Origin of the sequence: Methanosarcina sp. KYL-1, from assembly GCF_024372725.1 — an archaeon.
In the GTDB taxonomy this organism is placed as follows: Archaea; Halobacteriota; Methanosarcinia; order Methanosarcinales; family Methanosarcinaceae; genus Methanosarcina.
Genome location: NZ_VOUA01000003.1, coordinates 112,497 through 170,167, shown reverse-complemented (window position 1 = coordinate 170,167; position 57,671 = coordinate 112,497). Strand labels below are relative to the sequence as shown.

39 protein-coding genes and 1 pseudogene (2 of these 40 cut by a window edge) are annotated in these 57,671 nt (G+C 46.4%); 21 read left to right on the top strand and 19 right to left on the bottom strand.

Features of this window, described 5'->3' with window-relative positions; translation table 11 throughout:
* Positions 1 to 393, top strand: partial view of a PAS domain-containing protein gene (locus FTO70_RS04320; RefSeq protein ID WP_255334474.1) — the final stretch only. The gene continues 1,521 nt to the left of window position 1, outside the view; 393 of the gene's 1,914 nt are visible here — the last part of the coding sequence; the start codon falls outside the window, past its left edge; the stop codon is at positions 391 to 393.
* 251 nt (positions 394 to 644) lie between these two features.
* Here FTO70_RS04320 and FTO70_RS04315 read toward each other — a convergent pair whose 3' ends face one another.
* The gene (locus tag FTO70_RS04315) at positions 645 to 1,388 is read right to left on the bottom strand and encodes a hypothetical protein (protein WP_255334473.1); all 744 of its coding nucleotides are present in this window, start codon (positions 1,386 to 1,388) and stop codon (positions 645 to 647) included.
* 700 nt (positions 1,389 to 2,088) lie between these two features.
* Between FTO70_RS04315 and FTO70_RS04310 the strand changes: the two genes are divergently transcribed.
* Positions 2,089 to 3,996 (top strand): PAS domain-containing protein, encoded by a 1,908-nt coding sequence (locus FTO70_RS04310; RefSeq protein WP_255334472.1) that lies wholly within the window; start codon positions 2,089 to 2,091, stop codon positions 3,994 to 3,996.
* Between the two features lie 24 nt (positions 3,997 to 4,020).
* Here the strand turns inward: FTO70_RS04310 and FTO70_RS04305 are convergent, their stop codons facing one another.
* Positions 4,021 to 4,179, bottom strand: coding sequence for a hypothetical protein (locus FTO70_RS04305; RefSeq protein WP_255334471.1), 159 nt, complete (start codon positions 4,177 to 4,179; stop codon positions 4,021 to 4,023).
* A 203-nt stretch (positions 4,180 to 4,382) separates the two neighbouring features.
* On the opposite strand from FTO70_RS04305, the gene FTO70_RS04300 reads away from it, so the two are divergent.
* Positions 4,383 to 5,996, top strand: coding sequence for a sensor histidine kinase (locus FTO70_RS04300; protein ID WP_255334470.1), 1,614 nt, complete (start codon positions 4,383 to 4,385; stop codon positions 5,994 to 5,996).
* Positions 5,997 to 6,004: 8 nt separating this feature from the next.
* On the opposite strand, the gene FTO70_RS04295 is transcribed toward FTO70_RS04300, so the two are convergent.
* From FTO70_RS04295 to FTO70_RS04285, 3 genes are all read right to left on the bottom strand, one after another.
* On the bottom strand, positions 6,005 to 6,163 hold the full coding sequence (locus tag FTO70_RS04295) for a hypothetical protein (RefSeq protein ID WP_255334469.1): 159 nt from the start codon (positions 6,161 to 6,163) through the stop codon (positions 6,005 to 6,007).
* A complete protein-coding gene (locus tag FTO70_RS04290; protein ID WP_255334468.1) occupies positions 6,133 to 6,651 on the bottom strand; it encodes a hypothetical protein in 519 nt (172 codons plus the stop codon). The genes FTO70_RS04295 and FTO70_RS04290 overlap by 31 nt, the downstream gene beginning before the upstream one ends.
* Positions 6,652 to 6,881: 230 nt before the next feature.
* The gene (locus FTO70_RS04285; protein WP_255334467.1) at positions 6,882 to 8,507 is read right to left on the bottom strand and encodes an S-layer protein domain-containing protein; all 1,626 of its coding nucleotides are present in this window, start codon (positions 8,505 to 8,507) and stop codon (positions 6,882 to 6,884) included.
* Between the two features lie 636 nt (positions 8,508 to 9,143).
* Between FTO70_RS04285 and FTO70_RS04280 the strand changes: the two genes are divergently transcribed.
* Positions 9,144 to 9,701, top strand: a complete 558-nt coding sequence (locus FTO70_RS04280) for a DUF234 domain-containing protein (RefSeq protein ID WP_369694333.1) — start codon at positions 9,144 to 9,146, stop codon at positions 9,699 to 9,701.
* A 44-nt stretch (positions 9,702 to 9,745) separates the two neighbouring features.
* On the opposite strand, the gene FTO70_RS04275 is transcribed toward FTO70_RS04280, so the two are convergent.
* Positions 9,746 to 10,315, bottom strand: coding sequence for a plasmid pRiA4b ORF-3 family protein (locus tag FTO70_RS04275; protein WP_255334466.1), 570 nt, complete (start codon positions 10,313 to 10,315; stop codon positions 9,746 to 9,748).
* Between the two features lie 412 nt (positions 10,316 to 10,727).
* The gene (locus FTO70_RS04270) at positions 10,728 to 12,071 is read right to left on the bottom strand and encodes a hypothetical protein (RefSeq protein ID WP_255334465.1); all 1,344 of its coding nucleotides are present in this window, start codon (positions 12,069 to 12,071) and stop codon (positions 10,728 to 10,730) included.
* A gap of 340 nt (positions 12,072 to 12,411) precedes the next feature.
* Here FTO70_RS04270 and FTO70_RS04265 point away from each other — a divergent pair, with 340 nt between their 5' ends.
* A complete protein-coding gene (locus tag FTO70_RS04265) occupies positions 12,412 to 13,569 on the top strand; it encodes an LL-diaminopimelate aminotransferase (RefSeq protein ID WP_255334464.1) in 1,158 nt (385 codons plus the stop codon).
* Positions 13,570 to 13,945: 376 nt separating this feature from the next.
* On the opposite strand, the gene FTO70_RS04260 is transcribed toward FTO70_RS04265, so the two are convergent.
* Entirely contained in the window at positions 13,946 to 14,179 is a 234-nt protein-coding gene (locus tag FTO70_RS04260) for a DUF2795 domain-containing protein (RefSeq protein WP_255334463.1), read from the bottom strand.
* 546 nt (positions 14,180 to 14,725) lie between these two features.
* Here FTO70_RS04260 and FTO70_RS04255 point away from each other — a divergent pair.
* The 5 genes and pseudogenes from FTO70_RS04255 to FTO70_RS04235 all read left to right on the top strand — a co-directional run bounded on the left by FTO70_RS04255 (position 14,726) and on the right by FTO70_RS04235 (position 22,538).
* Positions 14,726 to 15,019: a MoaD/ThiS family protein gene (locus FTO70_RS04255; protein WP_255334462.1), complete on the top strand. Its 294-nt coding sequence runs from the start codon at positions 14,726 to 14,728 to the stop codon at positions 15,017 to 15,019.
* A 608-nt stretch (positions 15,020 to 15,627) separates the two neighbouring features.
* Positions 15,628 to 16,437, top strand: coding sequence for a UPF0280 family protein (locus FTO70_RS04250; protein ID WP_255334461.1), 810 nt, complete (start codon positions 15,628 to 15,630; stop codon positions 16,435 to 16,437).
* Positions 16,438 to 16,886: 449 nt separating this feature from the next.
* Positions 16,887 to 19,751 (top strand): annotated as a pseudogene (locus FTO70_RS04245) (PAS domain-containing protein); the annotation flags it as partial.
* A gap of 597 nt (positions 19,752 to 20,348) precedes the next feature.
* Positions 20,349 to 22,172, top strand: a complete 1,824-nt coding sequence (locus FTO70_RS04240) for an aldehyde ferredoxin oxidoreductase family protein (RefSeq protein WP_255334460.1) — start codon at positions 20,349 to 20,351, stop codon at positions 22,170 to 22,172.
* An 81-nt stretch (positions 22,173 to 22,253) separates the two neighbouring features.
* Positions 22,254 to 22,538 carry a MoaD family protein gene (locus FTO70_RS04235; RefSeq protein WP_255334459.1) on the top strand — a complete coding sequence of 95 codons (285 nt, stop codon included), beginning with the start codon at positions 22,254 to 22,256 and terminating at the stop codon, positions 22,536 to 22,538.
* A 776-nt stretch (positions 22,539 to 23,314) separates the two neighbouring features.
* On the opposite strand, the gene FTO70_RS04230 is transcribed toward FTO70_RS04235, so the two are convergent.
* Positions 23,315 to 29,191 carry a NosD domain-containing protein gene (locus tag FTO70_RS04230; RefSeq protein WP_255334458.1) on the bottom strand — a complete coding sequence of 1,959 codons (5,877 nt, stop codon included), beginning with the start codon at positions 29,189 to 29,191 and terminating at the stop codon, positions 23,315 to 23,317.
* Between the two features lie 609 nt (positions 29,192 to 29,800).
* Here FTO70_RS04230 and FTO70_RS04225 point away from each other — a divergent pair.
* Together FTO70_RS04225 and FTO70_RS04220 are read left to right on the top strand one after the other, a co-directional pair.
* A complete protein-coding gene (locus tag FTO70_RS04225) occupies positions 29,801 to 30,403 on the top strand; it encodes an isochorismatase family cysteine hydrolase (RefSeq protein WP_255334457.1) in 603 nt (200 codons plus the stop codon).
* The gene (locus FTO70_RS04220; protein WP_255334456.1) at positions 30,366 to 30,683 is read left to right on the top strand and encodes a pentapeptide repeat-containing protein; all 318 of its coding nucleotides are present in this window, start codon (positions 30,366 to 30,368) and stop codon (positions 30,681 to 30,683) included. The genes FTO70_RS04225 and FTO70_RS04220 overlap by 38 nt, the downstream gene beginning before the upstream one ends.
* 708 nt (positions 30,684 to 31,391) lie before the next feature.
* On the opposite strand, the gene FTO70_RS04215 is transcribed toward FTO70_RS04220, so the two are convergent.
* From FTO70_RS04215 to corA, 3 genes are all read right to left on the bottom strand, one after another.
* Entirely contained in the window at positions 31,392 to 32,327 is a 936-nt protein-coding gene (locus FTO70_RS04215) for a mechanosensitive ion channel family protein (RefSeq protein ID WP_255334455.1), read from the bottom strand.
* Complete coding sequence (locus tag FTO70_RS04210) at positions 32,324 to 33,067, bottom strand: DUF432 domain-containing protein (protein WP_255334454.1); 744 nt, start codon at positions 33,065 to 33,067, stop codon at positions 32,324 to 32,326. The genes FTO70_RS04215 and FTO70_RS04210 overlap by 4 nt, the downstream gene beginning before the upstream one ends.
* A 229-nt stretch (positions 33,068 to 33,296) precedes the next feature.
* A complete protein-coding gene (corA, locus tag FTO70_RS04205; RefSeq protein WP_255334453.1) occupies positions 33,297 to 34,367 on the bottom strand; it encodes a magnesium/cobalt transporter CorA in 1,071 nt (356 codons plus the stop codon).
* Positions 34,368 to 34,778: 411 nt separating this feature from the next.
* Between corA and FTO70_RS04200 the strand changes: the two genes are divergently transcribed.
* The 3 genes from FTO70_RS04200 (at position 34,779) to FTO70_RS04190 (ending at position 41,432) form a co-directional block, all read left to right on the top strand.
* Positions 34,779 to 35,663: a hypothetical protein gene (locus FTO70_RS04200; RefSeq protein WP_255334452.1), complete on the top strand. Its 885-nt coding sequence runs from the start codon at positions 34,779 to 34,781 to the stop codon at positions 35,661 to 35,663.
* Between the two features lie 644 nt (positions 35,664 to 36,307).
* Positions 36,308 to 40,180, top strand: coding sequence for a fasciclin domain-containing protein (locus FTO70_RS04195; RefSeq protein ID WP_255334451.1), 3,873 nt, complete (start codon positions 36,308 to 36,310; stop codon positions 40,178 to 40,180).
* A 235-nt stretch (positions 40,181 to 40,415) separates the two neighbouring features.
* A complete protein-coding gene (locus tag FTO70_RS04190) occupies positions 40,416 to 41,432 on the top strand; it encodes a mechanosensitive ion channel family protein (RefSeq protein WP_255334450.1) in 1,017 nt (338 codons plus the stop codon).
* A gap of 79 nt (positions 41,433 to 41,511) precedes the next feature.
* Here FTO70_RS04190 and FTO70_RS04185 read toward each other — a convergent pair whose 3' ends face one another.
* The 4 genes from FTO70_RS04185 to FTO70_RS04170 all read right to left on the bottom strand — a co-directional run bounded on the left by FTO70_RS04185 (position 41,512) and on the right by FTO70_RS04170 (position 47,170).
* Complete coding sequence (locus FTO70_RS04185; RefSeq protein WP_255334449.1) at positions 41,512 to 42,819, bottom strand: phenylacetate--CoA ligase family protein; 1,308 nt, start codon at positions 42,817 to 42,819, stop codon at positions 41,512 to 41,514.
* A 46-nt stretch (positions 42,820 to 42,865) separates the two neighbouring features.
* A complete protein-coding gene (locus FTO70_RS04180; protein WP_255334448.1) occupies positions 42,866 to 43,456 on the bottom strand; it encodes an indolepyruvate oxidoreductase subunit beta in 591 nt (196 codons plus the stop codon).
* Positions 43,453 to 45,375, bottom strand: a complete 1,923-nt coding sequence (iorA, locus tag FTO70_RS04175; RefSeq protein WP_255334447.1) for an indolepyruvate ferredoxin oxidoreductase subunit alpha — start codon at positions 45,373 to 45,375, stop codon at positions 43,453 to 43,455. The genes FTO70_RS04180 and iorA overlap by 4 nt, the downstream gene beginning before the upstream one ends.
* Positions 45,376 to 46,480: 1,105 nt before the next feature.
* Positions 46,481 to 47,170, bottom strand: a complete 690-nt coding sequence (locus FTO70_RS04170) for a class I SAM-dependent methyltransferase (protein ID WP_255334446.1) — start codon at positions 47,168 to 47,170, stop codon at positions 46,481 to 46,483.
* A 277-nt stretch (positions 47,171 to 47,447) separates the two neighbouring features.
* Between FTO70_RS04170 and FTO70_RS04165 the strand changes: the two genes are divergently transcribed.
* Positions 47,448 to 47,696, top strand: coding sequence for a hypothetical protein (locus FTO70_RS04165; protein ID WP_255334445.1), 249 nt, complete (start codon positions 47,448 to 47,450; stop codon positions 47,694 to 47,696).
* A 703-nt stretch (positions 47,697 to 48,399) separates the two neighbouring features.
* Here FTO70_RS04165 and FTO70_RS04160 read toward each other — a convergent pair.
* Complete coding sequence (locus FTO70_RS04160) at positions 48,400 to 49,572, bottom strand: NADP-dependent malic enzyme (RefSeq protein WP_255334444.1); 1,173 nt, start codon at positions 49,570 to 49,572, stop codon at positions 48,400 to 48,402.
* Between the two features lie 345 nt (positions 49,573 to 49,917).
* On the opposite strand from FTO70_RS04160, the gene FTO70_RS04155 reads away from it, so the two are divergent.
* The 5 genes from FTO70_RS04155 (at position 49,918) to FTO70_RS04135 (ending at position 55,170) form a co-directional block, all read left to right on the top strand.
* A complete protein-coding gene (locus FTO70_RS04155) occupies positions 49,918 to 50,313 on the top strand; it encodes a Mov34/MPN/PAD-1 family protein (RefSeq protein ID WP_255334443.1) in 396 nt (131 codons plus the stop codon).
* Positions 50,314 to 50,715: 402 nt separating this feature from the next.
* Positions 50,716 to 50,898, top strand: coding sequence for a CxxC-x17-CxxC domain-containing protein (locus FTO70_RS04150; protein ID WP_048134822.1), 183 nt, complete (start codon positions 50,716 to 50,718; stop codon positions 50,896 to 50,898).
* Between the two features lie 230 nt (positions 50,899 to 51,128).
* Positions 51,129 to 51,482: a translation initiation factor eIF-1A gene (gene eif1A, locus FTO70_RS04145; protein WP_255334568.1), complete on the top strand. Its 354-nt coding sequence runs from the start codon at positions 51,129 to 51,131 to the stop codon at positions 51,480 to 51,482.
* Between the two features lie 437 nt (positions 51,483 to 51,919).
* Positions 51,920 to 53,140 (top strand): AI-2E family transporter, encoded by a 1,221-nt coding sequence (locus tag FTO70_RS04140; RefSeq protein WP_255334442.1) that lies wholly within the window; start codon positions 51,920 to 51,922, stop codon positions 53,138 to 53,140.
* A gap of 269 nt (positions 53,141 to 53,409) precedes the next feature.
* Positions 53,410 to 55,170, top strand: a complete 1,761-nt coding sequence (locus tag FTO70_RS04135; protein WP_255334441.1) for a nuclease-related domain-containing DEAD/DEAH box helicase — start codon at positions 53,410 to 53,412, stop codon at positions 55,168 to 55,170.
* 65 nt (positions 55,171 to 55,235) lie between these two features.
* Here FTO70_RS04135 and FTO70_RS04130 read toward each other — a convergent pair whose 3' ends face one another.
* Together FTO70_RS04130 and FTO70_RS04125 are read right to left on the bottom strand one after the other, a co-directional pair.
* The gene (locus FTO70_RS04130; RefSeq protein ID WP_255334440.1) at positions 55,236 to 56,612 is read right to left on the bottom strand and encodes an NUDIX domain-containing protein; all 1,377 of its coding nucleotides are present in this window, start codon (positions 56,610 to 56,612) and stop codon (positions 55,236 to 55,238) included.
* 860 nt (positions 56,613 to 57,472) lie between these two features.
* Positions 57,473 to 57,671, bottom strand: partial view of a VWA domain-containing protein gene (locus FTO70_RS04125; RefSeq protein WP_255334439.1) — the 3' end only. 2,591 nt of this gene lie beyond the right edge of the window; only the last 199 of its 2,790 coding nucleotides appear in the window; its start codon lies beyond the right edge, outside the window — the gene reads right to left on this strand; it ends in the stop codon at positions 57,473 to 57,475.

Here is a 57,671-nt window from a genome sequence, read left to right as displayed (position 1 = left end):
GAAAGCAGAGAAATCAGCCTTTTGATGGACATAGAAAAAGACATTTCCCTCAAAGTGGACACCGCAATCCCGATGGGAATCATCATCAACGAACTTGTATCCAATTCCCTGAAACACGCATTCTCCGAAGGGACAAAAGGCGAAATCCGGATCAAACTCCACAGGCTGAGAAGCCACAACCCGGAGAATCCCGAAAGCAGTGAGAACTCACGGCTCCTGCTTGTCATTTCTGATAACGGGTCAGGCTTTCCTGAAAACATCGATTTCGAGAATCTAAACTCCCTCGGTCTCCAGCTCGTGAACACCCTGGTGGAACAGATCGAAGGTGAAATAGAGCTTAAGAGAAAACAGGGGACGGAATTCAGGATTGAGTTTGGAAAAGAGGAAAACTGAAAATCAATGCAGAGGAGGGAGGCCTCCCACCTGCAGACCTGAAGCCATCACTTCCATAAATAGCCAGGAGTGAAGCAGATCACAGGTATGGAAGGAAAAACATCTGTGAAACAGATCCTGTAGCCGTTAAAGAAGATACGTTAGGAATCACGACAGTAATCCTTTTTTAGAGATGGCCTAATCGGGCAGCTGTCCACCGCAGTGTGGTCTCCCACGGATAGCGATCGAATACCTTTTAGAGGGGGTGAAAATTATTGGGGTGTGGGGGGCGGTGCAGGGGAGTCCGGTGCAGGAGATTCGTCCACAAGCACAAGTTTAGTAGCTTCGGAGCTGCCTTCATCGTTTGTGGCTATAAGGGTGTAAGTTGTGCTCTCACTGAGGAATACCCGCTGGCTGCCGCTTAAACCCACAGCCCCGATTCCGGGTTCTATGTAAACTCTCGTAGCATCGGAAACATTCCAGGTCAGGTCAGTACTGCCTCCTGCCTCAATAACATCCGAATTTGCATTAAAAACATTGATAGCTGGCAATTTCTGCTCAACTGTAATAATACAGTAAGCAATGTCTTCTTCTTCATCATTCGACGCTGTAAGCTTGTAAGTGGTTGTTTCGGCAGGAGACACCGGAAGGGTCCCTGCGGATTCTACAGTTCCGATATCAGGCTCGATGGTAACATTTTCAACCCCGGAAACACGCCAATTTAAAGTGGTATTCCCTCCGGCCTCTATAACGTCCGGGTTCGCATCGAAAGAATTGATGATGAGGGGTTCCTTTTCAACCGTAATCGTACAAAAAGCTACTTTTTCCTCACCGCCATCCGAAGCTGTAAGTTTGTAAGTTGTGGTTTCGGCAGGAGAAACCTGAAAAGTCCCGGCGGATTCCACAGTCCCGACATCAGGCTCGATAGTAATGTCTGTAACGCCGGAAACTCCCCAGTTTAAAGTGGAAAGCTCTCCGGATTTAACAACTTCCGGACCCGCATTAAAATAATCCACCTCAATAGGCGGGGGAGAAAATAAAGTATTAAGCGCGATGATTATACCAAGTACAGCACCAAATAACTTTATGGCTTCTGGTAATGAATCCCATGAATACCTTAATTGACCGAATAATGACTTTTTTCCATCCTTTTTATTCATGAGCAGACCTCAAAAATCCACAAATCTTCAAAAAGCGGTCAGCTTTACCATACAAAAAAATCAAGTCCATCTTCAACAAGAAATTAATTTTGTTTCCTTTGTGACTTCTCAGGTTTCATGCCTGAACCACACCCTTGCATGGGCTACACATTACATACTTTTTTCCATATTGCCTGAAATATATTCTGTAGTTCGAGATTATTGTATATATTTATTTTGGTATATAATTTCACGGTTTTTTTGGAGGCAGGTTTTACCAAAAAGTAATACAGCTTGCAAAAGAAAGAGAGAGTTTATACTGAAAGACTATTCAATTAAGGCAAAATCAGTGGATTGCATGTGTTTTAACAAGTGAAATCCATCAAAATCTATCCAATTGACGGAAAGAAGATTAGAAACAGATTTAACTGCCTCTAATAACCTATCAAACCGAAAGCAAGGGATAGGAAATAGCTATCAGTAGCTGGTAAAATTATGGACTCTGGCTCATACCTCAGGACAATATTTAAATAGTTAAAACTTTTATCAGATGTGAGACTTAAAGACGGCAGATATTATGGATGAAGAGGCAATAAAAATCTCCTTACAGTACCCAACTGCTGAACTCTTCGAAGGAGAAACACGGACATTCCCTGAAAATAGCCTTGCAAAAATCCTGAAGATGGAAAGAAGGTACCGGCTCTTTGCGGAAAAGACCGGAAGAATGTTTTTTGAAGCCGATCTTGTGAAAGGAAAGGTTGAATGGGTGGGAGCTATAAAGGACGTTACCGGGTACGATGTTGAAGAATTTCACGCAATCGACCTGGCCGCCTTCAAAGAGTTCATACATCAGGAAGACCGAAAACGAATGAATGAAAGAATAGATATTTCCCTGAAAACCGGGGAAGAACTCAATGAAGAATACAGGTTCCTCAGGAAAGACGGAAAATACGTTTATCTTGAAAACATTGCAACTTTTCTCATAGATAGTGAAGGGCGCCCTTACAAAACGCTGGGAGTGCTTAATAATATCACGGAAAAGGTACTTTCCAGACAAAAACTGGAGAGGACCAGAGAGAAGTTCCTCCACGTTGCCGAGCAGACAGGCCAGTTGATCTTCGACATCGATGCGGGGACTAATAGGATCGAGTGGGCAGGAGCCATAGAGGAGATTACCGGCTTCACTCCGGAAGAATTAAGTGAATTTTACCTGCCTGCCCTCAGAGACCTTATACACCCCGGAGAAAGGGAAAGGGTATGGAGCACGCTTGAGAGTTCCCTGAAGACCGGGGACAAATTCTATCAGGAATTCTGGGCCAGAAAAAAGGACGGCAGCTATATTTACGTGGAAAACAGCGCGATTTTATTGAAAGACGAAAAGGGCCAGGTATACAGGGTTCTCGGCGTAATGAAAAACATTACGGAAAAAAAACAGAGCCGGGAAAAATTACAGAAAAGTGAGGAGAGGTACCGATTCGTTACAGAGCAGACCGGCCAGATGGTATACGACTGCTGCGTCGAAAATGACAAAATAGACTGTTCGGGCCCTTTTAAGGAAATCACCGGCTACGGTACGGAAGCTTTCAAAGAAGGAGGCGTGGATTTCTGGATAGAGCATGTACATCCTGAAGACCGGGAAATGGTCTGGGAGACACACAAAAAGCTGCTTGAAACCGGCGGGATTATCTGCGAGGAATACAGGTTCCGAAAGAAAGACGGGAGCTATCTCTATCTGGAAGACCATGGGATCGCCCTGAAAGATGAAATGGGCCGCATATGCAGAATTCTTGGGGTTCTAAAAGACATCACCGAAAAAAAGCTCTCGGAAGAAATCATAAAGCAAGCCGAAGAAATCCGCAAAAAAGAAATCCACCACCGGATAAAAAACAATTTGCAGGTTATCTCCTCCCTTCTTGACCTCCAGGCCGAAAAGTTCAGCGACAGCCGGGTCGTAGAGGCCTTCCGGGAAAGCCAGAGCAGGGTCATTTCAATGTCCATGATCCACGAGGAACTGTACAGGTCCAGAGACATGGAAAACCTTGACTTCACGGCTTACGTGCAGAAACTCGCAGCAGAACTTTTCCGTTCCTATAATCTCGAAAGTACCGCAATAAACCTTTTAATGGACATAGAAAAAGACATTTCCCTCAAAATGGACACCGCAATCCCGATGGGAATCATCATCAACGAACTTGTATCCAATGCTCTGAAACATGCATTCCCCGAAGGAACTGAAGGCGAAATCCGGATCAAAATCCACAGGCTGAGAAGCCACAACCCGGAGAATCCCGAAAGCAATGGAAACTCCCGACTCCTTCTTATCATTTCCGATAACGGCTCAGGTTTTCCTGAAAACATCGATTTCGAGAATCCAAACTCCCTCGGTCTCCAGCTCGTGAACACCCTGGTGGAACAGATCGAAGGTGAAATAGAGCTTAAGAGAAAAAAGGGGACAGAATTCAGGATCGCGTTTGGGGAGAAGTGAGGGAGATACACTTCCCGGAATTTATCAAAATGCGAATTTCTGCAACCCATTTAAACCCACAAACCGGTTAAACCCACCAGTTCCAACTATTTTCAAAATTACTTTATCTTTTAAAACCTGATCGACAGGTACAGGAACAAATCCGCATATTTTGAAGGGTTTTTTATTATCAATATCTATCAAAAAGTATCAAATTGATAGAAAAATAACAATAAGAGATTTGAACCGGCTGGAAGAAGTGAGGATGCTGAGGAAAGGGAGCCGGAAAGAAGCAGGCGTACTATATCAGGCGTACTATATCAAAAAATAAAAAATGATGAGTGGGCTCAATTGTCAAACTGTCTTACAATGGAAAGAGATTATATATGTTGGCGACTTATTAAATTTTGGAAAATAAAGACAGCCCAGTACAAATAAAGATAAAATTAAGGCCTCCTCGAAAAACAGAATCCGAACTCTCCGGAGATGAAAACCTGCAAGTATCTGCCAGTAACCCCAAAAAAATTCAGGAAAGCAAAGAAATGTCCCGGCTTTTTGCGGAGAAAACCGGAAGAGTACTTTTTGATGCCGATCTGGAGGAAGGGAAGATTGAGTGGATGGGAGCCATAAAGGAAGTTACGGGGTATGATGTAGAAGAATTCCGCAAAATAGACGTGGTTAAATTCAGGGAGCTGACCCATCCGGAAGACCGGAAAATACTGGACCGGATGTGGAATTATTCCCGGGAAAAAGAGGCGGTCTTCGAAGTTGAACACAGGTTCCGCAGGAAAGAAGGAGTTTACGTTCACCTGGGAGATAATACGGTTATTTTCAAGGGCGAGAAGGGGCGCCCATACAGGGCGATTGGGACCCTTAAAGACATTACGGAAAAAACGCTTTCCCAGCGCAAACTTAAGGGAATCGAGGAAAAGTTCCTGTCCGTTGCCGAGCAGATAGGGCAGTTGATCTTCGACGTCGATGTAAAGACCGAGAAAATCGAGTGGGCAGGAGCCATTGAAGAGATCAGCGGCCGCACCCCAGAAGAACTCAATAAACTGGACATGCATTCCTGCAAAGAGATCATACACCCCGATGACCTGGAAAGGGTCTGGAATGCCCTTCGCCACTCCCTGCGTACAGGGGATAAGTTTAACCAGGAATACAGATTCGTCAGGAAAGACGGCAGCTATATTTACGTGGAAGACAGCTCCTTTTTCCTGAAAGACGAGGAAGGCCGTGTATACAGGGCTCTTGGTGTGGTCAAGAATATTAACAATCGCAAAATTGCCGAAGAAGCCATCTCCAGGGCCGAAGAAATGCGCATTAAAGAAATCCACCACAGGATCAAGAACAATCTGCAGGTAATTTCATCCATGCTTGACCTCCAGGCCGACAATTTCTCGGACCGGAAAGTTATCGAGGCTTTCCGGGAAAGCCAGAACCGGGTAATTTCCATGTCCCTCATCCATGAGGAACTTTACAAATCAAGGGACATGGAAAACCTTAATTTCACGGAATACATCCAGAAACTGACGCAAAAACTATTCCATTCCTACAGAGTCGGAAGCAACAAAATCCACCTGCTGTCGGACATCGAACAGGAAGTCTGCCTCCCCATGGACCTTGCAATCCCACTCGGGATCATCGTCAACGAACTTGTCTCCAACTCCCTCAAACACGCCTTTCCCGAAGAAAGAGAAGGCGATATCCGGATCAAACTCAACCGCAGGAAAACCACGGAAAAAAGAGAAAAAACAAGAGAAGATGCCGGGAAAAACTATAACATCGAAAACACCATCGAAGACACAATTGAAGACACCAAAAAAACCAGAGACACCTGCTTCGTCCTTGTCATTTCTGATAACGGCGCGGGTTTTCCTGCAAACATCGATTTCAAAAACCCCTGTTCTCTTGGCCTGCAGCTCGTTAACACCCTGGTAGACCAGGTCGGAGGCGAAATCGAGCTTAATAGAAACAGGGGTACGGAATTCAGGATTGAGTTTGGAAAAAGTAAGAGTTAGACCGGATTCTATTGCCCATTTGATTTTTGATCTTTTAATTTTTGATCTTTTAATTTTTGCTCTTTTGATTTTTGCTCTTTTGATTTTTGCTCTTTTGATTTTGTCCCTGGAATACCGAACTCACTATAAAATACAATCAATACTTCCGCACCATCTCCGCCTGCCATTTTGTCTCCGGCCACCCTCTTAAGCCTCTTGACTTGTTTATCCTGTCCAGGTAGCCTATCACTTCATCTGCGGAAAAACCAAGGTCCCTGAGCACACATCCCAGCACCGTGCCGGTCCTGCCTATGCCCCCCATGCAGTGGACAACAACCCCATCTCCTGCATCCATTTCTCTTCTCACCACATTAACTGCCCGTCGGACAAGCCATTCCTCAGTTGCAGGGTCCTGCGGCGGATTCCCATAGTGCAGGTCTTCCATCTCTGCAGAAAACAGTACCTTGAGGGGATAGGGATCATAAGAGACCTCTGAGCCGCAGAGGCAGATAACGCCTGAAAAGCCCGCCTCAGCAATCTTTTCCCAGGGGGTCCGGAACCCCGGGTAGGACATCCCGGCGAGCAGAGACGGCTCCTTGAGCACGACATACAGGTTCAGCGGCATTCTGATGCCGTCTATCACAGGCATCTCCAGCGGGGTTAGTAATGAGGACATTATGCAAGAATATGGGGATATGGGATATAAATTTTAATTAGTTTGGCGGTGGGAAGTTTCGGGTGTTTTTATAAGAATATATCAAAATCTATCAAATTGATAGAAAGGAAAGTAAAAGATAATCATATTATCATTAACAGTCTTCGCGATAATTAAGAAATCGTGCTATCATTAACGATTTCCGGCGAAGTGCCCATCCCCGCAGCAAGCTGCGGGGTATTCGGCTGGAATTAAACCTCTGTATACTTTATGTAATCATATCCGGACTCCCAAACATAGTATTCATTACCCGGTAATTTATCACCATCTTGAAGTGTAAAGGCGTCATCGAAGTCGATTAACCAGATACCTTGTATCTGGACAATGCTGTCGACTGCACCCTGGAAGACCTGGTTGACGTGGACCCTGAGGACAACAACGTCGTTTTCACCTTCAATATTATTGAGCTTAACTTCCCATGTGCTACCGGTACCAATGATGAGTTCGTCATCGACAAAGTCGCCGTCCTTTGTAAATTCGAGCCAGACCCTGTCACCTTCGACATCGATCTGCTTGACTCCGAGGGCATAACCGTTTCCAAGGTCAAAGGCTTCGCCTGTTCTGATGGCGTACTTTGTGGCATCATCGATAACCAACCCGGCGAGTTTATTCCTGGAAGTATCTTTTAAAGGTGCATACTTTTCCCCAAGTAACTCCACAACAGTGTATTTCTTCCCATACCAGTCACCCTCCTGATACGCATACTTGACCTGTTCATATTCTGCGGTGTATAGAAGCCGAACTTGAGTAGTTTCCGTTACTGTTTCATCTCCATTAACGGCTTCTAAAGTGTAAGTGGTTGTTTTACCCGGAGATACAGGACGACTGTCAGTGAAAGCCACATTTCCGAGTTCAGGTTTTATGGTAACCTTTGAGGCTCCAGAAACACTCCAGCTTAAGGTAGAACTTTCACCTTCCTCAATTACATCCAGACTCGACTCAAAATATTTGATATCAGGCGCTCCACTTTCGACCGCAACGGTACAGTAAGCCGTTTCTTCTTTGCCATCATCATAAGCTGTAAGCTTATAAATTGTGGTTTCAGAGGGAGACACAACCGATATTCCACTGTATTCTACAGGTCCGATATCAGGCTCTATAGTGACTCTCGAAGCTCCAGAAACAAGCCAGCTCAAGGTGGAATCCTCTCCTGATTCAATAAATTCCGGATTAGCTTTAAATGATTTAATCTCAAGTACTTCCTGTTTGACCACAACAGTGCAATATTTCACTTCTTTTTTACCACCATCCGAAACTGTAAGCTTATAAGTGGTAGTTTTAGAGGGAGATACAGATATTGTTCCAATGGGCTCTTTAGACCCGACTTCAGGCTCTATAAGAACTTTCGAACATCCAGAAACACTCCAGCTCAAAATAGAACTCTCTCCCTCCTCTAAAGTGTCAGGACTGGCTTCAAAAATTTTGATTTCCAGAGCAGTCTCTTTAACTGTAACCGTACAGTAATCGACTTTTTCCACTTTACCGTCCGAAGCTAAAATTTCATAAGTGGTTGTTTTAGCAGGCGATAGAGTCAATGTTCCCCTTGAATCTACCTCTCCAATTCCAGGTTCTATAGTAACTTTAGTAGCCCCTGTAACACACCACCTTAAAGTGAAATTTTCTCCAGGCTCAATAGCTTCCGGATTCGCATCAAAAAAATCGATCTCACACGGAGTTGCAGGAAATAAAGTTTTCAGAGCGATTATTATCGCAAGTATGGTACTTACAAAAGTTAACAACTTAAGAACATTGGGCAACGAATTCCAAACAGACTTTAACCAACCCAAAGTTGTTTTCTTATTGTTCTTTCCATTCATAACCCCACCCCAGGTAATCCATGAACAATCCTTATAGGTTTAAAAGCGATACATAGATATTATACTGCATATTTTATAATAATTTCCTTATTAATTGAAATCGGATCTTACTAAAAATGTCAAAAATCGTATCGAACCTATGGGAAAAGAAATCGAAGATTGAATTCTGAGGCAGTGTCGCGAATTTGCTGTAAATTCGAAGTCAAATTTTTACATACTATGTGAAATTTGGTTTTCCTGATATGGGATTCTCTCCCCACCAACATCTTGAGATTTGTGATTTTACAGAAAAATCGACAAGCTGCCAATTCCGATGCATTTAATTTGTAGAATCTATCAGAATTTATCAAATTGATAGGAAATCTGTAATTGAAAATCGAAGGGAGAAGTTTGAGAATTAGTGTATAGCCAGGTAAGTTACTCAGCTATACACTAAAAACGGGGTTCAAAGTCTTTCTATCTGAAAAATCAGGCTAAAAAGATCACTGGGGTCTCCATCCCTGAAAGAGCGTCATCTGCTGGTCAGCCTGAGCGGGTTTGATGAGGAGTTGATTGAGAGGGCGAAGGAAGAGGGAGTTACTTTGATTGACGGGAAGATGCTGGAAGAAGCTATTTTGAAGTGAGAAATCGTGAGTTATAGGCTGTGCTGTTAAAGATTATTGTGTAGACAATAATTGTTGCTACAATAAAGATTTCTGGTTCCGCTTCATCTACCCCAACTATTCGGAACTCGAAATGGACAACGCAGACCTCGTCCTCTCAAAAATCGAAGCCGAACTTGACCGGTTCACAGGTCCCGTCTTCGAAGAAATCACAAAACAGTTCCTGATATCCCGAAACCGTCAGGGAAAGCTCCCCTTCACCTTCGGGAAAATCGGTAAGCAGTGGGGCAAATTCCGGGGAGAAACCGGGAAAAACACCTATGAAATCGACCTTACAGCCCTTAACGAGAGCACGAAAGAAATCCTCTTTTGTGAATGCAAATGGCAGAAGCAGCCAGTAGATGTTGATGTGCTGGAAGAGCTTGTGGAGAAGGCTAAGTTTGTTGAGTGGTACAGGGAAGAGAGGAAAGAGTATTTTGCGGTAATGGCGAGGGGAGGATTTACGGAGGAGGCGAGGGAGATTGCCAGAGAGAAAGGATTTTTGCTGTTTACGGTGGAGGACCTGGATGCGGGAGAGGGTGAATGCGGTTGAAGGGTAAGTTTTTTGTTCCTGTTTCAGTCCTTTTTTATGCAGTTTCAGAAAGAAACGTCCTTCGGGTCAAAGTATTCGGGGTCAAAATCTTCCCCCAGCCATTCCACGGTGTCTTCATAATCTTCATGCTCCGGGTCCTTCAGGATCTCCAGCATTTCTTCATAGCCCCATATCCCGCCGATGTCTTCGGGGACAGCAGCTCTTTTTCCTGCAGTACAGATAGGATACTCCACCCCTTCTTTTCTCAGAAGGATTTTTTCAAGCCGGACTTTTACCTGCAAGTCATCTCCGAAATCGTATGTGTACAAAGCATCCTTATTTTCCAGTGTGAATAATTTAGAGAGTTTAGCTCTCTCCTCGGGAATAAGCGACTCGTCACTGAAATATTCGTAACCTTCATTTTCAGCCCCAATTTTTACAAGCGCTCCGTTATTTGGATTTTTCATTTTGAATTCGTGCAAATGGTAGTCGTCCCAATTCATTGCAGCCTGGATAGCATTATGAAGGTCCAGGAAGGTATAGTTTTCAGGCACCTGGATCCGCCGCCAGATCTGAGGAGTAATGCCCTTCATGGAAATCTTTAGCTGGTAAACCTTCTCGAAAGTCTTTTTCATGGTTGTTCACCTTGATGGAGATATCAGGAGTTAGCTATTTCAGGTTTTGGGGTTTTTTAGCTGGAAGTTGACTGAGTCGGTTTTATTCTTGTTTTAGTGAATCTTGCTCACGAATAATGTTATCAATGTTTTTTATCTGACTTTCCGCAGATGTTCTCAAAAAAATAACATATTTCCTGCTATCGTTTATGGATAATTTCTCAACAATCTACAATAATTATCTCAACTGAATCTCCGGGGAGCGGGTTTTGGAAGCCTTCAATGAAGGTACGAGGTCGAAAAGTGTAGGACATTTCAAAAACAAACGTTTGAATAACCAAAGAAATTTTCAGAAAAAAGATAGCGGAAAAAATTATGAAAATCGAAGAGACATCTGCGGAAAGTAGGCTGAACCGTCGTGCATTTCATATTATTATTTATTCCCTTTACGACCGATTCCAAAACCACCACCTATATCTTTTACATCATTCCCCCTATTGTCTTTTATCGCCTGTCCATCACCAAAGATAAAATGGTCCGAATCTAACTCTCCTATTACATTTCCTCTATCATCTTTTATTGCTTGCCGGTTTCCGAAAATGAAATGGTCCGAATCAAGCTCTCCCACTACATTCCCCTTATTGTCTTTTATCGCTTGTCGGTTTCCGAAAATGAAATGATCCGAATCAAGCTCTCCCACTACATTTCCCTTATTGTCTTTTATCGCCTGTCTATTCCCAAAAATGAAATGGTCCGGGTCCAGCTTTCCAACTGATGCACCACGTTCATTCCGGATTTCGGAAGAACCTGACGAACTGCCGGAATATCCACCGCCTCCTCCCCCGCCACCTCCAAATGACGGAGCGCCCCCTCCGAGGAGTAGTGCAATAATCCCTAATATCGCGGCGAATATCAGCAGAGTGATTACTATGGTGACAATCACATATACCAAAAATTTGGCAGTATAGATGATAGTGAAAGATAAAAACAAAATTAAGGCAACTTTTATCCCATTATTAATTTTTTTATCCTGAATATTATCCGCAGCATGTATAGAAAAATCCAATACTTTAAACGACATCCTCAAAAAACTCTTAATATATGTATTCTCAAATCCCAATGCTTCGGTTTTATGTTTATGTATAAATGCTTCTATTTTGTTTATGTACTCATTGAAGAATTCCAAACCTGAAGCACCAATCAAAAACCCAGCCAGAATTGATAATAAGAGAGCATAAATTAATGTATTTATGAATAAACTTAAATTGTCCCATATGGTATATGGTTCGTTTGTTACCATGATGTTACGATAATACCAGTGAGCAGATGTAGCTTGAGAAGATTGGTAAATACGTACTGTTACTTTCTGCCCTGCAAATGGAGATATATCATATTGATAGGGAGTTCCTATGCTATATTTAGAAGATGGTTTTAAAACATGTGACTTTCCATCGGAATCATACAGAATTACGGAACTGACTTTATGATTATTGTATCTTGAATCATATGAAAGTATATCCCCTCTCTTTGGGACAATAAAACTTGCTTCAATACATGATAAAGTATTAGTTAAAGAAATGACATGCATATAACCTGCATCATTACCATAATATTTTGGATATATACTGCCTTTGGAATCCTGGACTTCTTTTTCGGCAACAAACTTCCATGCATCACTACCTGCAGGATATCCAACATACTCATGCCCTTCCTGGTGTTCGGGAATAGGCACGGGAATGAATACAATAACGAATATAATAAAAATTATTGAAGCCACCAATCTCCTCTTATTCATATTTATCACCCAGTTCCGCTCTCTCCACCAAAGTTATTTGATTTAATTTCCAAAAGATAGTGATTCATGCATTTTTTGATTGAAAAATTGAATTTCCAGGGATATAATGAAATTTAGATATTTTCGGTTTAGACTTTTCAGAGAAATATACACTTAGCATTAATTAAAGTTTTTAATGTTGCGATTTTTGTTAGAAATGCAATACTACCTATTCTTTCAGAGATCTATCTTCTCTCTTCATCCCATACCTTTTAATATTCCCACCAACGTAACTATGCCAACCTTATACACACCTTAAATTCATCTATAGGTGACTTTACCAATGTATTCCGACCGCATAAACGCATTACCCCCATACCTTTTCGCAGCGATAGACGAAGCAAAGGAAGAAATTATTGCAAAGGGGGTGGACGTGATCGACCTCGGGGTTGGAGACCCTGACCTGCCGACCCACCCCCACATTGTTGAGGCCGTGCGCGAGGCTGTCCTCGACCCGAATACGCACCAGTATCCCTCTTATGCGGGGCTGCTGGAATTCAGGAAGGCGGCGGCTGAATGGTGCAGGAAATATAAGGGGATCGAGCTTGACCCGAAGACCGAGGTGCTCTCCCTGATCGGGTCAAAAGAAGCTGTGGCCCACATCCCGCTTGCTTTTGTAAACCCCGGAGACATCGTGCTCTATACCGACCCCGGGTATCCGGTCTACAAGATAGGGACGCTTTTTGCGGGCGGAGAGCCTTACCCTCTGCCGCTGAAGGCTGAAAACGACTTCCTGCCGGACCTGGACGCAATCCCGGAGGACGTCCTGAAGAGGGCAAAGCTCTTCTTCTTCAACTACCCGAACAACCCCACCTCGGCAACGGCAGACATGAAGTTCTTTGAAAAGGTTGTGGAGTTCTGCAAGAAAAACGACATCATCGCGGTCCACGACAACGCCTACTGCCAGATGGTCTACGACGGGTACGAGGCTCCTTCTTTCCTGGCAGCCGAAGGGGCAATGGACATTGGGATGGAACTCTACTCCCACTCCAAGACCTATAACATGACCGGCTGGAGGCTCGGGTTTGCCGTAGGGAACAGGGACCTTATCAAGGGGCTCGGCAAGGTCAAGTCCAACGTGGACTCCGGGGTCTTTGACGCAATCCAGATCGCCGGGATTGCAGCCCTCTCCTCCTCCCAGGACTGCGTTGGCGACGCAAACAAAATCTACCAGGAACGCCGGGATGCCCTGATCGAGGGGCTCAAAGCCATGGGCCTGGAAGTAAAGCCGCCCAAAGCCACCTTCTACGTCTGGGCTCCTGTCCCGAAAGGCTACACCTCAATCGGGTTTGCAAAAGTCCTCCTCGAAGAAGCAGGAATCGTAGCAACCCCGGGTGTCGGCTTCGGAGACGCCGGCGAAGGTTACATCAGGTTTGCCCTCACCAAGCCCGTCGAGCGGATCAAGGAAGCTGTCGAGCGGATGAAGAAGCTGCAGTTCTGATCCGGCAACCGGCCCAACCGGCTCAGGTAGGATAGTTCTTAAAATCCAAAACATCTCTTAAATCCTCAAAATAAGGCGGCAAAATTCCTTAAAATGCCGCCAAAACTCTTTTTTTGAAAAAAATCCGGTTAGAACCGGTCAGGCAACAGGACTCTGGATTTATTTTTGCCGGAAATTATCCAGGCTTGCAGGTCTTCCGGAATTCACGGCTTAGTAGACCGGAAACCGCAGGTTTTACCCCTTTACTTAGTCCCGGTGCAGGTTCACGGTCGCCTCCGGCGACCGGCCTTTTCCCAAAGCTGAAAAAAGAAAAGAAGAACCTGAAACACAGCAAATGGCTGATCCTAAAAGAAATGAAAAAAGTTAGTTACATTTTTTAGACTGGGACCCCAATGTAAATTTTATGAAGTTCCCCGGCGACATCCTCAGCGCTGTTGTATTCCTTATCCGGAAGCATGCCAAGTCCCCGCAGTATGTCCGGGATTGCTCCACTCTTCCTTGCTTGCTCAATAATGTCGTTCCTTTTTACAGGAAAATCTATATTTTTTAAGATCTCCTGAATTTCCGTGGGAAGTTCTGAAATAAATGCGCCTTTACTCTCAGTTTCCATGATGTTCCCCCTTTATTTGTTTAGTCTCCTTTAAATTCACTGGCGACATCTGCAGCGTTTGTATACTTCTTTTCCGGAGATTATTTAGATCCCGCAGAACGTCGTCTCTAGCGTTCGTTATCCTTCGCGTTTAACAACATCTTCCGTCTTTGCAGGAAAATCGATACTTTTTCAAGCTTTCTGAAGGAAGCCGAACTTTTTTGTTGTTTTGTTGGTATGAATATCAATGCTGATTTACTATTTAAATGTTAACATGTTACTGTAAAAATATGTTAAAAATTAATACTTTTTTGTTATTTAGTATCAATATATAATGTATATTAGTAATATTCCATGATAAAATTAGCAAAAAAGGGATCAAAATACAAAAATATATGTACTTAAAGAAAAAAATGTTTGTTTCCTATGGTTTCATCCCCATAGTTTCATTCCTATAGTTCCATCCCAAACCGTTTTTTCCCATATAATCCCTGAAAGCTTCCTCATTCTTACGAAGGCGTGCTTACTCTTATTTATGAGCCCTACATAACTATGAAGGGGTCAATAATGATAATGCTGGTAAAGTTTCTTGAATCCGTGCAGGGGATCACGGAGCAACTGGAAATCTCAGTTAAGGTAGGGAAAGGGGATACCGTGTACACTGTCCTTTTAGCCCTGGCCTACCATTACGGGCATGATTTCTATGCTGTTACCATCGGGGATAAAAGTGAAACCCCGAAAGTCAGGATAATGCTGAACGGCAAGGACATCGGACATCTGAAAGGGTTCGAAACCAACGTGAAAGGCGGAGACATCCTGGTCCTGTCCTCACAGGAGCCGTTAATAAACCTTCATGATTAATTTTCAGGCCTGCCTGTGCTTGATTTACTTTTCTTCATTTTTCCAAAAAAATTCCCGGAGGTTTCCGGGTAGCAACAGGCCTCATTTGCCGTTAAAACCCATCGGAGGCCCCGTTCACGAAGTGAACGGCTTTTCCTTGAATACAATGAAAAAGGCGCAGACTCAGAAACCCGGAAAACGGCTGTATTCGTGCTCAACAAAATGTGCTTACAGGCTCATTTTTTTCAAATAATTTACAACCTTAACTGACCGTCCAATTTTGATTTTTTTAGCGTCTTCTTTTTACTTTAACACCTGCTCAGGCCTCGCTTCGCTCGGGACAAAAACGGTTAAAGACGGCTATTCAGGTCGCACGGGTTTAGTAAAGTTAGCTCAAATTTAAGGTTACACGGAGTTTCGACAGCAGCGCAAAAACTCCCCCTGCCTTGAAACTATATATCTCCAGACCCAATGAACCAGACCCAAAAACCAGACCCAATGAACCAAGACCCGATGAACCAGACCCAATGAACCAGACCCAAAAAACCAGACTCAAAAAAACCAGACTCAAAAAAACCAGACTCAAAAAGCACTTCTTTTTTAAGCCATAACTTCCTTATCAGAGCAGCATGCCAGAACCCACAAAAGATCTCTCAAAAGAACCGGGAAAAGAGCCCGCGAAAGAGCCCGCAAAAGAACACGAAAAGGGACCTGTAAAGCCTGCCATCAAAGAACACTTCCAGCTCAAGGAAACCATAGTCACGATTGCAGCCGACGACCCTGCCCACATCGAAGCTGCAAAAGAAGCCATCAGGGTTCACAGGGCAGCCCTTGAGACCTACATCCTCTCAGACCCTTATTTCAAGCTCACCCTCGAACCTTACGCCTGCCCGGAAAACGCCCCTGAAGTCGTCCGGAGGATGGTAAAGGCAGGAAACACCATGGGCATCGGGCCCATGAGCGCGGTTGCAGGCACAATTTCTGCCCTTGCAGTGGAAGCAATGGCAAAAGCCGGGGCAAGGTATGCAATAGTCGATAATGGCGGGGACATTGCACTTATCAACGATAGGCCGGTGGTTGTGGGGATTTATGCAGGAAATTCACCTATAATGAACCTGGGGCTTGTTTTTGAGCCGAGGGACACGATCACTGGAATATGCACTTCTGCAGGAACTGTAGGGCCTTCCATCAGCTTCGGGATGGCGGATGCTGCGGCTGTTTTTTCGGATGACGTATCCCTTGCGGATGCTGCGGCAACTGCACTTGGAAATGAGGTGGGTATAGGAAAGGAATCAGTAGAGGCTTCCTTTAAGGCAGTAAAAGGCATTCCCGGGATAAAGGGCGCACTCGTGATCCAGGGAGAGTATATCGGCATGTGGGGAAAAGTGCCGAAAATTACAAGAGCAGATGTCAGGTACGAGTATATCACCAAGGCGTGACACCGCCATCAGAAACTTTTTATGTTTTCAGGATTTCTTTTTATGTGAGCATTGAAGCAAAAATATCTGTGCGGCTTGAATTGTGCAACAACTCCCGGGTAAAAACATTAATATACGATTGATTTTATTTACGACAAAATATAAAATTGGCAAGCAGGTCAATTCTATTTTTAAAAAATATCAAGGCATTATATTCTGCTTAATTTGCCAGGTTTTAGAAGAATTCCCGCGACTTAAAACTATAGTCTCAAAAATGATAGTTACTGACACGGTTACTAACACGCAATCAAATACAGCCTTTCAAAGTCCTATTTAAGAATTGGGGGTCCTGAATGAACGAAAAGACAAGGAAGTCTGGTATTCATATTACTGGAGATAAGCGGGCAGAGGAAGCGCGGAACCAGACTGAACAGCACATAAACATGAGGCTGGAGAGCATTCTCTCGCCTGCCCGGGAGATGGCAAACCCGGAGCTTGCCGAGATCATCGATGTCCAGGCGATCCAGTCCCTTATGGATGATTTCTATATGCTTGCTCACATTCCCATGAGCCTGATTGATCTCAAAGGCAATGTTCTGGTAGGTGTCGGATGGCAGGATATCTGCACCAGATTCCACAGGGTTCACCCCGAAACCTGCAAACACTGCGTAGAGAGTGACACAAAACTATCCGCGGGCGTTGCCCCGGGGGAGTTTAAACTTTACAGGTGCAAGAACAACATGTGGGACATAGCAACCCCGATCATTGTGGGCGGCCACCACATCGGCAATATCTTCTCCGGTCAGTTCTTTTTTGAGGATGAGCCTCTGGACTATGAACTTTTCCGGTTTCAGGCCAGAAAATACGGCTTCAATGAGGAAGAATATATAGCAGCACTTGAAAACGTTCCGCGCTTGAGCAGGGAGGAAGTGGACACAGGTATGGCCTTCTTCATGAAGCTTGCCAGCGTGATCTCGCAGCTAGGCTACAGCAATATCAAGCTGTCCCAGTCGCTGGCGGAACGTGATTCCCTTTTGGACGCGCTGCTGGAGAGTGAAGAGCGGTTCCGTTCGGTCCTTGAAAACTCACTCGATGCGGCATACCGGCGGAACCTTCAGACCGACAGCTACGATTACATGAGCCCGGTGATAGAGAAGATTGCTGGTTTCTCTGCCAGGGAGATGAGCTCAATGAGCATCGATGAGGTTCTTGGTCTCATTCATCCCGCCGACCGCACCCTCATTACTGCGGGATTGGTCCAGGCATTGGATATTGGCTTCGGAACGCTGGAGTACCGGTTCAAACATAAGGACGGAAAATATCGCTGGTTCGCCGATCACTTTACGATCACCAGGGATCAAAATTGCAGGCCCCTCTTCCGCGGAGGTATCGTCCGCGACATTACCGAAAGCAAAAAAGCAGAAGAAGCTCTTAAAAAAGCACATGAAAATTTAGAAGAAAAAATTAAAGAACGAACGACGCAGCTTGAGAAGGCGTACAACTCATTAAAAATAAGTGAAAAAGGTCTTGCTGAAGCCCAAAAGATGGCTCACATTGGAAATTGGGAGTGGGATCTTGTAACTGGGGAATCATACTGGTCTGAGGAAATGTATCATATTTTTGGACGCGATTCTCAAGAGTCAGGTGCAACTTACGATGAACTTTTAAACTATGTGCACCCGGACGACCGAGACTATGTGGATAACGCTATCAAGAAAGCTTTAAACGAAAAGCCCTTTGGCATTGATTATAGGATTATCACAGCCAATAGAGAAGAGCACACAGTCCATGCGCAGAGCGAAATCATTTTTGATGAAAAGAATATCCCTGTTCGAGCAAAGGGAATAGTTCAGGACATTACTGAGCGTAAAAGGGCAGAAGAGAGGATTCATACACTGGCGAATGCTGTGGAATCATCGAACGATGCTATTGTAACTGAGTCTCTTGACGGTATTATTACCAGCTGGAATAAGGCGGCAGAGCAGGTTTATGGTTATTCGGCTGAAGAAATTCTGGGAAAAGACGTCTCAATACTTGAACCGGATAATATCAGAGGGGAAACGAAGCAGTTTTCTGAAAAGATTAAACAGGGAGAAAAGATCCAGCACTACGAAACTTCCAGGTTAAAAAAGAACGGCACAACAATAAATGTTTCAATAACTCTTTCCCCGGTTTTTAACACATATAAAAAGCTTGTAGCTATCTCAGGTATTTCCAGGGATATAACTGAAATCAAAAGAGAAAAAGAAGAAATCCGGAAAAGTGAGGAACGGTACAGGCTTATCACAGAGCAGACAGGGCAGCTCATATACGACTTTTATTTCAAAGAAGACAAAATCAGCTGGGCAGGTGCTATTGAAGAAATTACGGGATATAGCCCCGAAGAATTCCAAAATTTTGATTTTGCGATGTGGATTGAACGAATTCATCCAGAAGAGAGGGAACGTGTAGAAAAAACAATCAAAGAAGCCAGGAAAAAGGGGAAAAAGTTCCAGGAAGAATACCGTTTCCGAAGGAAAAATGGCTACTATATTTATGTTAGCGTTATTGGAACTTACCTTCTCGATGAAAAGGGGCAGTCCTACAGGATTGTAGGAATAGTAAAAGATATTACGGCGAGAAAAGAGGCAGAAAAAGCCCTGGAAAATATCGAAATCGCCCGTAAAAAAGAAATTCATCACAGGATTAAGAATAACCTGCAGGTGATTTCTTCTCTCCTGGATCTTCAGGCTGAAAGTTTCAGCAACAGAAAATCTGTTAAAGACTCCGATGTTCTCAACTTTTTCAGGGAAAGCCAGAACAGAATAATGTCTATTGCCCTGATCCATGAAGAACTGCACGAAGGCGGAGGAAACAACACACTGTACTTTTCGCCTTATCTCGAAAAGCTCGCTGAAAACCTTTTCCGGACATACAGCCTTGGAAATGCCGACATTAGCTTAAATATGGATCTTGAAGAGGATGTTTTTTTTGATATGGATACTGCAGTCCCTTTAGGTATAATTGTTAACGAGCTTGTTTCCAATTCGTTAAAATATGCATTTCCAGGAAGGAGCAAAGGGAAAATTCAAATTAAACTCTTTAAAGAAGAAAAAGCTAAGGAAGAAAAAGCCAAAAGTGAATTCCGAAATAAGGAAGAGCAAATTACTGGAAAAGGCTCTGTATATACCCTGATCGTCGCAGATGACGGAGTTGGCATCCCCGAAAAAATTGATATGGAAAGCTCAGATACACTCGGTCTGCAGCTTGTAAACATCCTGGCAGATCAGTTAGATGGCGAAATCGAGCTAAAAAGGGATAGAGGTACCAAGTTCATTATAAAGATTAATGTATAGGATTGTTCTGTAAAATCCCCGGTTGATGGGTTCGGTTTATGATCGTTCGTAAACCCTCATAGTTCTAAAATACGGTGTTTTTTAGTGTTAATGAACAGAGAATGTTTTTAAATAAAACTTTTTATATAAATCCTACGTTCGGCAGGTCGACATTAGAAATTAGAATATTTTTCTTGATGTCGTTTTAGAACATTAGCTAACTATATATTAGGTTTAAAGTTAGTTAACCTGTGGCTCAACTCCCAAGACATATATAAGCACTAAATCATTTTTCCATTAAAGTTTAGTATGAGAGCTTAATAATTAGTCATATGTAAACCTAAAAATTACACGTAATTATAGAGCATCATTTCAAAATCGCCATCATCAAAATTATTAGAATTTAAATGTCGACCTGCCGAGAGTAAGTAAATACCTTTATAAACGAACTTATACATAGTTAAATACATTCAAATTCATTTGATTCAAATTTTGTAACTTTGATCCGGACTCTCCTTTAAACTCTGCTTGGAACAATATAGTTGGGGAATAGTGTCGGAAACTGAGTAATGTCATCATCGGAAAAAGCTAATAACTTACCCTTGGAGGAGACTATCTATGTTAGGGGGCTATACCGGAAAGATCCTGGATGTTAATCTTGACAGCGGAGAGCTTAAAGACGTATCGCTTGACGAAGAAATGGCAAAGATGTACCTGGGAGGAAAGGGGCTTGGCCTGAAGATCGTATACGACTCTTTCAGGGCTGACATGCAGCCTTTTGATCCGGACAACCTCCTGGTGTTTGCCACGGGGCCTGCGACCGGGCAAAAGATCCCGACCAGCGGGCGCTACCATATCGTCTGCAGCAAGTCCCCCCAGACCGGGACCGTGGGCAGCGGGAATTCCGGAGGAAAATGGGGGCCTTTCCTGAAATTTGCAGGATATGATGTTGTCATCGTGCGTGGGATCTCAAAGGAGCCTGTCTACCTGAGCATCGTGGACGGAAAAGCCGAGCTTGTCCCGGCCCCGGAACTCTGGGGGATGACGGTCCATGCGGTTACGGACGAGCTGACCGAGAGGAGCGGAAACCCGAAGAAGACCTCGGTTGCATGCATCGGGCCTGCGGGAGAAAACCTGGTCCCCTTTTCCGGCATCATGAACGACAAGTACCGGACTGCGGGCAGGACCGGGCTTGGGGCTGTCATGGGGAGCAAGAAGCTCAAGGCGGTCGTGGTTTCCGGAAGCCGGAAAATTGAACCTGCAAACCGGGAACTTCTGGAAGATAGAGCCATAGAGTCCATGAAGCGCATCAGGGAAAACCCGGTTACCGGCCCCAAAGGAGGGCTTCACACATACGGGACCGCGGTCCTTGTAAATATCATCAATGAAAGCGGGGCCTACCCGACCCGGAACTTCCAGGAAGCCTACTTCCCGGACGCCGACGAGCAGAGCGGGGAGACCCTGGTCAAAAAATACCTGACAGGCCGCGGGGGCTGCTGGGGCTGCCCGATTGTCTGCGGAAGGAAATCCGACGTGCCAGACGGGCCCTTCAGCGTCCGGGATACCGAGGGCCCGGAGTACGAGACCCTCTTTGCCTTTGGTTCCGACTGCGGGATAACGGAACTCGACGCCCTGATAAAGGCCAACCACCTCTGCGACGAACTGGGGCTTGACACCATCTCCATGGGAGGCACCATCGCCTGTGCCATGGAACTCGTGGAGAAAGGAAAAATCCCGCCAGAGAAACTGCACGGCATGAACCTGCGCTTCGGGGACCCGAGCTCAATGATCGAAGCCATCTGGAGGACCGCCTATAAAGCAGGGATAGGGGCTGACCTTGCCCTGGGTTCGAGAGACCTTGCGAAAAAATACGGCGCCCCGGAATTCTCCATGGCTGTCAAGGGCATGGAACTGCCTGCCTACGACCCTCGCCCGATCCAGGGCATAGGCCTGAACTACGCAACCGCAAACCGCGGGGGCGACCACGTCTACGGGTACATGATCTCCCCCGAAGTCCTGGGACTGCCCTTAAAGCTTGACCCCTACGCCGTCGAGGACAAACCGAAATGGACCATCATCCTCCAGGACCTGACCTCGGCCATAAACTCCTCCGTAGTCTGCCTCTTTACCTCGTTTGCCCTTGGCCTGCCCGAATATGCCGGGATGCTGGCAGCAGTTACGGGCTTTGACCTTGACGCCGACAAGCTCCTGAAACTCGGGGAGAGGGTCACAAACCTCGAGCGGCTGATGAACAACATGTACGGGCTTGACCGGAATGAAGACATTCTCCCAAAGCGCCTTACCGAAGAGCCGGTCCCTGACGGCCCGGCCAAAGGCCAGATCTCCCACGTCCCGGAAATGATCAACGAATACTACGCACTCCGGGGCTGGATCGACGGGAAGCCCACGGAAGGGAAGTTGAAGGAACTCGGGATCGCCTGAAGGATCACCCGAGGGGCCTGAGAACACCCTTCTTATTTTTTCCGAAATTTCCTTTTCATTTCTTATTCCGGAGAGATAGGCTTGAAAATACACATAAAGTTCCTTGCGACTATCCGTGAAATCACCGGAGAGCCCGAAATCGAGCTTGAGATCCACTCAGGGGACACCGTGGAAGCGGTCATGAGGGTTCTGGAAAGCCGGTACGGAATGGAATTTAAAGAAGCTACGACAGGCACTACTGCTGGTGGGATCCCGAAAATCAGGATCATGGTAAACGAGAGAGACATGGAGTTTCTTTCAGGGTTTGAAACCGAACTGAAAGCCGGGGATATTATGGTCCTTATCCCTCCGGTTGCAGGAGGGTGAAAAACGGAATAAGACAGTAAGGGAAAAGAAGGAAGTAGAGAGATGATAAAAGGTCCGAATACTATGAAGAGGACCGAATACCATAGAGATGCTTCTTGCCTGGGAAGCGCTTTCATTTACCCCGGAAACCATTTTTCAGTCTAAGCGCCATAGGAATTCCCCCGCCAGCTTGCCTGGCGGCGCCTCTCCAAAAGGAAATCAAAAAGATCTAGAAAAAGAGTAATTTTTTGATTGAGACTGCTAGCGCACTAATTTCGAATTGAACCCCTTGTATTTTTTTAAGAATATTTTTTCCATTCAGTCAACTGGATGTCATTTGTAGTTATGATAATGTATTATTCAGTCATTTTAATGCCCATTATGATCATCACAATACCCTTTTGATAATCACAATGCACTCCTCAGTCATCAAAACGAACTTTTTAGTCAGGAAAATGAACTTCTAAGCCATCACAATGAACTTCTCAGTCATCTGGCTACTCTTCTGCGTATCCGCATACACTTTATCGGAAAAACCGGTCAGCAAGCTGACCGGTGAGAACGTCGGTACCTGAAAAATAAATTAAAAAACCTTTCATTTTATTCAATTTACTCAAAAACATCAACCTCGAAAAATTGGGCGACCTATGAAATAAGCCTGACGAATCTTAGCTAAAAAAGTGTAAAATTGACCTAATTTATTGAAAAAGAAATCCGAATAAGAAATCTAAAAAAGAAAATGGGAGGGAAAAAGATTCTCCCTCACTGTATCAAAATTTCAGGTTTTTTTGTCCTCCTTACCTCTTTTTCAACAGGAACATTACGGAAAGAATTCCCGCAACTGCAAAGACAAGCCCAAAGCCCGGACTTTTCTTTTCTTCTCCAGAGGTTGCTTCCGGAACTTCATTACCCGTTATTTCCTGTGCCTCTTCTCCGGAGTCTGGAGTTCCTGCCGGCGTTATCGTAACGGCATCTCTCTTTTCCCCTGTGATCGAATAGTAGGAAAAGCCGGGGGTTTCAGCCCTGAAGTAGAAAAATTCGGCGTCTTCCCCGGTTTTTTCAGTCGCAAGCGGGGTCCAGGCATTTTCATGGAAGCGGTTCAGGACGAGGCTTGTTTCATCGATCATATTCTCTTCCATCCAGCTGCGGGGGACCTTAAAGTCAATCACGGCACTCTCAAAAGTACCTGATTCCCCAAAGAACTGGCTTCCGATCACTATGTTCATGTACTGGTAAACCACACCTTCCGGACCTTCCAGAATCGTTTTTGGCAGGCCGTTTAAGATCTCCACTTTTCCGGTCACTGCCCCGGCACTGGTCCCTGAAACAAAGCTGATGCCCGTAACACTGCATCCGGGGTCACTGAATGTAAACTCCGCCTGCTGGCCTGCGAGCACCTGCTGCCTGGAAACGTCCGCTGCCTGAATGTTGACAGAAGGCACTCCCGAAACACCACCAAAACGGGCTGACCGGCTCCCGCTGCTCTTCTCCGGTTTTTCTTCTCCGTCATCGGCAGGTTCGGGAGGGTTGTAGAGGGGGAGGCTGTCAAACTGGTCTCCAGATTCCGGAATCTCGTAAGGAAGGTCACAGAACCCGTCTCCATCTGCGTCAGGTGTGGTTTGGGAAAAACCTGTCCCCTGCGGGTTTGCCCAGCAGTTGCCTCCGATATACGGGTCCCCGAGGATATTTGGCTCTTCGGTCTTGCTGGTATTCCAGGTGTTTCCGGCACTTTCACCCATCAACCGGACATTCAGAAAGTCACTTGAGAAGAAATTGTCGTAGATGCTATTATTGCAAGCAGCGTAAAGCACGAGCCCTCCATCGTTGTTGCTCACGCGGTTTCCTACCAGACTTGAGTTCGTCGTATTGTAAAGATAAATGCCGTATATGTTATGCTCAAGCACCTGGTCCCTGACCGTTATGTTCTCACAGTCAACAAGGTACACAGTTCCTGCATTGGAAGAAGCATCGAGCACCCTGTCGGATTCCCCTGCAAAGTAGTAAATGGGCTTCCCGTCTACAAGGTTGCTGGTATCGATATCATTTTCCTCCACTCCAAAAATTGCTTCTGCCCCGAAGTTGTATTCGTTGCCTGAAATAAGATTATTTCTCAGGACGCTGGAATAGGAAGCAAGCATGAGCCCATACCCGTTTTCCGAGATCCTGTTGTTATTCAGGAGGTTATTTTCCCCGGCAACAAAGTAGATCCCATAGAAATTATTCTCCACAGTGTTGTTTGAACAATTGCTACTGCTGTCGATCAGGCCCAGAATCCCGAACTCGTTTTCGGATACCGTGAGGTTGTACAGGGTGGAATTCGAAGATTCTGAGACAAAAATCCCAAACCCGTTCTTTTCGAGCACCAGGTCCCTGGCAGTCACATTTTCACAGCTGATCAGGTAGACAGTACCGGCATTTGAAGCCGAATCCAGGACAAGATCCGACTCTCCTACAAGGTGATATATCGGCCTGCCGTCAACCGTGTTGCTGGTATCGACATCATTTGGAAGGAGATCTCCAGAAAATAAATATTGGTCCATGAAGTTGAAAGTGCTGAACTGCATCGAGTTGTTTCTCAGGACATTTGCCCCTGAACTCGAGAGCCAGAGCCCTAATTCGGCACTTTCGCTTATGGTGTTGTTGTGCAGCTCATTTTCATTACTCAGGTCCAGGACCGCAATCCCGTATCCATTGTCCTGCAGCTCGTTCCCGGAGAGTTCGTTTCCTGAGGCGTATTCAAGCCAGAGCCCGCAGGTAGAAACCGAACTTATGCTGTTCCCACCTGCAGCGTTGTTATCGGAACCCTCAAGATAAATCCCAAATCTTCCTCCGGTCACGGTGTTTCCGGAAAGGGTACAGTTTTCGGACTCGCTTAACCAGATCCCGAAATAGCTATCAGAAAGGACATTCCCGCTTAAACTGCAGCCTGATACCCCTTCCAGGTAGACTCCTGCAACATACCCTTCAGAAGCCCCGGACACGGTAAACCCGCTGATGTTCACGGAATCGGCAGTCACGTTGAAAACGTGTTTTTCAGGATCAGCCGCAAGGACGATCGTGTCTTCAGGGCTCCCGGATGAAGAAATGATGCTAACTGATTTGTTCACCAGCACGTTTTCCGTATAAGTGCCCGGGCTTACGAGGAGCGTATCCCCTTCCCACGCAGCATTCACAGCCGCCTGGATCGAAGAGAATGTCTCGGCTCCGGGACCCACTGTGAGGGTCAGCGGGACGCCGGGTTCCCTGGTGAGGGGCAGGTAATCCTTAGTTCCGGTCAGGTAGTTGATAACGTAAGGAGTATCCCCTATCCCATTACCGTCAGCGTCAGAGCCCGAATAATCGCTCCAGTAATTTCCGGCAGTGTTATTCCATATATTCTTCTGGCCACAGTCTTCAACGTTCTTTGTGTTATTGAAAGCATTGCCGTAGAAGGTGTTATTTTCGGCTCCGGAGAGCAAGACCCCTACTTCCGAGTTATTTGATACCGTGTTGTAGCACAGGACATTATCCGCTGCCAGGACTCCATTGGTCATGCTGCCCTCAAGAATAATGCCGCGGCGGGAGTTGTCCAGAACTGTGTTACCCAAGAGGATATTGTGCCGGCTTATGGTCAGGTCAAACCCGCTTATTCTATTCGAATTTGCGGTGTTTGCTGTAAGGGTGTTGTATTTAGAGCCTACCAGAAGGAGCCCTATAGCATTGTAAGAAACAGTGTTTTCCACGAAACAGTTGTCATCGGAGTAGGACACATAAATTCCATAATTACTCCCGGAAGCATTGTTGCTGCTTACAATGTTATCGCAGGACTCGTAAAGACAGATTCCCCATCCCGGATTTGCGGATAGGGTGTTGTTTGTCAGGGTGTTTCCTGAAGATGCCTTCAGGTAAATCCCGTATGAATTGCCCGAAAATTCGTTACCTTCTACCGTACTGTTCCAGGAATTTTCAAGATAGACCCCTCTGTACCGGTTACCATAGAACGTATTGTTTACGATTATTGCCTCTTCCGTCCCGTAAAGGGCAACTCCAAACAGGCTGTCCCGGAACATCAGGTCCCGGACTGTTACGTTCCGGCAGTTAAAGAGACAAACAGGACCATCACCGGCCCCGGCATCCAGGACATAATCGGAAACTCCGGAAAGGATGTAAAGGGGCTTTCCGTCCAGCAGGTTGCTTGAATCCATATAGGACACGCTTTGTGAAGAACAGTTCCCTTTAATATCAAAACTGTAAGTGTTTCCTTCCATTCTGTTGCAGGAGAAAGATTCCCATTCCGAATCTTCAAGGGAAAGCCCGCAACCGTTTGAACTTGCGGAATTGTTCGTGAAATTTAAGCCGCGGGAATTTTTGATGCAGAGTCCGTAATTGTTTTCTGACGAGCTAATGTTTTCAACGTGGGAATCCGTCGTATTGTAGAGGTAAAGCCCGTAGTAATTTCCTGAAAGGTTCAGGTCCCGGACCGTCACGTTCCGGCAGTCAATGCAATAAACGGTTCCGGCATCCGAATCAGAATCAAGGATAAGGTCAGTTTCGTTTACAAGATAGTAGATAGGCCTGCCGTCGACCGTATTACTTACGTCAATGTCGTTTGCAGTCGAAGCGCCCGGAATCTTAAAATTGCAAGAGTTGTTTTCCAGCCTGTTATTTCTCAGGCTATTCTCTTCCGACCTGTCCATAAGAATTCCGATGTGACTGGATTCAACCCTATTCCCGGTCAGGGTACAGTTCCCTGAAAAAATCACAGAAATTCCACAGTAGTTATCCGAAAGCACGTTTCCGCTTATGTTGCAGTCCCTGACATCATAGAGCCAGATCCCGGCGGTGGAGTAGGTAGAAGAAGACACAAGTTCAGACCCGCCACTTACGGAAAAACCTGAAATGTTAACTCCATCTGCAGTTACGTAGAACACGGAATCTTTCGGGTTTGAAGCGTTTACTTTTGTGTACCCGGGCCCAAACTCGGAAATGATTGTAACAGCCCTGTCAACATCCACATTTTCCGTGTAAGTGCCGTTTTTAACAATAATTGTAGCCCCCGGAGAAGCGGCGTCAACCGCAGCCTGGATGGAAGAAAAGTCCGCAGGCCCGTCATCGTCCACATAGATAAGGGAAGCGTCAGTTACGCTTATCAATTCCGTTTTTTCAGTAGTACTGTATCCGTATTCGTTTTCCACGCGGAGTGTGACATTGTACTTTCCGGCTCTCGCATAGGTATGGGCAGGGAAACGGGCCGTTGAATTGTTTCCGTCCCCGAAGTCCCAGTACCAGGCCACGGGAGAGTAAGTACTTGCATCAATAAACTCGACCGTTAGCGGAGCCGGGCCCGAGGCCACATTGGCAGTGAAAGCAGCTTCTGCCGCCTCGCTCCGGTTTGTGAAGGCTTTAATGCAGACGCTCATGTTTTCCACAGCAAGAGAAGTGTCCACCCAGCTTTCCCCGTCCGGGCTGAAGAAACTCTCCCCTTGACCTGCCCTGGCTTTGCTGCTGTGTCCGGCAAGCGGGTATTCAACCGCCACAGGATAGGAATAATCGGGGGTAGTAAATTTTACAACTACTGAAAAGTTCTGCCCGGCCTCAAGCGGGACTCCGGAGTCCAGGGAAACCGTATGGTAACCCGCAAAGGGGATTGTCCCGTTAACGGAAGTTTCTGCCCCCTCAGGATTTATGGGCCCGGAATCCGTACCTGTGTAGACGTAGATTTCGTATCCGGTATCGGAAGCAGTGGTATAAAAACTCACGGCTTCGAGGGTCTCGGCTTTTTCGGCTGTGAAGACGTTGGCTGCCCAGGCTGCGTTGCTTCCCGAATACCCGATACTTTCAACCCAGCCCAGGGGGTCGTACTGGTACACATGAGAATAGGAGCCGAGGTCTTCGGCCGTATGAACAGTACTTCCGCTCCCGATAACAGTGTCGTAATACGAAACATAGAAGAAACCTTCCTCTCCCCAGGCGGTACCCCAGGAATTTTTGACAATGAATGCCCCGTCTCCCGGAGCTGCAGGAGTGAATTTATTCCGGTCAAAAGAATCGTCCCAGCCCACGATGCCTATCATATGGTTTGCTGGTTCCGAACCGGAGTAATAATGGCTGCAGTTGGCAGAGTCATAAGCATCGGAAGTAAAATGAATGCTGGAGTCAAGCACCCCGTAATCCATCAGGGCCCATTTGATGAGCTCGTTATCTCCGGGACCGCTTCTTGCCGGGAGGAAGAGCACTTCCTGAACAAGCATCAGGGCAGGAAGGTCTGTCGGGGAAACCCCGGAGTGGGGGTCATAAGAGTCATCGGTTTCGCTTACCGGACCGCTCCAGCGGGCAAGATAAGCCGTAGATATAAACTCGTTTCCGCCGTCATCATAACTTCGGTCAAAACCTTCAGGATAATCCTCGGAAAGCAGGTTTTTCATGTTGTTTTCGGAAAAATCCCTGTTTTTTCCTTCTGCTCCGAGAATGTAAGATTCCAGGGATGCATAGGCTCCAAATGACCAGCAGCTTCCTGCATCCTTCTGGTCCCGGACAGGACTCACAAGCCCGAGGGTACGGAGGTCGTAAGAAACAGGATAAGAACTCAAACCTTCCAGACTTTCAATAGTTTTCAGGTGTGAAAGGTCTACGGGGGCGGGAGTGAGGCCGGTTGCTAAATTTTCAACCCGTTCTGAAGGCTCACTGGAGGTCAAAAACATTCTTTCCTCGCTTAACTCTTCTTTTTCCAGATACTCCTCAAACTCAGGATTCAAAGGAGCCAGGGAAAAAAGTCCTGAGGAATCACTTTCAGATTGAATATATTCATTATTTTCAAATGATAGGTATTCATTATTTTCATATGTTATATATTTATTATTTTCATGTGTTATGTATTCATTTTCTAAAGGAGTCAGATTTTCTGAAATTGCTGCCGCATGCCCTAGCAGGAGGCATATTGCAGCAAGAGAAAAAAATATAATGTGTTTTTTTAGCATTTTATCCCTTTATCCGTTTTATTTTGCTTCTTAATTATTTTAAAGTTAGAAAGCAGATTAAGCTTCATAATCGGCTTAAAAGCGAAATAACAAGTACATTTCAAAAAATAACATACTAATTTTTTAGTACAAAATTGGACTAAACAATTGAGTATTATTATATTTATATAAGTATTAAGTGTTTTTATATTTTAAGTGTTTTTATATTGTCATGCTTGTCCAGGAAAAATTACTTCAAAAAAGGCTTCTGAGGTAAACTTATCGTAAATAACGCAAATAGAAGATAAGAGACAAGATGGATTAAAGGATAAAGATAAGGGTGAAAGCTTGAAAGCACTGGTTATCATAGACATGACAAACGATTTCGTATACGAGAAATACGAACATGAAGGAAGGGAATATGAAGGCGGCCTCGTAGCTCCCCTGGGAAAGACAATCGTGGACCCGATAGTGAAACTTATGAAAAAAGTTTACAAATCGGGAAATGCCCCGGTGCTCAGGCTTCCTAAAGACCACTACAATGCTTTCACAAACCCGAAACTGGAACTGGAGCTTGCGGAAATGGGCATTGGAGAGGTGTTCATAACAGGCCTGGTTGACGAGGTCTGCATATACCACAACTCTCTCGGCTTTCTTGAGAGAGGCTTTCGGACAAATGTCGTAAAAGGCTGCACTGTCTCCTTCGACGAAGCAAAAGGAAAAGAAGCCCTGGGAGAACTCGAGGTCTGCGGGGCAAAGATGGTAAACGACATTCCCGACGACATCGAACTCATCCTGCTCCTCGAAGATGAGCACGATGAAAACTCGGAAGAAATCAAATCCGGGCAGTGGCCGCCCCACAACATGAAAGGTACTCCGGGAGCTCGTACTGTCAAAAAAATCCGGGATGCCCTTGAAGAAAGGAAAGAAAAAGAAGATGAGAGGAATTAATAGGAGGGAAATTAATAGGAGGGAAATTAACATGAGAGGAATTAACATGAGAGGAATTAACATGAGAGGAATTAACATGAGAGGAATTAACATGAGGGGAATTAATAGGAGGGGAATTAACATGAGAGGAATTAACATGAGGGGAATTAATAGGAGGGGAATTAACATGAGAGGAATTAACATGAGAGGAATTACTTCCCTTTACCCCGGAAACCGTTTTTCATTCTGGTTGATGCGGGAATCACCCGCCAGCTTGCCTGGCGGCGCCTCCCAAAAATAAAATAAGAAATATAATAGTTCTCTCTAAAAGAAGTTCAAAATATAATGGATAAATATATTTTCAGGTTGTGACGACCAGAGCACTAACTCAAATTGAACCTTGTGTTTTTTCCTTATCTTGTATTTTTTCTTAACCAGTCCATTAGTCACCTGAATCCTCTTTTTGCTTATCCTAATACCTTATTCAGTCATTCAGATGCCCTTTTTGGTCATCTAAATGCCTTTTCTCAGTTATTCTGATGACTTTTTTGTTTATTTCAATGCCACATCTCAGTCATTCTGATAACTTTTTTGGTTATCTAAATGCCCTTTTCTAAGTAATTTGATGCTCTTTCGCTTATTCATATACACCTATGGAAAAGGCCGGCTGCTTCGCTATGCTTCGCACCCGGTGAGAGTTACGGTACCTGAAAAGCAAATCAAAAAAGGTTTTATTTTTCTATTTAATCGAATAAATATCATCCTTGTAGAGGGGGAAGATCAAAGAAAAAGAGGAAAGAAAAAGAGGAAAGAAAAAGAGGAAAGAAAAAGAAAAGAGAGAAAGTAAAGGGGATGAAGAAGTGAATCAGGGGATAAAGGACTGAGTACCGGGGATGATAAACCGAGTCCGGAAACCAGTACCCAGGAACCTCCTGTTGCTCAGGAGCCTCTTCTTCCTGTTCCCCTCATTCAATTTCATTCAATTTAATTCAATTTCATTCAATTTCATTTAATACAACGTCCTTTCTTCATGATTTAACACGTTTTCTATTTCTTCTGCCTCTTTCATTTCCTCTATAACCTTCTGCCCTTTTTTAGCCCCGGTTTCAAAGTGGAGTACCCGCTGTGGGAAGGGGACTTCTATGCCGTTTTCTTCAAGGGTCTTTTTTATGTTCCAGAGCAGCCTTGTTTTGAGCCCGAACCATTCACTTACCGGTGCCCAGACCCTCACAACGATGTTTACCGAGCTGTCTCCAAGCTCGTTTACGAAAACCGAGGGGGAGGGACTCTGGAGGGCAAAGGGCTCTTTGTCGATCAGATCTTTAATGATCCAGATTGCAGCATCAGCGTCGTCACTGTAGCGGATCCCGACGGTGTACTCAAACCTCCTGACCGGGTGGCCTACGAGGTTTGTGATGTTTGTGGTGAAGACCTGCTCGTTGGGGATGCGGACCAGGAGCCCGTCATAGGTCCTGACAAGGGTGGAAATTATGCGGATATCGCTTACGTAGCCCGATATCCCGTTGACTTCCACCTGGTCCCCGATTTTAATGGGGCGCTCGATCATCAGGAAGAAACCCGAAACAAGGTTTCCCACAATGTTCTGGCTCGCAAAACCGATTACGATACCGGCAACTCCTCCGGCCAGCAGCAGCCCTGAGGGGTCAAGCCCTATAAGAGGAAGGATTGAGATGAAGACAACGCCCAGTGTGCCGTAATACAGGAGCTTGATTACGGCTTCGAGGACATCCTTGCTTACCTTATCCTGAAGAGACCTGCGCAGGTAAATCGTAATGATCCTGGCAGCAATTACCGAAAGGGCGAGGACGAGGACGAACTTTAAAAGGGCGCCCAGGGTGACGTTATGAACTTCACCGTTCATGGTGGTCTTGTACAGGGCATAGTCAAAGAAGTTAATGTCCGAGAAATTTATGTCCGGGATCACAGCCCCCACCCCATGTAAAACTTGAGGGGTACAAGGCCAAGCTTCCTGAGACCGTAAATCCCGAAAGCCTCTTTCCTGGCTCTCTTATCTTTCAGGAGGGCTCCCTTCCGCCCCCCTTCAGGAGGCATGAGCTCGAAACCCGTTTCAGCCGAGTTCTTGTTGAGGATATCCATCCTTGCCTTCATGAAGACATCCCCGTCGTAGTACAGTTTCATCCCGTAGGCATTGAAAACCGCCTTTGAGATCTTCACCCATTCGGAAGAAGTATTCCGGAGCGTCAGTTCCATGACCCCTTCCTCCAGGGGGTTAAGGGAAGGAGGCGATGTGTAGACCCGGCTCTTCCAGTACTTGCAGACCACCCCGTTTGAAACCTCTCCGTAGAGGGTGAACTTCTGCTTCACAAGGCTCAGCACGTCAAGGATTTCAAGGTTCTTGTTTGCCTTTTCCGAGATAAAGATCCCTATCTCAACCGGGAAGGTCAAAAAGATCTGCTGTTTTTCTCCTGCTCCCAGGAGCAGCGTTTTTTCAAACTCGATCAACAGGTTGGGGGTGATCTCCTTGGGGGTGTTCAGGGGCTCTACGGGGTTTATGATGAGGCTCTTATCATTTCCCAGGACAAGCTTTTCCACCTCATCGGACCCGAAGGTCCTCCTGTATACCCACCGCTCTCCAACCCTTTCCATGGAGATTGAAATTCCTTCCTGCTCCACCGAAAAAGGGAGTTCATGATAGCCGTACATGTTTATTCCAATCATTCTTCCATCATTCAAATTTTTTAAACAAATTTACTAACTATACATCCTAACCATTATAAAAAAAATAACATTGTAATAAATTTAAAAATGGCTGAAAAGGAAGATAAGGGCAGAAAAAGAAAAAGGAAAAAAAATAGAGAAGAAAATGGAAAAAAAGGCAAGGGGAAAGGAAAGAGGGTAAAAAGAAAAAAGAGGAAAGCCCTTACCTTCCGGCTTAAAGCCATTTTCTCTTCTTAAAGTAGGCAAACATTACAAACCCTACCAGAGCCATGAAAGCCATGACTGCCGGATAGCCCCATTGCCATCTTAGTTCGGGCATGTATTCGAAGTTCATGCCGTAGACGCCTGCAATGAAGGTAAGGGGGATGAATATCGTGGCGATGATCGTCAGGACTTTCATAATGTCGTTCATCCTGTTGCTCAAACTGGAGAGATAGACGTCGAGCATGGAAGAGAGGATATCCCTGAAAGCTTCGATTGCGTCTATGACCTGGATTGTGTGGTCATAGATATCCCGGAGGTAGATCTGGGTTGACTCCCTGATGAGCCCGGACTCGATCTTCTGCAGCCCGTTTATAAGTTCCCTCAGGGGCCAGACGGATTTCCGGAGAAGGATCATGTCCCGTTTATATCTCTGGATTGTTTGCAGGGTATCGGGTTTCGGATTCACGATAAGCTCATCTTCAAGGTCCTCTATCTTTTCCCCGAAATGCTCGAGGATCAAAAAGTAGTTATCTATAACAGCATCGATCAGGCCGTAAGCCAGGTAGTCGACCCCTGTCTTTCGGAGCCTGGAATTGGGGTTCCTGAGCCGTTCCCGTATAGGGTCGAAAACGTCTCCTTCCCTTTCCTGGAAAGAAAGGATATATTTGGGGCCAAGGATGATGCTCACCTGGTCCATGACGATTTCTTCCTTTTCCCTGTCAAGAAACATCATTTTTAAGACAGTATAGATGTAGGATTCGTAATCTTCCATCTTTGGCCGCTGCCCGGTGTTGAGCACATCTTCGAGGGTAAGGGGATGGATCTCGAAATATTTCCCGAGCTTTTCAATTACCTCAACGCGGTCGAGACCGTCCACGTTGATCCAGACGTTCATTTCGGTTTTTTCCTTAAAGGCCAGGCATTCCTCAACACTTTGCAGTTCCTTCTCAATGAATTCGCCGTTGTTATAGGCCCAAACCCTGATAACGACCCTTTCTGCCTTTTTTTCGCCCACGTGGACAAGTGTCCCCGGGGCAAGCCCGACCTTCGATTTCTTTTTTCCAAACATCCCAGGTTTCACGGATCTACCTCGCAGTCGAATACAAATTGGATTTGTACGGCAAATGGTAACCGGACTTACAGCGATACGAACTGGAACTCTAATACAAATACAGATACAAATACAAATTGGGCCTATCCTTAATTGAAGTTTCTGTCCACAGTGTTCAAAGACGCTTTTTCCGACCTGCCGATTGGTTGCTACCCTTCCGACCAATTTTGATTACCGTAACTATGAAGAAAAGAGGGAGTTTTTCTTAACTAAGGTAACCAGATAAATATATGTATTATATATCAGATAATATAATGAGCTGAATATATAATGAGATGTTTCTCCTGAAAAAGGGGAATAGGGAGAAATCGTCTGATTCGGTTTAAAATATTGGGAGTGGTTACTTTGGTTCAATCGGAAATCATGAATAGTTTACTTGGTATGGCAGATCAGTTCATTTCTTTTATTCCAACTCTTGTAGCAGTTATTCTTCTCATTATTGTGGGAAAAATAGTAGGGAACATTGTAGGAAACCTTGGCTCAAAAGTGCTGGACAAAATAGGGCTTGACGACCTGATTGACAAAACCGTCATCGGAGGCATGATAAAAAAAGCGGACATGAGTACGGTGGGCTTTTTTGCAGTGGTGATCCGCTGGTTCATCTATATCATCTTTGCCGTGATTATCATAGACCTCCTGGACATCCAGATTGTGGCAACCTTCATTACCGAGATTATCCTGTACATCCCCCTCATCATTTCCGCCTTTATCGTCCTGCTGCTAGGACTGCTGATCGTTGATTTCATCAGCAACACTGTAAAAACGCTGCTTGCCGCAATCGGAGTCGATGAAAAACTGGAAAAGACCCCCTTCGGGGCTTCCATGAAGGCAGGGGGAATGACTACTTCAGGGATAATTGCCGGGATTATAAGGCTCTTCGGGTACCTGATCTTCCTCACGGCTGCGGTGGACATCTTAAAGCTTACCATGTTTACGCAGTTCCTGATCGACATCACCGCGTACCTGCCGCGCCTCTTCACCGGGATCCTGATCCTGCTTGTCGGAATTCTTGCCATTGACTTTATCATGGACTACCTGAGCAGCACTGTAAAAGGCATGAACATCGAAGGGGCAGACATCATAGTCCCGCTCCTGAGGGGATTTTTGCTGCTTATCGTAATCCTCCTCGCCCTGGACACAATGCTCATCGACACAGGCATCCTCTACCTCTTCTTCGGGCCGCTTGCGTGGGGGATTGCAATCGTCATTGCCTTTAAGTACGGAATCAAGGACGCAATTGTAGCCTATGCGAAAGAAAGGAAGTAACCCTTCCTTTTCTCTACTTTTTTCTCCTCTGAGTCCTTCCTGAATTTTGCTTTATTATTCCCTGCTTTCCAGGCTCGTCACCTGCAACATATGAAAAATATTCTAACTAAAACATCTTTGTATTCTGACTAGAGTAAGGCAACTTTTTAAGACTATTTAGCCCGATTTTCCAGTAACTGGAAAAAGATAAAAATTATTCGATATATATATCCTCAATTTCACATTCTTTTTTTACGCATATGAAATTCAAAAGGTAACACTCCTTGAGAGCGTGCAGACTGCAGGTATGCCTTAAAGAGCCTCCGGGGCTTCGGAAACGATTACCCGGAAGTTTTTCATACCTATTAGCACAAAATCAAAATGCAGGGAAACAGCCCCAAAGATTGGGAACTTCCTTATTTATAAGAGTTAGAATAAATTATATAATAAAAATAATATTCATTATTAAATAATATAAATAACAAAATACAAATACTTTTTTTATGATATATTAAACTTGAATTCATAAATATTCACACAAAGAAAAATCTCAATCAGATCCGAACCCTGTTTGCGTCTGATGGGAGAAATAGAATGGGGGAATCAAAATTAGGTCAATTTTGAACCATATAGTGAATACTTTGATATTTTTGCTACTTTTGAGCATGGTCTCCTGCGCCGCTGCCTGGGCGCTGGAAGAAGATGCGCAAAAGAATGTAGCGGAAATAGCAGCAGGGGATGAAAACTTCAGCAAGCTCACGGAAGCTCTGAACGTCACGGGCCTGAATTCCACACTCAGTGAAGAAGGCCCCTACACGGTCTTTGCCCCGACGAATGAGGCTTTTGAAGCTCTACCCGAAGGGACGCTGGAAGCCCTCCTCAACGATACAGAAACCCTGAGTGGAATCCTTCTGAACCACGTTGTTGAGGGTAACCTGACAGAAGAAAACCTGAGCAACCAGACAAACGTCACGACCATCCAGGGGACCACCTTCCCGATAACAGTGACTGAAACCGGGCTTATGGTGGGAGATGCGAATCTCACCGAAACGGACATCTTTGCCAACAACGGGGTCATCCATGTGATAGATGCCGTGCTTCTCCCGCCGGAAGAAGGGCCTGAGGAGCTTTATAACGACACCGTAACCCTTATCCCGGGCAACTTCACCTTCGTTCCCAGCAACAACGCCACTGCAAGCTATGAGATCGACAACTTCACGGACCTGGGAGCCCTCGTAGCAACAGGCCTTGATTTCAAGGTATCCGAAATGGGGAAAATGGCCGGGAATGGAAACGGAAACATGACAGAGAAATCCCTCATACTTGAGAGTATAGATGGGATACAAAACGACAATGCAACCCAGGAGAAATGGTTCATTCTGATAAACGGCGAAACGGCTCCTGAGGATATCGGCATGAACCCTGTGCTTGCCGGCGACAACGTCAGTTTCCTGTACGCCCTTGAAGAAGGAGGAGAACCTGTACTCGAGGAAGCAAAATTTGTTGTAAATATATTGGTTGCAGAAGAAGCTGCAGTTCCGGACATCATCGACACGGCAGAAGCTGACGGGAACTTCACGGCACTCCTGGCAGCGCTTGATGCTGCAAACCTGACAGATACCCTGAGAGAAGAAGGACCATACACGGTATTTGCCCCGACGGATGATGCATTTGAGGCCCTGCCGAATGAGACCATCGACGCCATCGTCAATGACCCGAATATGCTGACAAACATCTTGCTCTATCACGTAGCCCCTGGTGAACTGATGGAAGCAGATGTGGTAAACCTGACAAGCATCACCACCCTCCAGGGAAGCCTGTTGCCTGTCAATGTCACGGAAGAAGGCATCTTTGTGGGGAACGCAAAGATCATACAGTCTGACATTGAAACCAGCAATGGGGTAATCCACGTCATTGACGCTGTGCTGACCCTGCCGGAGGAAGAAGGAGCTGAGGTGCTCTTTGACGACAACGTCACTCTCACCCCTGGCAACTTCACCTTCGTGCCTAGCAACAACGCCACTGCAAGCTACGAGATCGACAATTTCACCGACCTCGGAGCCCTGTATGCAAGCGAGCTTTCCTTCAATGCCTCGGATGAGGCGTTCGAAAGCACCGGAGGATTCCTCCTTGAGAGTATCGACGGGTTTGAAAACAGCCCCGAAACTTTTGAGGCCTGGTACATCTTCATAAACGGGGAACAGGCTCCCGAGGCTTTCGGACTGAACACCGTGGCTGCCGGAGATACTGTGAGCTTCTGGTACACTCTTGAAGAAGGAGGGGAACCGGTACTTGAAGAAACGAAATACCTCGTGAACATCACAGTCGCAGAAGAGCCGATCCCGCCGGAAGAACCTCCTGTGGAACTGGTGGACATAATCGAAACAGCCAACGAGACCGGGAACTTCACAGCGCTTCTGGGAGCTATCGAGACTGCAAACCTGACAGAAACCCTGAAGGGAGAAGGACCGTACACGGTATTTGCCCCGACGGACGATGCATTTGCAGCACTGCCCAACGAAACCGTAGAAGCTCTCCAGAACGATACGGTGCTGAAAGACATCCTCCTGTACCACGTGGCTGAAGGAAAACTGATGGAAGCAGACCTCCAAAACGTGACAAACGTCACGACTCTCCAGGGAAGCAACCTGACCGTCAATGCCACGGAAGAAGGCATCTTTGTGGGAGATGCAAAGATCATAATAGCTGACATTGAAACCAGCAACGGGGTCATTCATGCCATTGACGCTGTGCTGATCCCGCCGGAAGCACCTCCAGAGGAAATGGACATCATCGACACGGCAGAAGCTTACGGGAACTTCACGGCGCTTCTGGAGGCTCTCGAAACTGCAAACCTGACAGAGACCCTGAGGGGAGAAGGACCGTACACGGTATTTGCCCCGACGGACGATGCATTTGCAGCCCTGCCCAACGAGACCATAGCAGCCCTCCAGAACGACACGGAGATGCTGACTGAAATCCTCCTGTACCATGTGGCTGAAGAGAAACTGATGGAAGTGGACCTGCAAAACGTGACGAATGTCACGACTCTCCAGGGAAGCAACCAGACTGTCAACGTCACGGAAGAAGGCATCTTTATAGGAGATGCAAAGATCATCGTAGCAGACATTGAAGCCAGCAACGGGGTCATTCATGCAATTGACGCTGTGCTGATCCCGCCGGAAGAACCTCCTGTGGAACTGGTGGACATAATCGAAACAGCCAACGAGACCGGGAACTTCACAGCGCTTCTGGGAGCTATCGAGACTGCAAACCTGACAGAAACCCTGAAGGGAGAAGGACCGTACACGGTATTTGCCCCGACGGACGATGCATTTGCAGCACTGCCCAACGAAACCGTAGAAGCTCTCCAGAACGATACGGTGCTGAAAGACATCCTCCTGTACCACGTGGCTGAAGGAAAACTGATGGAAGCAGACCTCCAAAACGTGACAAACGTCACGACTCTCCAGGGAAGCAACCTGACCGTCAATGCCACGGAAGAAGGCATCTTTGTGGGAGATGCAAAGATCATAATAGCTGACATTGAAACCAGCAACGGGGTCATTCATGCCATTGACGCTGTGCTGATCCCGCCGGAAGCACCTCCAGAGGAAATGGACATCATCGACACGGCAGAAGCTTACGGGAACTTCACGGCGCTTCTGGAGGCTCTCGAAACTGCAAACCTGACAGAGACCCTGAGGGGAGAAGGACCGTACACGGTATTTGCCCCGACGGACGATGCATTTGCAGCCCTGCCCAACGAGACCATAGCAGCCCTCCAGAACGACACGGAGATGCTGACTGAAATCCTCCTGTACCATGTGGCTGAAGAGAAACTGATGGAAGTGGACCTGCAAAACGTGACGAATGTCACGACTCTCCAGGGAAGCAACCAGACTGTCAACGTCACGGAAGAAGGCATCTTTATAGGAGATGCAAAGATCATCGTAGCAGACATTGAAGCCAGCAACGGGGTCATTCATGCAATTGATGCTGTACTGATCCCGCCGGAAGAGCCGCCAACAACATGGTACTTCTTCTCGATCCCATTCGAGGCAGAGGATACGAGTGTCGATTCCCTGCTTGCAGGCGTGGACTTCAATGCCCTGATCTACTATAACAGTTCGAGCATGCTCTATGAAGATGTCCTGTACATCGAACCCCTGAAGGGATACTGGATCAACATCCCGCCAGAAACCGAATTCAACGCCTCCGAACAGTTCTCTTCCGCTGCGAAGAAAGTTGCTGCAGTCCCGCCAAGCATGAAACTGTACCCTGGCTGGAACGCCGTCGGATCACCTTCGGAGTACAACCTGACTGCCGATACCACGTTCATAACCATCAACGACTCCTATGTAAAGGTCATCGGCCCCTGGGTCCCTGACGAGACCGGCTACGGTTCGTATGCATTTGTGGGCTACAACGGCCTGACCGGGGAGCTTAACGGGAACCAGGTAGGGACAGACATCTTTGAAGTGAAACCTTACGACGGGTACTGGGTATACGTGAAGGAGGAAACCGTACTTGCCTGAGAGACATTTCCGGAGATATTCAAAAAATCGAAATATGGAATATAAAAAGTGAAAAAGAAAAGTGAAAAAGAAAAAAAGTAAAAAGTAAAAAACTGAAAGAGAAAAGTGAAAAAGAAAAGGGCAAATAACGGCTATTAAAGCCCTTAACTTTTTATTTACTTTTTAATTTTGTCCTGTTTTTCCTGCAATTGCACACGTCAATGCTTATATAGGGCTTCCCGATACATTCAGTACCATGCAGATATTGCAATCCACCCTTGCCGAAAGCCTGTCCTATATTGATGAAGATATAGGAAATGCTTTCCTCTGGTTATCTAACAACCTGGGCAGGATCATTTTCATCATTTTGGTAGCTGCAGGCACCATTATCGTTGCAAGGCTGGTAAACCATCTTATGGAGAGTTACTTCAAAAAAGCCAGTGATAGGCTTCATATGGACATCACGGCTTTTCGGATGTTGAGGCATATCACGGTTTCAGCAGTTTATTTCCTGGGCCTGATAACCATCATCTTCAGCATCCCTGACCTCAGAAGCCTTTCTGTCGCTCTCTTTACAGGGGCGGGGGTTGCGGGTATCATCATAGGTTTTGCCGCCCAGAACACCCTGAGCAATATCATTGCAGGGCTTTCCCTTGCTATTTTCCAGCCCTTCAGGGTAGGAGACCGGCTTAACATCATGAACGAGTACGGGAAAGTCACTGACCTGAACCTCAGGCATACGGTAATCACCACATGGGACAACCGGCGCCTGATCATCCCCAACTCGATCATAAGCAACGAGTCCATAATTAACTGGACCATCGAGGACCCGGCGATTATCTGGTCCGTGAATGTGGGGATCAGCTACGACTCCGACATTGACCAGGCAAGGAAGATAATGATCGAGGAAGCTAGAAAACACCCAAATGTCATGCCCCCACAGAACATAGAATACAGCGTGATAAAGCCAGGCATCCTGAAATCCGATACCCTTAAATCGGGGCTCCTGGACTTTCCCACGCTGCACGCGGTGGACCCGGACTTCAGGGAAAGAGGAGAAGTCGAAGTATACGTCACTGAACTCGGGGATTTCGCAGTGAACATGAGGCTGCTCGTCTGGTTCAGGGACCGGAGTGTTGCATACAGTTCAGGATGCGAACTCAGGGAAGCAATCAAAAAACGCTTTGATGAAGAAGGCATCGAGATCCCCTTCCCCTACAGGACAATCGTGTACAAAAAAGATATTAACGCGGAAAAACCCGCCTCTGAATAATTTTCTTCAGGAAAAGAAGACTAATGGGAAATACGGGAAAATAAGTATATTAAAAGACTTTCAAAAGATGAAAGGGCTTTCAAAGCTCCCTTTCATCGATCACTCTTTTTGTCTTTTTCATGCTGCGGGGAAGTTCCCCGAGTTTTACACCTTCAATATCCACGGTTACCCCGATAAAGTCCTTGAAAGCTTTTCCCAGGGCTTTTTCGGTTTTTCCTTTTCTTACGGGGTCTTCGGCCCCTTCGATCTCGACTTTGAAGAGCATGCTGTCCCTGCCGTCCCTGCGGGTAAGGAGGATCTGGTATTCGCTGCTTACTCCGGGGACCCTGTGGATGATGTCTTCGATCTGCCCGGGATAGATGTTTACGGCCTTGAACTTGATGCGGTCGTCAGACCTTCCGAGGATCCGGTCGATTCTCGGGAAGGGGCAGCCGCAGGGGCAGGAGCCCGGGATTATGCGGGTCAGGTCCCTTGTCCTGTAGCGGATAAGGGGTGCGCCTTCTTTTGTGAGTGTGGTGATCACCAGTTCCCCGAGCGTGCCTTCGGGGAGCTGTTCTCCCGTAATCGGGTCAATGATCTCGAAGAGCAGGTGGTCGGACCAGTAGTGCATTCCCTCATGGCAGGAGCAGTCCAGGGCAATCCCGGGCCCGTAGATTTCAGTCAGCCCGTAGATGTCAAAAGTTTCGACTCCCAGCTCGGTTTCGATCCTGTTTCGCATCTTTTCACTCCAGCGCTCGGAACCCACGATCCCGATTTTCAGGTGGATCCTGTCCTTTAAGCCTCGCTTTTCGATTTCCTCGGCCAGGAGAAGCGCGTAGGAAGAGGTGCTTGCAAGGGCTGTTGACTTCAGGTCGGTGAGCATCTCGAGCTGCTTTTCGGTGTTTCCGGGCCCTGTGGGAATAGCCATGGCCCCCAGGCGTTCGGCCCCGAGCTGGAACCCGATCCCTGCAGTCCAGAGCCCGTACCCGGGTGTGATCTGGATCCTGTCCATATTGGTCAGGCCTGCCATCATGTAGCAGCGCATCATCATCTCGGCCCAGGTGTCCACGTCTTTTCGCGTGTAAGGAATGATCACAGGCTTTCCGGTGGTCCCGGAAGAGGAATGGATCCTGACGACCTCGGGTTCAGGCACTGCCTGCAGTCCCAGGGGGTAGGCGTCTCTCAGCTCTTCCTTGTTCGTGAAGGGAAGATGTTTCAGGTCTTCGAGGGTCTCGATTTTCTCGATATCCACGTTTGCTTCCTTGAATTTCTTCTGGTAAAAGGGGCTGCCCTCAGCTACCCGCTTCAGCAGTGCCTTCAGTTTTGCAAGAGTATCTTCTTCCGAGAGTTCGGGATGGTAAAGCTGGGCATTGGGATCAAGTTCAGACTCCACGGATGCTTCATACATATCATTTCACCTTTAATCAAAGACCGGATAATTAAAGATCGGATAATCAAAGACCGGATATACGGTCCCTGGCAATTTCAAATGCTTTTCTGTTCACGGCCCTGTACTTTTCGGGAATTTCAGCTTCCAGCACTGCCTGCAGGGCTTCTTCCGAAAAAGGCAGTGTTCCTGCCCCGGCAGCTGCCCCAAGCATCGCGACGTTTGCGGCTTTATAGGTGCCCGCCTCTTCTGCAAGCTCTGTGAAATCGAGGCAGAGGAGGCCAGGACAGCTCGCTTTAAGGAAGGACAGCAGGGCTTCCGGGTCGTACTCGGGGCTTCCCGGCGGCTTTGAAGCCGGAGGGACTGCATGGGTGTTCACTATGGCTTTCCCGGCTTTTTTCAGGAAAGGAATGTTCCTTACGGTTTCTGCGGGTTCGAGGCCCAGCAGCAGGTCCGCCTGCCCGGCCGGGATAAGGGAACCCGAGACATCCTCTCCAATCCTTATATGGCTGCTCACGGAACCTTCCCGCTGGGACATTCCTATGGTCTCGGCCGTGCTAACGTGGTAGCCGGCTTTCATGGCTGCAAGCGCAAGCATGCGGGAGGCCAGCACAACCCCCTGCCCGCCTACGCCTGCAATGAGAATATCGTATTTCACCGCTTCACCTCCTGCTTTACTTCCTGCTTTACTTCCTGCTTTACTTCCTGCTTTATCCCTTCAACCCTGATAGCCCCCGAAGGGCAGATCTCAGCACAGAGCCCGCAGCCGCTGCAGCTGTTCTGGATTATAGGCTTATCTTCTCCTGCAGGAAGGGCCAGGGCAGGGCAGCCGAGCTGCTTTACACAGAAACCGCAACCTGTACAGGTTTCAGGGTCAATTGTGCAGCGAGAAACGGACTTTGTAATCCCCACGCACCTGCCTTTGAAAACCACAGCCGAAGGCCCTTCAAATTCCAGGGCTTCCCTTGCGGCTTCAATGCACGCGGCCAGGCTTTCGACGTCTACCGCCTTTACAAATTCGACCCCGCAGCTCCTGACCAGGGTTGCAATGTCAATGGCTTTTGAAGCACTCCCGAGGGCCGTAACCCCTATTCCCGGATGGGGCTGGTGCCCTGTCATGGCGGTGGTGCGGTTGTCCAGAACGGCAAGAGTGATGTTTGCCCCGTTGTAGACGGCGTTTACCACTGCAGGGATGCCGGAGTGGAAAAAGGTGGAGTCCCCGATGAAAGCGACATGCTTTGCCCCGGGGTTTGTGCGGGATAGCCCGCCTGCTATGCTCACGCCCGCTCCCATGCAGAGGCAGGTGTCCACCATGTTCAGGGGGTGGGCATTTCCGAGGGTGTAACAGCCGATGTCCCCGGAAAAAATCGTGTCAACTTCAGACTCTTTCTTGAACTGCTTTCCAGCCTGCTTAAAAGCATAAAATACGGTCCTGTGCATGCAGCCCGCACAGAGGGTCGGAGCCCGGACCGGGAGGGGCGGAAGCTCTTCCCTGGAGACGGCAGGAACCGCATGGGAAAGGCGGACGCTTTCTCCCAGCCTTTCAAGTACCCGGTTGATGCCATCGACCACCAGGTCCACGGAATATTCCCCACTGACAGGGAAAAAGCCGTTCTTTTTTCCGTAGACGTCCACAGGGAGATGGGCCTTTCCTATAAGCTGGAGGGCCTGCTCTTCCAGGTACGGGTCCAGTTCTTCGATAACTACCAGTTTTTCGATCCCCTTTAAGAAGGAAAGAGCCGCCTTTTCGGGGAAGGGGTAGACTGTCCCGACCCTGAAGAGGGTGAAAAGCTCTTCAAAACCCCGGACAGCTTCTACAGCTTCCTTTGCATAGAGGGCCGAGACCCCGGAAGCCATGATCCCGATTTTTCCGTTTCCGGATATTGAATTATAGGGGAGGCCGGAAAAGCGCTCCGAAAGCTGCACCTGCACGCCCTCGAGCCAGGGGTGCCTCTCAGCCGTAAGCCTGGGGAAAATGGTCCACCGCCTCTCCTTTACGAAGCCTTCCCAGTCTGCCTGAACAGGCAGGGGCTCTCCCTCAGCCACAGCCACATCCCCGCAGCCGTGGGAAACCCTTGTGGTGGTCCGGAGGATGACCGGGACTTCGAATTCGTGGGAAAGTTCGAAAGCCAGCTTTGTCAGCTCATAGGCTTCCTGAGGGCTTGCGGGGTCAAGGACCGGAATGTTTGCAAAATGCCCGAAAGCCCGCGTGTCCTGCTCGGTCTGGGAGGAATGGGGGCCCGGGTCGTCGGCGACCAGGAGGACAAGAGCTCCCTTTACCCCTATATAGGTAAGGCTCATCAGGGGGTCGGAAGCAACGTTCAGCCCCACCTGCTTCATGGTCACAAGTGCCTTTGCCCCGGAATAAGCTGCCCCCACAGCCGTTTCAAGCGCTACCTTTTCATTGCTGGACCACTCGGTGTAGATCCCGCAGCTGCCCGAATACCGGATGATGGTCTCCAGGGCCTCGGTGGACGGGGTCCCCGGGTATCCCGTCACGACCTGGACTCCGGCTTCTATGGCTCCAAGTGCAATGGCTTCATTTCCCATTAATAATTTTTTTTCATTCAAGTGCACTCATCTCATATCCTGGGTGATAAATTGGAAAAACTCGATAATTAAATCGAGAGGTTACTTCAGGACTAATCAAGTAGTTAATCAAAGGATTAATCGGGACTGATCAAGGAATTAATTGAGATTAATCAAGGAATTAATTGAGATTAATCAAGGAATTAATTGAGATTAATCAAGGAATTAATTGAGATTAATCAAGGAATTAATTGAGATTAATCAAGGGACTGATTTATAGTAAGCTCTACAATAAGGTCTAAAGTAAGGTTTAAAGTAAGCTCTAAAGAGAAACTGAAATTCCCGGAGCCTTACTTAAAGCTTTTTAAGACTCGGTAAATGCCTTTACAACAATTAAGTCTATACTGCACGGTTTTCGAAAATAATGCACAACTGTGTACAGCGTTGTTGAGACTAGTACGTGAAATTCCAATATAAAGCTTTTGATTTATCTACAGGGAGTTATAAACCGGTATTCCGCAAAAATAAGGCACATAATCCTTTTTAGACAGGGAAGAAACAAGCAGATAAAACGAGTGGAAAAAAATAGAGGGAAAAGAGAAAACTCAGCCCTTTGAAGCCCTGTCAAATGCTCTTTGCGGACCGAGACCCAATCTTCATTCACGTTCGGAATCACCTTCAAAAGTTCGGTGATCTGATGTCAGTCATTATTTCAGTCATCCTGACTCCCTGAGAAAAACAATGTTTGAAAAACCCCGAGCTATCACCGGTCGTGCTCGCACGACCGGCCTTTTCCAGAAAGTATATCAGTGTGACCAAAAAGGGTATTCAAATGACCAAAAAGGGTATTCAAATGACCAAAAAGGGCATTCAAATGACCAAAAACACAGATGGATACGGTCCCAGGTTTTAAGTCTGGCCTTTCAGGATAAAAAAGCAAAAAGCAAAAGTTTCACTAACGCACCCCGCTGCGAGCAACGAGGTTTTGTCAATCAATAAGGCTCTTCGTCATTCTCTATGGATTAGGTGATTTTCACTTCAAGCCCGTATTTGTTTTTGTGATGGCTTCACACACAAAACAACGAAGAGCCATCAATAATAATCTGATATGAAAGAAAACGGAGAAACTGCTTCCTGTACCTTTATCGAACTTTCAAATACTATTTATATCCAGTTTTCTCCCGAACATCACTGCAAACTGATAGTACTTATATATGCAGCTAACATCACAAAAACCTGCTTCTTTAAGCCAATCGAGCTGCTGGGCTAAGCTTGAATCCTTATCAAGTTTAACTCTTTCATAACCAGCCAGTATTTCTTCTTCGGACAAGCCGCTGCTTTCGATACGCTGTCTCCATGTTGTCTTATTCAGGTTTTCTATGAAAGGGGTTTCTCCATGTACCTGGTCAGCGTTAATAAAAACCCCGTTCTCTTTAAGTATGGAATAACTTTTACTGTAAAGTTCCTTTTTTTCTTCATCTTCCAGATGGTGGATAGATACGGCTGAAACTACCAGATCGTATTTTTCCACAAAATCATATTTTGAATAGTCTGCTGCGATGTATTTTACGTTAGAGTTATTTCCGAACCTTTCTTTTGCCACATCTAGCATCTTTTCCGATATATCAATAAGCGTAAATGATGCCCCCGGATATCTTTCCATTAGAAATGCCGATAGAAGGCCTGTTCCGGCACCTATATCCAGGATACTGGGATTTTCCGCATCTACTGACGCCACGGATACCGCTGTTCCATAAAAGTCATCGAAGCATGGTATAAACTTCTTTCTCTGTTCATCATACTTTTTTGAAATAGCATCAAACTTTCGTTGAATTTCGCTCATTTTTTTCCTCCGGGTTTTAGCACCAGGGACGGTTTCTTCTTTTCCTTCTTACTGCATTTTCCTTCTTACTGCATTTTCCTTCTTACTGCATTTTCCTTCTTACTGCATATGCCTTTATACCGCACATAATTAATTCATTATTGACCCCTGTTTTCCGTATCAGATATTTGTTTTCAACTATCCGATATTTGTTTTCAATTTCTCAAAGCTAATTCAGGTAGATTCTCTATAAAGCTCAAAAAATAATCTATTTATATTTCGCGGCATTGTTAGAAGCATGTATCTTGAAGATGAAGAGACAGTAAACGACGAAAAGAGCCGTGAATTTGGCGTATTGGGAGATGTTCTGCGGGAACTGCAAAGGGAAGAAATGGAAGAAACTGAGACGTGCCTGGTGGAAATCCAGGAAACCATAATTACACAAGACACGATGGAGATTCTGACAGAAATCAATGCAACATTAAAAGAGATCGCAGAGACGCAGAAGAGAATATTAGAAGAGATTAAAAAGAACGGGACAAAATAAAACCCCTAATATTCAAGCTTCCTTTTTTCCTTTTAGCTTTTTCCTTTTAGCTTTTTCCTGCACATCATCACCTTAAAAGTTTCGATGATTTTTTTCAGTCAACAGGACTCCACAGAAAATACGCGGCTTGCAGAACCCCGAGCTATCACCGGTCGTGAAAGCACGACCGGCCTTTTCCAGATTAAAAAAGAAGACAAAGAAAACAGATAAGTCAAAAAGTAAAGTGACAGAAAAAGTGACCGATAAACTGTTAAAGGGTGCAAACAAAGGAAAAACACATACTCCCTGAAAATACTCGTATTTAAGTCCAGTTTTTATGTCCAATTTTTATGTCCAATTTTTATGTCCAATTTTTATGTCCAGTTTTTTGGGGAGGCGCCGCCAGGCAAGCTGGCGGGGAGATTCCTCTCTCACCCAATATGAAAAAAGGTTTCCAGGGTAAAGGGAAGTATTTCACAGGCAAACTGGCGGGAGAACTTCTACATCGCCTGGACTGAAAAACGGTTTTCGGGATTAGGGGAAGTACTTCACAGGAAAACTGGCGGGGGAACTCTTTCATCGCCTGAAATGAAAAAGGTTTCCGAGATCAAGGGGAGTATTTCTCGAATCAGGTGGAGTAGAGGTGGAGTATTTCTGCCGAGTATTCAGACCCCTGTGATAGTATGAAAGTATATAATAAATACAGGCCAACTCAGCCGCTGGCTCAGTCGCTGTCATTGAGGGCGTTTCTGGCAGCACAGCTTTCGACGGATGCCCCGGCTACGGCTTTTGCGACTGCAGGGACCACGTGCAGGTCGAGGGCTCTCGGGATTATGTAGTTTTCGGAAAGTTCCGCTTCTTTTACGACGCCTGCAAGAGCATAGGCAGCAGCCATCTCCATTTCAGGAGTGATTGCGGTTGCGCAGGTGCTGAGGGCTCCTTTGAAGATTCCGGGGAAGCTCAGGCAGTTGTTGAGCTGGTTAGGGAAATCTGACCTGCCGGTTGCCACAATCCTGGCCCCTGCCCGCTTTGCGGCGTCAGGCATGATCTCGGGGATCGGGTTTGCCATGGCCATTACAATTGCATCTTTCGCCATGGACCGGACCATCTCCTCGCTGACAATGCCGCCTGCAGAAACCCCGATGAAGAGGTCGGTTCCCGGGAAAGCCTCGGCAAGGCCACCTTTGAGCTTTCCGGGATTGGTTATCCTGGCGATTTCCTCTTTTACGGGGTTCATGCCTTCCTCCCTTCCTTCATACACGAGGCCCCGGCTGTCGCAGGCAAGGACCTTTGCAGGGTCTGCCCCGGCCCGGACCAGGATCCTGAAAATCCCGACCCCTGCAGCCCCGAGCCCGGAGATGACGATATTCAGGTCCTCCAGGGCCTTTTTCACGATCTTGAGGGAGTTTAAGAGCCCGGCAAGTACCACCACGGCCGTCCCGTGCTGGTCGTCATGGATAAGGGGGATCTTGAGCTCTGCCCGCAGCCGGGTCTCGATCTCAAAACAGCGGGGGGCGCTGATGTCTTCCAGGTTGATGCCCCCGAAAGCCGGAGCCAGGTATTTGACTGCCTTGATTAGCTCTTCCGTGTCCTGGGTGTCCAGGCAGATGGGAAAGGCATCGATGTCCGCAAACTCCTTGAAGATAATGGCTTTGCCCTCCATTACCGGCAGGGCTGCGTGCGGCCCTATGTTCCCGAGCCCCAGCACCGCCGACCCGTCCGAGACAACGGCAACGGTATTCTTCTTCAGGGTATACAGGTAGGCAAAATCCGGGTTTTTGCTGATTTTCCGGCAAGGCTCGGCAACCCCGGGCGTGTAGGCAACACTCAGGTCGTGAATCGTACGCAGCCGGACCTTACTTGCCACCTCCAGCACCCCCCCGAGCGCCCTGTGCATGTCAAGCGATTCCTCATACAGCGAAGCATGAACTTCCTTGGCATCTCCCGAAACCCTCTCCTGACCAGAAACAGACCGCGTACCTCTAATCCCGATTCCCCCTTTGACCAGAATGATTGCACCTTATTGTGAAGTTTACTTCGGCACCTGAATACAGTACATAATACGGCACCTGAAAATGGCACCTGAAAAGGCACCTGAAAAGGCACCTGAAATTATACTATTTGCTACATACAGTTTGTTCAAAATCCTAAATAAAGCCGCTGATACGGAAGCTTGATGGTCGGCCCGCAAAAACAGCTGACTCCAGAAACAGATATATCCCTTCCGGGAAAAATTACCAGCATGGAAATAAAGGGAATAGCAAGCGAAGCCCTTGACTTTATCCTTGAAGCCAGCAAATCAATGGCCCCCCTGGAATTTGCCGGCCTTTTGCAGGCAAAAGACGGCATCATCACCGAAGTCCTGATCCTTCCGGGCACCGAATCCAGCGACCAGAACGCAGTCCTCAGGCTTTACATGATGCCGAACATGAAATCCGCAGGCTCGGTCCACAGCCACCCCGGCCCCAGCCGCAGGCCCTCGAGGGCTGACCTCCGTCTTTTTTCAAAAACTGGAAACTGCCACATCATCGTGGGCCGCCCTTATGACAGGCAGAGCTGGACCTGTTACGACAGGGGAGGAAACGTAAGAGAACTTCCGGTGGTGGACGTGGAGTTTGAGGACGAGTCCCTTTTTTGAAATATCTCCACTGAAAAAGTCTCCACTGAAAAAGTCTCCACTGAAAAAGTCCCCACTGAAAAAGTCCCCACTGAAAATGAACCCGCTGAAAATGAACCCGCTGAAAATGGCCCCACTGAAAAGTTTCGGTTGAAAATGTAAAAAAAAGAGTGGAAAACAATCAAAATTAAACATATCTGCACATATATATACATACAGATCCCTTATAAGAGCTTATTTTTCGGTTTTTCCTTTAATTTCATAGGCACTTTTATATAATATGGCTGTAAAGTAAGTGCATTGAAAATAAAGAGACGTATAAAGGTCTGTTATTAAAAACCGATTTTTGTTTTTAATCCAAGGGTTCTATACAATCTTGTTTTTAATCTATTGACTATCCGCTAAAGCGGAGGTGAAACGAAAATGGCTTTTAATGACAGAAATTTCAGGGGAAATTCCGGAGGTTTCCGCGGTAACAGCGGACCAAGGGAAATGACAAAAGTAACCTGTTCTGACTGCGGTGTTGAGACCGAAGTACCGTTCAAACCCACCGAAGGCAGGCCAGTATACTGCAGGGAATGTCTTCCTAACCACAGGAAATTCTAAAGATTATCTGCATCGGGTGTTAATTTTGTAATTAAGTTTACATTAACGCCTGGTTCATCTTTTCTTTTTGTTTTTTTGGTTTATTCTCTTTGTTTCTTTACTTCTTTCCACCTCGTGAAGCAGGAAAAAGTAAGAACAAAAAGGCACCGAGAATGAGAACCTGTACGAATTATTCAATATTGAATTTATAAAAATAAAAATCCATCAAAATCCATCAAGGAGGAATTAACCTGGCTAACTACAGAAGCACTGTTAGAAAAAGAAGATTAGGATCCGCAAGACCGGTAAACTCAGGAGACACCCCTGAAGTAAGCAGGGTACGAACCCCCCGCAAGGACAGAAATGAAGTCCTGGCAACGGTTGCAGCTTTACTCGGCTCGAAAAGGGTAACACTTCAGTGTATGGACGGCGTTGTCCGCATGGGCCGGATCCCGGGATCCAAAAATAAGAAGATGTGGATCCGCGAAGGCGACGTTGTCATAGCCAACCCCTGGGAAGTCCAGGACTCCAAAGCAGACGTAACCTGGAAATACACAAGGCCCCAGGTTGAATGGCTTGAAAGAAAAGGCTACCTCAAGTGCTGATTTAAAGGTATCTGAAATAAAGATACCTGAGAAAGGTATCTAAATAAAGATACCTGATAAAAGTATCCGAAATAGAGATACCTGAGAAAGGTATCCGAAATAGAGATACCTGAGAAAGGTATCCGAAATAAAAGTATCAGAAATAGAGATACCTGAAAAAGATGCCTGAGAAGGTATCCGAAATAAAAGTATCAGAAATAGAGATGCCTGAGAAAGGTATCTAAAATAAAGGTATCAGAAATAGAGATGCCTGAGAAAGGTATCTAAAATAAAGGTATCAGAAATAGAGATGCCTGAGAAAGGTATCTAAAATAAAGGTGTCTGAAAAAGATGCCTGTAATCCATATTTTGCTTTTCTGCAGGTGTGCGTCTATGTTGATGCGGGCAAGGTTATATAGACGATAACTTATTTATATATTTCAGATGATTCCTTCTGTATGAAAAATTATGACCCGGTGAAAGTTGGCTATGCCGTCATAATTATCCTCGTTTCATTGTACGCATTATACATTACATCCGCTTTTTTCTATGTGCTTATCCTGAGTGGCCTTTTCGCGTACATTATCCATCCTGCTTACGCTTTTTCCCTGAAGTTCGTGAAGAACAGGCAAATTTCCGCTTTAATCCCCCTTGTCACGATCTTTCTTTTTGCCACTTTCTTTACCATCAGCACGGCCGGGATTTTGCTGAATGAGGTATCAAAACTTCTGGAAATTCCCAACACAATAAACGGGTTTGTAAGCATGGACCTCCGGCAGATTATCGGGATTTTCGAACCTTTTATTTCGACCTCCCCGGGAGAGTTGACCCGAAACATAGGCTCATCCCTGAACACCCTGGTTACGGACCATGCCCCGGAAATCCAGGGCATCGTACTGCAGGTTTCATCGGATCTGACGATCTTCACGGTCGAACTTGTCGTGGTCGTCATCCTGACGTACTACCTGCTGGTAGAAAGCTCAAACATTGCTGCGGAACTCCCTAACCTTTTCCCTGACAAAAAAGTCGGGACAATTTTCCTTACCGAGCTCAACCACATTTACCACAACCTCTTCAATGTCTACTTCTTAACCTGTCTCCTGACCGGCGTCTTCGGAGGAATCCTCTACTGGCTTCTGGGCGTCCCCTATCCAATCATCTGGGGGATCCTGACTTTCGTCCTGGCACTTCTCCCCGTGGTCGGTGCAGGGACGGTCTTCGGGCTCCTTGCCCTCTACTATGCCCTCCTGCAGGAGTTCTTCACCGCAGCAGCCCTGCTCGTCTTCGGCACCCTTTTCCTGAGCATCGTCCCGGACTTCATCATCAGGCCGAGACTTGCCAAAAAAAGCAAGGCAGCAATCCACCCCGCAATCACCCTCGTAGCCTTTGCAGCCCCCCTCTTCGTGCTCGGCCCCGTGGGGATCATCATCGGGCCGCTGACCTACGGTTTTTTGCTTGCGGCCTACAGGGCGAGGAAAATAGTGCTTGAAGGTGAAAGGGCTGACGGTGAAATGGTTGAAGATGAAATGGTTGAAGATGAAAAGTCTGGGGACGAAAGGTTTGGTGATGAAAGAGTTGGGGGTAAAAGCTTTTCAGAAATGATTTCAGAAACGGTTTCCGCGGAAGATTCAAGGGGCGATTCCATGGGAGAGTCAATTGATTCCGGGTTTGCCAATTAAAATGGGGTTTGAGATAGGGATTTGAGGAAAAGTTAGCTGGCTTTTACACCTTTCATTATAATTAACTTTTATATCTTTCATTATAACCTGGATTGAAATGAAATCAGGGCATTTTTTTCATTATAGCCCGGCATATCTAATCAACTTTCGTTTTATCAGGAAAATGTGGAAAAATATAAAGCAAGTTGTTTATATAAATGTAGGGAGTATAATCGAGATTGTATCTGAAACCGCGACCATTTATTCTGAAAATACCAGGGAAAATACGCATGAGTTTGAATGTGATCCCAAGTAATTATTTTGAATTAACAAGAGGGGAGGAAAGGGTTGCCAATAAAATCCGATCTTTATACCATAAAATTGACCGGGAGTGTTACCTGTACGTTCAGCCCAGGTTGAGGGAGTTAAATCCGGATTTCATTCTTATTGACAGTTATAAAGGCGTCTGTATCATTGAAGTAAAAGATTGGATCCTGAACCGCATGGAAAAGATGAACAGGGTAGAGGTTACTTTCAAGAGCGGAAAATGTGGGGAAAATCCTGTTGCAAAAACAAATGAGTATTTTAACTGCGCAAAAGACCTTTTCGAAAAATACCAGGTGCTTCTTGACGAGACCGGGGCGCTGAAGTTCAAGGTTTACTCCAGAGTAATTTTCACCAGTATTGACTCCGGGGAGATCGATGCTTCGGATCTCAATACCGTACTTTACCAGCCTCCTACCAGGTGTTTGACTTCTGACAGACTCAGAAACCTGGCCATTGAAGACCTGTTTGGCACGGAAACAAGCTATCTCGGCTCCGTTACAACTTCGGTTATCCGGGCGGCTCTTTTCCCTGAAATAAAAATACAGAGCAGGCAGCATCAGCTGCTTGAATTTGACGATGAACTTGCCGAGATAAGGAATACCATTAAGGCCCTTGATAGCGAGCAGGAAAAATTTGCCAAGAGAATCCCTTACGGGCATTACATGGTTAGCGGGGTTCCGGGAAGCGGAAAAACCGTGATACTGCTTGCAAGGGCCATTTTCCTTCTCAAGGAGCACCCGGACTGGAAAATCAAGATAATAACCTTCAACCGTTCCCTGGCAAACAGGATGAAGAACAGGTTCAAAGCCCTGTACAATGACCTTCACCTGATGGGGCTCCATTATGAAAACATATCAATTTCGACTTTTCACAAGCTGGCGATGGATACGGCATGTGTGGCTGCCCCCTTAAATCCGGGTCCCGATTTCTGGGAAAAAGAACTTCCCCAAAAAGCACTTGAAAAAGCCAGGCCAAAATACGATTCAATCCTCATAGACGAGTATCAGGACTTTTATGACGACTGGCTGAAACTCTGCCTGGCCCTCTGTAAAAAAAGGGAATACAACGGGATTGTAAGTGAAAACCTTTTCCTGGCCGGGGACAGGCTGCAGAGCATCTACAACCCAAACGAACATACCTGGAAAAGCCTTGGCGTAAATATTATGGGCAGGTCCAAACTCCTCAAGCACTCTTACAGGTCTGGAAAATCCCATATTGACCTTGCCCTGGATTTCCTGATGTCCGACGGTTCGATGAAAAGAGAGGTTGAAAAATTCTACGAGGGCCGGGAAGGCATAGAAAATGAACAGGCAAGTGAAAATTACATCGAGTTCCTTGAAGGAGACCGTGAAGCCATCAACGCCCTTTTAAACGAACTGCTCCTCGAACTGAAGTACGACCCCGAAGAAGTCCTGGTCCTGGTGCCCACCAATGCTGAAGCCGAACGTCTTTATTTCGGGCTCGACCCCTTCCTCAAATCAAAAAGCCTGGTAACGAAAGACATCGTCCCCGGAAAGGTGATAATAACTACCTACCACTCCTCCAAAGGGCTGGAATGCAAAGCCTGCGTCCTCATAAATGTCAACCGGATACGGGACAAAAAGCTGCTCTACGTAGGAATGACCAGGGCCTCCCAGAGGCTGTATATTCACGCCTCGGACTTTGAGTCCGAAAGCTTTGCAAGGCAATTGAAGTACGGGGAGTTTGAACAGGGAAATTCCTGAGTTTATTTTCCTGAATCGTCTTTCTTCAATTTGCTTCCCTGAGTCTGCTTTCTCAGAAAAAGATCTCACCGGAAAACAGCCCTCACAAACTCCGAAAACCTCTCCAGCATCTCCCTGTGCTCGGAATATATGTACAGCAGATCATCCGTAAAAGTCTCGCCCCGAACTCCTTTCTTCTCTGCCTCTTCAATCAATTTCCCAAGCTCCGGAACCGAAGCCAGCTTGTGGTCCTCTGCAGCCCCTGTCTTTTCGGAAAAACCAAGCTGCTTTTTCATCTGCCCGGCAGTGTCGAGGCAGCCCTCAGGTGAAATGACAAAGAACAGGTCAATGAAATACCTTGTCTGCTTTGTTACAACTTCTTCTGTCTTCCTATCGGCTTCTTCTGCCTTTGTCCCGGCTGTCCGGATCTTTCTGTTTGAAATTATAGAGATGGTAAGCGGCTCCCCTTTTTCATCCGTTGCCCTGAAAAGTACCCAGTCCGAAGGGTCGAGCTCCTTAAAAGTGCTCCCGAAAAGCTTCTCCGGCTTTTTTCTCGGGTCCCATTCCCCGAAGTTCAGGATGTCCCCCATTTCCGCTTTCACCCTCTCGGCATAGAGAGGATCGGTAAATTCGGCTTCGGGAAGGAAGAGTTCTTCAACAAGCTCCCTTCTTGCTGTAATTGAAGTGTCCCGCTCCCCGAGATCCACATGCCCGCCCACCGATTTGTCCCAGAGCAGCTGGTTGTCCTTCGTTTGGCGGCTCCGCTGGTGCAAAAGCAGCTCTCCCCTGCGGTTGAAAACAAAAATCCAGACCGCATACCCCCGGAAATCCGTTGTATAAAACGCCTTTCTCGGCAGGATCCCGCGAGGGATGCCAATGTGGTCGTATACTTCGATCAGCTCCTCTCCGGGTTCCGAGAGGTAGATCCCACCTCTCCCTGAGTCGGTTACGAAATCAAGGTAGGAAAGCAGTTCTTCATACAGGCTGCTCTCAGGAAAGACCTCCATGTAGGAGCTGATCGAGGGAGAGGTATGGGTTGTGACGCAGTACCAGAGCCTCTCATCAACCCGAATTATGTTTACCGGCAGCCTCAGGTTGAACTGGCGGATGATAACCCTGTCCGTGATTTTTTCCTGTAAGGGCTTCTCACAAGCAGTAGCAGCGGCAGCAGCGGCTTTTATCCCGTCTTCAAGTCCCTGAATTTGAAAATCTGGGCTATCTATCCTGTCCCTGTGGTCTATCCTGTCCTTGTGAGCTTTCAAGAAAAAAGCGGAGTCCGTAGAGAGGGCCTGGAAGAAGTTTTCGGAATCGCTTTCGTAGAGAATGGTTAGCCTTAGGCCTGGATTTTCGGATAGGAGAGCGGCGAAAAAGCCAGCGCTCTTTTCAAGCTGAGGGAGGAGGGGGTTTATGCCGAGGATGGTAATCCGGGATCTGGCAGATTGGAGGAATGGGGTGAGGGGCATGGAGATCAAGCTCTTTTTAAGTGATTCATATAAGGTGATAGTTGGTCATAGGTAAGCCGGGTAATTTCAAGTTTTTGATCTGTGACTGTACTTTGAACAAGCTACAAGGTTACTCGATGTGGTTTGAACAAACTATGAACATGTGCGACAGGTTGCAGTTGTATTTGATATGGCTTGAACCACCTGCAGAAAAACAGTGTGCTGGTAATGAGCCACGGATGAACCACGGTGAGCTACGGATGAGCCAGAAGTGAACCAGTAGCGAACCAGTACCGGGGTTTCAGATTCAGCTTCTTTTTTTGCAGGAATTTCCTGGAATAGCCGCACTGCGTGCGGGTCAAGAACGGTAAAAGATGGTATTCAGGCCGCCCTGTTTTTGATACAATCCAACAGAAACCCAGTTACTTTTTTTCATTCATTATTCAGAAGCCGCGGCCCTCACTACTTCCCAACACCCAACAGCAGCTCCCGTTTGCGTAGCAAACGGCTCTTTCCTTAAAATCAAATTGCGGGCGGCCATCCCACCTTAAAAGGTGGGGTATGCTTCGGGCCGCCCGCCCGGTTTCTTGGGAAGCGTTTAGTATCATTTAACAAACTTTCCTTAATGTAGAGTAGCAATTCGAACTCTTGTAATCATGATACCGAGAAACCTCAAATTAAAAAGGAGTAAGGGCTTTCAATCTAAAGGGGCACAAAAAAACGTGCGAGGGTTCACTTCATCCCCAACTTGAAAGTCGGGGTATTCGTGACCCTCCGCGCTCCCGTAGTAATAACGGTTTTATATTCCATTAAGTTTATTCCGGAGTAATCTCAGCCGATTGACAAAAAGCCCCCGTTTTTGCTACCTATTCCTCTCCCTTTTACCTCATCCTCGTATTGTACGTGTGGTACAGTGTATATATCAAATAAATGAGGAAAGCCAGGATAAGGAGATGCTTTGTGTACACGACTTCTTTCCTGACGGTTTTTTCCGTGCTTGTTCTGGAGTCTTCGATAATCCGGGAATATATGTCTTCCGTGGTATAGAGTTTCCCGCCGTTTTCGAGGATTGCGGTTTTG

Bases quoted from the DNA above. Each gene is read 5' to 3' on its own strand.
- FTO70_RS04310 (WP_255334472.1), top strand. From the start codon at position 2,089: ATGGATGAAGAGGCAATAAAAATCTCCTTACAGTACCCAACTGCTGAA.
- FTO70_RS04295 (WP_255334469.1), bottom strand. From the start codon at position 6,163: ATGGCAGGCGGAGATGGTGCGGAAGTATTGATTGTATTTTATAGTGAG.
- FTO70_RS04290 (WP_255334468.1), bottom strand. From the start codon at position 6,651: ATGTCCTCATTACTAACCCCGCTGGAGATGCCTGTGATAGACGGCATC.
- FTO70_RS04285 (WP_255334467.1), bottom strand. From the start codon at position 8,507: ATGAATGGAAAGAACAATAAGAAAACAACTTTGGGTTGGTTAAAGTCT.
- FTO70_RS04275 (WP_255334466.1), bottom strand. From the start codon at position 10,315: ATGAAAAAGACTTTCGAGAAGGTTTACCAGCTAAAGATTTCCATGAAG.
- FTO70_RS04265 (WP_255334464.1), top strand. From the start codon at position 12,412: ATGTATTCCGACCGCATAAACGCATTACCCCCATACCTTTTCGCAGCG.
- FTO70_RS04260 (WP_255334463.1), bottom strand. From the start codon at position 14,179: ATGGAAACTGAGAGTAAAGGCGCATTTATTTCAGAACTTCCCACGGAA.
- FTO70_RS04255 (WP_255334462.1), top strand. From the start codon at position 14,726: ATGATAATGCTGGTAAAGTTTCTTGAATCCGTGCAGGGGATCACGGAG.
- FTO70_RS04250 (WP_255334461.1), top strand. From the start codon at position 15,628: ATGCCAGAACCCACAAAAGATCTCTCAAAAGAACCGGGAAAAGAGCCC.
- FTO70_RS04240 (WP_255334460.1), top strand. From the start codon at position 20,349: ATGTTAGGGGGCTATACCGGAAAGATCCTGGATGTTAATCTTGACAGC.
- FTO70_RS04210 (WP_255334454.1), bottom strand. From the start codon at position 33,067: ATGTACGGCTATCATGAACTCCCTTTTTCGGTGGAGCAGGAAGGAATT.
- FTO70_RS04200 (WP_255334452.1), top strand. From the start codon at position 34,779: ATGGCAGATCAGTTCATTTCTTTTATTCCAACTCTTGTAGCAGTTATT.
- FTO70_RS04195 (WP_255334451.1), top strand. From the start codon at position 36,308: ATGGTCTCCTGCGCCGCTGCCTGGGCGCTGGAAGAAGATGCGCAAAAG.
- FTO70_RS04190 (WP_255334450.1), top strand. From the start codon at position 40,416: ATGCAGATATTGCAATCCACCCTTGCCGAAAGCCTGTCCTATATTGAT.
- FTO70_RS04185 (WP_255334449.1), bottom strand. From the start codon at position 42,819: ATGTATGAAGCATCCGTGGAGTCTGAACTTGATCCCAATGCCCAGCTT.
- FTO70_RS04170 (WP_255334446.1), bottom strand. From the start codon at position 47,170: ATGAGCGAAATTCAACGAAAGTTTGATGCTATTTCAAAAAAGTATGAT.
- FTO70_RS04165 (WP_255334445.1), top strand. From the start codon at position 47,448: ATGTATCTTGAAGATGAAGAGACAGTAAACGACGAAAAGAGCCGTGAA.
- FTO70_RS04160 (WP_255334444.1), bottom strand. From the start codon at position 49,572: ATGCACAGGGCGCTCGGGGGGGTGCTGGAGGTGGCAAGTAAGGTCCGG.
- FTO70_RS04155 (WP_255334443.1), top strand. From the start codon at position 49,918: ATGGAAATAAAGGGAATAGCAAGCGAAGCCCTTGACTTTATCCTTGAA.
- FTO70_RS04150 (WP_048134822.1), top strand. From the start codon at position 50,716: ATGGCTTTTAATGACAGAAATTTCAGGGGAAATTCCGGAGGTTTCCGC.
- FTO70_RS04140 (WP_255334442.1), top strand. From the start codon at position 51,920: ATGAAAAATTATGACCCGGTGAAAGTTGGCTATGCCGTCATAATTATC.
- FTO70_RS04135 (WP_255334441.1), top strand. From the start codon at position 53,410: ATGAGTTTGAATGTGATCCCAAGTAATTATTTTGAATTAACAAGAGGG.
- FTO70_RS04130 (WP_255334440.1), bottom strand. From the start codon at position 56,612: ATGCCCCTCACCCCATTCCTCCAATCTGCCAGATCCCGGATTACCATC.